This window comes from Allobosea sp. GW823-FHT02B03, from assembly GCF_058797755.1.
Genome location: NZ_JBXAJY010000007.1, coordinates 1 through 56060, shown reverse-complemented (window position 1 = coordinate 56060; position 56060 = coordinate 1). Strand labels below are relative to the sequence as shown.

Sequence of the window (56060 nt, the reverse complement as noted above, 5' to 3'; positions counted from 1 at the left end):
CGATAGAGAAGCCGAGGCTGCGTGCCCGGCGCACGAAGCGCAGCGTGTGGACATCGTCGGGGCCATAGACGCGATAGCCCGATTGGGAACGCGCCGGCGGCGGGATCAGCGCGATCTCCTCATAATAGCGGATCATCTTGGCACTGACGCCCGAGGCCTCGGCGGCTTGTCCGATGTTCATCCTATCCTCCTTCAGGCCGTCGCCGGCACATTGGCCGGCCCGGCTTCCTCGGTCCGCGGCTGCCCTGTGAAGCGCTTCAGGCGGAGCGCGTTGGCGAGAACGCTGACGCTCGAGAACGCCATGGCGAAGCTGGCGAAGACCGGCGACATCAGAACGCCCCAGAGCGGATAGAGCAGGCCGGCCGCGACCGGGATCAGCAGCACATTGTAGCCGAAGGCCCAGCCGAGATTCTGCCGGATATTGGTCATCGTCGCCTTCGATAGCGCGATCGCTTCCGGGACATGGCGCAGATCGCCCGAGATCAGCACGATGTCCGCGCTTTCGATGGCGATGTCCGTGCCTGCGCCCATGGCGATGCCGACATCGGCCTGGGCCAGGGCCGGGGCGTCATTGATGCCGTCGCCGACGAAGGCGACGCGCCTGCTGCCATCGCCCTGGAGATCGGCGACGATCTTGGCCTTCTCGGTCGGCAGCACCTCGGCCCGAACCTCGTCGATCCCGAGCCGGCGTGCGATGGCCTCGGCCGTGCCGCGATTGTCGCCGGTCACCATCACGATGCGCAAGCCAAGCCGGCGCAGGCTCTCGACCGCCGCCGGCGTGCCGGGCTTGATCTGGTCCGCGACTGCGATCAGACCGGCGAGCTTGCCGTCGATCGCAGCGTAGAGCGGCGACTGGCCTTCGCGGGCCAGGGCTTCGGCGCGTGCGGCGAAGCCGTCCGGGTCGATGCCCAGCCGCCGCATCAGCCGCTTCGAGCCGACGGCGACGCGCCGCCCCTCGACCGTGGCCTCGATGCCCATGCCGGGCTCGGCCTGGAAGTCGCTGGTCGTGGCGAGGGTAAGGCCACGCCGGGCCGCCTCGTCGACGATCGCTTCCGCGGAAGGGTGCTCGGAGGCGCTCTCCGCCGAGGCAGCAAGGCGCAGCGTCTCGGTTTCGTCGAAACCGGCGGCAGCCACGACCTGCGTCACCTCGGGCGTGCCCTTGGTCAGCGTGCCGGTCTTATCGAAGGCGATGGTGGAAATGCCGCTGAGGCTCTGCAAGGCTGCGCCCTGGCGGAACAGGATGCCGAGCTCGGCCGCCTTGCCGGTACCGACCATGATCGAGGTCGGCGTGGCGAGGCCCATTGCGCAGGGGCAGGCGACGATCAGCACCGCGACAGCATTGACCAGCGCATAGGTCAGGGCCGGCGACGGGCCGAAATAGAGCCAGGCCGCGAAGGTGATGGCCGAGACCAGGATCACCGCCGGCACGAACCAGTTGGTGACGCGGTCGACCAGGGCCTGGATCGGCAGCTTGGCGCCTTGTGCGGCCTCGACCATGCGCAGGATCTGCGCGAGCAGCGTATCGGCGCCGACCTTCTCGGCCCGGAAGCGCAACGCGCCGTTCCGGTTGATTGTGCCGCCGATGACGCTGGCGCCGGCGCTCTTATGGGCGGGAGCCGGTTCGCCAGTGACCATCGATTCGTCGACATAGGACGAGCCCTCGACGACCTCTCCGTCGACCGGGACCTTCTCGCCCGGGCGGACGAGCACGAGATCGCCGACGCGCACCTCCTCGACCGCGATTTCGCTCTCGATGCCGTCGCGCAGCACGCGGGCGGTGCGGGCCTGCAGGGTCACCAGCCGGCTGATCGCCGCGCTGGTGCGGCCCTTGGCGCGGGCCTCGAACCAGCGGCCGAGCAGGATCAGGGTGACGATGACCGCGCCGGTCTCGAAATAGGTGTGGGCGGTGCCTTCAGGCAGCCAGCCCGGCCTGAAGGTCGCGACCGCCGAATAGAGATAGGCCGCGCCGGCGCCGATCATCACGAGCGCATTCATGTCGGGCGCGCCGCGCAGCAGCGCCGGCCCGCCCTTCAGGAAGAAGCGCAGCCCGGGCCAGAACAGGACGATGCTGGCCAGCGCGAAGGCGGTCACCTTCAGCGTGAAGAGATCGGCGATGCCGAGCAGCCAATGGTGGAAGGTCTCGCTCAGATGCGGGCCCATCTCGATGACCATCAGCGGCAGCGTCGCCAGCGCCGCGATGACGACCGCGCGACCGAGCTCGCTCTGCTCCGCCTCACGCCGCTCCTGCATGTCGGCGCGCGGGTTCGCACTCGCGCCGAGGGGCTCCGCTTGATAGCCGGCAGCGGCGATGGCGGCGATCAGTGCCGGCACGGCGATAGGATCGGCGAGCTGGACGGTCGCGCGCTCCGTCGCGAGATTGACGTTCGCCGCCAGTACGCCCGGCACGCCGCGCAGGGCCTTCTCGACCCGGCCGACGCAGGAGGCACAGGTCATTCCGGTGATCGACAGGTTCACTTCGGTTTCGGCCGGCTCGTAGCCCGCGGCGCGGATCGCAGCGGCGATGGCGGCAGCGTCGCCACCCGCGACCTGTGCCCGCCCGGTCGCGAGGTTGACCTGCGCCCTGGTTACGCCGGGCACGGCTGCGATCGCCTTTTCGACCCTGCCGACGCAGGAGGCGCAGGTCATGCCATCCACGGGTATGTCGAGCACGGAGGTCTGATTTCCGCGCGGTTCGAGCGTTGCTTGCATCGCCATGATATCCGCTTTCGTTCTCATCGTGCTGAGATGGCTACACCTTCCCATGATTGGAAGGTCAAGCGGCGATTTCGGATAACGCGCAGGGCCCGGCGTCGTCCCTGAAATTGCAGGAAGCGGGTGGCGCGCCGGTCGGCTCCGCGGCGAGATCGGGCGCAATCTCCGGCTCGAAAGGAAGCGCCATGCCCGCAACGAACCGTCACAACACAACGCCCGACGGACAGGACTTCGAGGCGATGGTCGCAGCGCTCGATTGGGCGCGGATCGAGGCTGAACTCGACGCGCATGGCGTTGGGCTCACCGGCCGGCTTCTCGATGCCGAGGCTTGCGCAGGTCTGCGCGGGCTCTATGCCGAGCCGGCCCGCTTTCGCAGCCGGATCGTCATGGCGCGGCACGGCTTCGGGCGCGGCGAGTACCAGTATTTCGCCCATCCGCTGCCGCAGCCGGTCGCGGCCCTGCGCCCGCTGGTCTATGCCCGTCTGGCGCCCATCGCCAATCGCTGGAACGAAACGCTCGGCATCGCCCAGCGCTATCCTGAAAGCCTCGACGCATTCCTCGCGCTCTGCCATCGGGCCGGCCAGCAGCGCCCGACGCCGCTGCTGCTGAAATACGAAGCCGGCGACTATAACTGCCTGCACCAGGACCTGTACGGCGATCTGTTCTTCCCCTTCCAGATGGTGATCCTGCTTTCACAGCCCGGCCGCGATTTCACCGGTGGCGAGTTCACTCTGGTCGAGCAGCGGCCACGCATGCAGTCTCGGCCGGAAGTGGTGCCGCTGGCACAGGGCGAGGCGGCGATCTTCGCCGTCCAGCATCGGCCGGTCGAAGGCACGCGCGGCGCCTATCGGGTCAATCTGCGCCATGGCGTCAGCCGGGTGCGCAGCGGCGAGCGTTTCACCACGGGGCTGATCTTCCACGATGCCCGCTGAGCCGGCATCCGCCGCCCGTCAGGCAGTCTTGATGTCGAGTCCGGCGACGATGGCGCCCAGTGCCGGCTCGTCGATCAGGTCTGCGGCATCGGCCTGGGTGAACCAGCGGCAGCTGCGCTGCGCCTGTTCCGGCCAGGTCGGCAATTGCTGTTTGACCTCGAGCAGATAGAGCCGGACCTTGCAGAGGATGAAATGGTCGGTCTTGCGCTTCCAGTAGGTATAGCGCCCGACCGGCTTCTTGCCGATCTCGCCAATCAGGCCGGCTTCTTCCATCGCTTCGCGCGCGGCTGCCTCATGGCCCTTGAGGCCGCGGATCGGCCAGCCCTTCGGCACGATCCAGCGCTGGGTTTCGCGCGTCGTCACCAGCATGATCTCGATCGCGCCGTCGGCGCGCCGTCGGAACGGGATGGCGCCGATCTGGACTTTCGGCTCGGCCGGCCGTTTGCCGGCTGTCGTCTTCGCCACCCTTGTCGACCTTCGCGCGCTTTTTTCCCCGCGACAACATAGGGTGATTCGTCGCCGGAACTGCCAGAAAATTTGTAGCCGGCAATCTTTCTCGGCGGCCGTTTCCGGAAAGGCGCTACGGCCCGGGGGTGACCCAGAGCCGTAGCGCGGCCTGGATCAGCTCTTCTTGCCGTCCTTGCCGAACTGCTTGAGGAAGGCCGTCAGGTCGGCGATTTCCTTGTCGTTCTTGATTCCGGCGAAGATCATCTTGGTGCCGGGGATCTTGGCGCGCGGATCCTTGATGTACTCGGCGAAGACCGCCTCGTCCCAGGTGATGTCGGCGCCCTTGTTGGCGGCCGAGTAGCTGTAGCCCTCGACGGCGCCGGTGTGCCGGCCGAACAGGCCGTTGAGATGCGGGCCGACCAGATTCTTCGCGCCTTCGCCGATCTGGTGGCAGGCGCGGCACTTGTTCCAGGATCGCTCGCCGGCGGAGATGTCCTGGGCCGATGCCGTGGTGGCGGCAAAAGTGGCGAAGCCGAGGGTGAGAAGGGCGGCGCTGGCGATGGCTTTCATGGTCGATCCTTCTTGAAGCTGGGTGCGTGGCACGGGACCGGGCAGGCAGGTCGTCACGACCCGTTCGCTCGCGGCGTCCGGCCGGTATCGCGCAAACCGTCGATACGGGCCGGACCCCGGCGACCATGGGATAGCGAATTAGAGAAATTCTGAAACTGGTCAGTTCGCCGCGGATGGGCTTCGCCTGTGCGGCCGCCCGCGGCGTTTCGCTTCACGATCCCGTGGGGGCGGCGCGCGCTGCGATCTCGCTGATCCACTCCGCGACATTGGCGGTGAAGGCGTCCGGTCGCGAAACCGGGAAATAATGCCCGCCGGTATCGAGCATTGTCTTGCGCGCGCCCGGCAGGCCGGCGGCGAGCTCGTCCTGCAGGAAGGCGGGAACGACCATGTCGTCCCGCGCGCCGAGGATAAGGACCGGCAGCGCCAGGCTGGCGCTCCAGGCTGAGCCGTCGAAGGAGCGCAGCGCGTCGATGCGCTCGCGCATGATCTGCCTTTCCTCGTTCGTCGCCGGCGCGCCGGCGACCGCGCCTTCGTAGACGTTCCAGTGCGCCTCCAGCCAGGTCGGCGGATAGGCCATCAGCGTTGCGCTCGCGGCGTAGGCGCGCGGGTGCTGGTCGAGAATGGCGAGGCGCGTCTCGAACAGGGCCGACATATAGCGGTTCTGCTTCAGCCAGCTGCCGCTCAGGATCAGCCCGGCGAGCCGGTCGGGGGCCTGGCGCGCCAGCGACAGGCCGATGCAGCCGCCGGTCGAGTGCCCGAGCAGCACGGCGCGTTCGACACCGGCAGCGTCGAGGACGGCAAGGCAGTCCTGTGCCAGCTGGTCGATCGTCGAGCGCGCGGTGCCGCGCGTGCTGGAACCCATGCCGCGCTGGTCGAAGCGCAGCACCCGGAAGGAGCGGGCGAGGGTCGCGGCATTGTCGTCCCAGAAGGCGGCGGTTCCGTTGATGCCGCTCACCAGCAGCAGCACCGGTCCTTCGCCCTGCGAGCAGCCGCGCAGCACGGCGCCATCGGCGGTGTGCGCCTCGAATTCGCCGCTCACGGCACGCTGTGCGACGGCGCTCATCGGGCCTCGCCGGCGAAGGGGCGGCGGTTTGCGCGGGTCTGTGTCATTGCTGCGTCTCCTTCGGCGCCAAGGCGCCTTTCACTTATGCTGGTTGAAGCTCGCATCGGTCCAGCCGAACACGGTGCGCGCCTCGATCTCGGCGACGTTTTCCGGCCGCGGGAAGGGCTCTGGCGCCGGTTCGCCGGTCCTGCGCGGCCGGCCGATCTGTGCGAAGAACTCGTCCAGCCCGCCCGGCATGATCAGCCACAGGAAGGTCAGCGGCTCGTCATGCGGATTGAGGAAATGATGCTTGCGGTCGCGGCCGACGAAGACGCAGGAGCCTTCCTCGAGCGGATGATCGACCCCGTCCATGCGGGCGATGCCGCGCCCCCGGACAACGAAGATGATCTCCTCGTTGCGATCATGGGTATGCTCGCGGATGAAGGAGCGCGGCGCCACGGTCTGCGTCCCCATGGCGAAGCGGTTCTCGCTGGAGACGGCCTTGTCGTTGAGCAGGTTGCGCACGAAGCCGTTGGCCGGGACCGGCTGCCAGAAGCTCTCGCCGTCCTGCGCGCCAAGCACCTTGATCTCGCCGGCAGGTCGCTCTGTCATCGCCGTATCCCCTCGCCCGGCAAGGCCGGTACAGCGATCGTGCAGCCGCCTGCAACAATGTTGTAGGGGCGTTTGATCATAGCCGGGTGTGCGGGGACGCAGACCAGACGCAGCGTCAGGTCACGGCATTTTCGCCTCGCTGGGCGCCTGGTTCGTCAGCTGGCGGCGGCTCTGCTCAGCCGGCGGCCGCCACCCGAACCTTGGTGCGAGCCTGCCGCACCAGCGGCGACAGGGCAGACGCATCGTCTTGGAAGCCGGCGCGAAAATCCTCGCGCATGCGCCGGGTCCAGAACTGGTTGATGTGGTCGGCGATCGCGTCTACCGCCTCGGCTTCCGGATAGGTCTGGAAGAACTCGGCGATCTGGTCGGCCATGCGCGCGAGCTTGGCGAGCTGGTCGCTCGGCTGGCCGTGGGCATGCGCAGCCTCTGCAAGGATCTCGGTCATGGCGCCTCGGCCTCCACGGGGTTGGCCAGCGCGCCGGCGAAGATGCGGGCCGCGTCCTCGCGGGCGACGCAGACCAGGGTCAATCCGAGCACCTTTGCCCGCTCGATCGCAAGCGAGGTTGGCGCCGATATCGTGACGAGCGTCCCGGCGCCGAATATCGCCGCCTTCTCGACCATCTCGAAGGAAGCGCGGCTGGTGACCAGCACGAAGCCGTCATTGGCCGGGTGGCCCGCCCGCAGCCGCGCGCCGATCAGCTTGTCGAGCGCGTTGTGACGCCCGACATCCTCGCGGGCCGCCAGGATCGTCCCGTCGCGGCCGCACCAGGCGGCGGCATGGACCGAGCGGGTCAGCCGGTGCAGCGGCTGATGGCGCTCGAGGGATCCAAGCGCGGCAGCTATCGCCGCAGGCGCGATCGGCGCAGCGCCGCCAGCGCGCGCTTCAGCCGCCGGCAGGTCGGCAAGCGCCTCGACACCGCAGAGACCGCAGGAGGTGCGGCCGGAAAGATTGCGTCGCCGTGCCAGATGCTCGCGGAAGCGGCCGGGCGCCAGCTCGACCGTGACGATGATGCCGTTGGCCTGCGGGGAGACCGCGATCCCCCTGATCTCGTCGCCGCTGCGGATGATGCCTTCGGTCAGGCTGAAGCCGACGACGAAATCCTCGAGATCCGACGGCGTCGCCATCATCACGGCATAGGGCAGGTTGCCGTAGACGATGTTGACCGCGGCCTCGACCGCGACTTCGGCGCTCGCGGCCTCCGACCGGCCGGAGGCGAAGCGCAATGTCGAGGCCGGCGTCGCGACGCTCGCCGGTGGCTGGGCTGGCGGGCTATTCCGCGGCATCGGGCAAGCGTCCCGCGATCAGGCGCAGCGAGACGTCTTGCTCGCGGTTGCGCTCCTGCCATTCCGAATAATAGTTCGTCCGCCGCACCTCGACCGCGGTCACCTTGTATTCCGGGCAGTTGGTCGCCCAGTCGGAAAAGTCGGTGGTGATGACGTTGGCGCCGGTCGAGGCGTGGTGGAAGGTGGTGTAGACCACGCCCGGCTGCATCCGCTCCGAGATCTCGGCGCGCAGCGAGATGTCGCCCGAGCGGCTGGCGAGCGCGACGAGGTCGCCATCCTTGATGCCGCGGCTCTCGGCGTCGAAGGGGTGGATCTCCAGCACGTCCTCGTCATGCCAGGCCTGGTTCTCGGTGCGCCTGGTCTGGGCGCCGACATTGTATTGCGAGAGGATGCGCCCGGTGGTCAGGATCAGCGGGAAACGCGGGCCGGTTCGCTCCTGCGTCGGCACATATTCCGTGATCATGAACTTGCCCTTGCCGCGCACGAAGCGGTCGACATGCATCAGCGGCGTGCCCAAAGGCGCCTTGTCGTTGCAAGGCCACTGAACCGAGCCGAACTCCTCGAGCTTGGCGTAGCTGACACCGGCGAAGGTCGGGGTCACCAGGGCGATCTCGTCCATGATCTCGCTCGGGTGGGCGTAGTTCATTTCGAGGCCGAGCGCCCGCGCCAGATCGATGGTGACCTGGAACTCGGCCTTGCCGGAGAGCGGCGTCATCACCTGGCGGACGCGGTTGATGCGGCGTTCGGCATTGGTGAAGGTGCCGTCCTTCTCCAGGAAGGAGGAGCCCGGCAGGAAGACATGGGCGTACTTGGCCGTCTCGTTCAGGAAGAGGTCCTGGATGATGACGCATTCCATCGCGGCGAGACCGGCCGTGACATGCTGGGTGTTCGGGTCGGACTGGGCAATGTCCTCGCCCTGGACATAGAGCCCCTTGAAGCTGCCGCCGACCGCATCGTCGAGCATGTTCGGGATGCGCAAGCCCTGCTCGGAATCGAGCTGGACGCCCCAGAGCTTCTCGAAGATATCGCGCGTGGCGTCGTCGGAGACGTGACGGTAGCCGGTGAATTCGTGCGGGAACGAGCCCATGTCGCAGGAGCCCTGGACATTGTTCTGGCCACGCAGCGGATTGATGCCGACGCCCTCGCGACCGATATTGCCTGTCGCCATGGCAAGGTTGGCCATCGCCATCACCGTGGTCGAGCCCTGGCTGTGCTCGGTGACGCCGAGGCCATAGAAAATCGCGCCGTTGCCGCCGGTGGCGTAGAGGCGGGCCGCGGCGCGCAGATCAGCGGCCGGCACACCGGTATATTGTTCGCTCGCCTCCGGTGAGTTGCGCTCCTCGGCGACGAAGCGGACCCAGACCTCGAAATCGGCGAGATCGCAGCGCTCGCGGACGTAAGTCTCGTCGATCAGCCCCTCGGTGACGACGACATGGGCGAGCGCGTTGACCAGCGCGACATTGGTGCCGGGCTTGAGCTGGAGATGGTACTGCGCTTCGATATGCGGCGACTTGACCATGTCGATCCGGCGCGGATCGGCGACGATGAGCTTGGCGCCCTGGCGGATGCGCTTCTTCATCCTGGAGGCGAAGACTGGGTGGCCGTCGGTCGGGTTGGCGCCGATGACCAGGATGACGTCGGCCTTCTCGACCGACTTGAAGTCCTGCGTGCCGGCCGAGGTGCCGAGCGTGGTCTTCAGGCCGTAGCCGGTCGGCGAGTGGCAGACGCGGGCGCAGGTGTCGACATTGTTGTTGCGGAAGCCGGCGCGCACCAGCTTCTGGACGAGATAGACCTCCTCATTGGTGCAGCGCGAGGAGGTGATGGCGCCGACCGATTCCCGGCCATATTTGGCCTGGATGCGCTTGAACTCGCTGGCGGCGTAGGCGATCGCCTCGTCCCACGAGACCTCGCGCCAGGGATCGGTGATTGCCTCGCGGATCATCGGCTTGGTCATGCGGTCCTTGTGGGTCGCATAGCCCCAGGCGAAGCGGCCCTTGACGCAGGAGTGACCTTCGTTCGCCTTGCCGTCCTTGTAGGGCACCATGCGCACGACGCGGTCGCCCTGCATCTCCGCCTTGAACGAGCAGCCGACGCCGCAATAGGCACAGGTGGTGACCTTGGAATGCTCGGGCTGGCCGAGCTCGATCACCTTGTTCTCGATCAGCGTCGCCGTCGGGCAGGCTTGGACGCAGGCGCCGCAGGAGACGCATTCGGACCCGAGGAAATCGGTCGGCCCGGCGGCGACGCGCGAATCGAAGCCGCGGCCGGTGATCGTCAGCGCGAAGGTGCCCTGCACCTCTGCGCAGGCGCGCACGCAGCGATTGCAGACGATGCATTTCGACGGGTCATAGGTGAAGTAGGGGTTGGAGGTGTCCTTGGGCAGCCAGCTCTCGTTGGCGTAGCCCTCCATCGTCACGGGCTTGACGTGGTTCTCGCCCTCATAGCCGTAGCGCACCTCGCGCAGGCCGACGGCGCCCGCCATGTCCTGGAGCTCGCAATCGCCATTGGCCGAGCAGGTCAGGCAGTCGAGCGGGTGATCGGAGATGTAGAGCTCCATCACGCCCTTGCGCAGGCCGGCGAGGTTCTCCGACTGGGTGCGCACGACCATACCGTTCTCGGCCGGGGTGGTGCATGACGCCGGCGTGCCGCGCCGCCCCTCGATCTCTACCAGGCAGAGCCGGCAGGAACCGAAGGGCTCGAGCGAGTCGGTGGCGCAGAGCTTCGGGATCTTCGTGCCCAGGCTCATCGCCGCCGCCATCACCGAAGTGCCGGCCGGGACGGTGACACTCTCGCCGTCGATGGTCAGCGTGACCGTGGTCTCGGCGACCCGGATCGGCGTTCCGAAATCGATTTCCTTGATCAGGCTCATCGATGTCTCCTCACTCGGCCGCCAGCGGCAGGCGCTCGGGCGGCGGGCGGTCGAAATCCTCGGAGAAATGGTTCAGCGCGCTCATTACCGGCATCGGCGTCAGCCCGCCCATGGCGCAGAGCGAGGCGTCGGTCATCAGCCGGTTGAGATCGCGCAGCACGGCGAGATTCTTCGGCCGCTCATGGCCGGCGATGATCTTGTCGACCAGCTCGACGCCGCGCGTCGCGCCGATGCGGCAGGGCGTGCACTTGCCGCAGCTTTCCTTGGCGCAGAACTCGAAGGCGAAGCGGGCTTGCTTCGCCATGTCGACGCTGTCGTCGAAGACGACGATGCCGCCATGGCCGAGCATCGCCTTGATGCCGGCCAACGCCTCGTAGTCCATGGCGGTGTCGAGCTGCTTTGCGGTGAGATAGGCGCCCAGCGGTCCGCCGACCTGCACCGCCCGGATCGGGCGGCCCGAAAGCGTACCGCCGCCCATCTCCTCGATGATCTCGCGCAGCGAAATGCCGAAGGCGAGCTCGATCAACCCGCCCCGCCTGACATTGCCGCCGAGCTGGACCGGCAGCGTGCCCCGCGAGCGCCCCATGCCGTAATCGGCATAGGCCTTGCCGCCATGGTCGAGGATCCAGGGCACGGCTGCGAAGGAGAGAACGTTGTTGACGACGGTCGGCTGGCCGAACAGGCCCTGCAGGGCCGGGATCGGAGGCTTGGCCCGCACGATGGCGCGCCTTCCCTCGATGCTCTCCAGCAGCGAAGTCTCCTCGCCGCAGATATAGGCGCCGGCGCCGACCCGGACCTCCATGTCGAAGCTGTGGCGCGAGCCCAGCACGGCGGCGCCGAGAATGCCGGCATTGCGCGCCTTGAGCACGGCGCGCTGCATCGTCCTGATCGCGTGCGGATATTCCGAGCGGATATAGAGATAGCCCTTGGTGGCACCGACCGCGATCGCGGCGATCGTCATGCCCTCGATCAGCAGGAACGGGTCGCCCTCGAACAGCATCCGGTCGGCGAAAGTGCCGCTATCGCCCTCGTCGCCATTGCAGACGATGTACTTCTGCTCGGCCTTGGCGTCGTGGACCGTCTGCCATTTGATCCCGGTCGGAAAGCCGGCGCCGCCGCGCCCCCGCAGGCCGGACGCCTTGATCTCATCGACGATGCCCTGGCCCGACAGGGCGAGTGCCTGTTCCAGCCCCTTCAGTCCGCCATGGCCACGATAATCGGCAAGCGACAGCGGGTCGGTCACGCCGACACGCTCGAAGGTCAGGCGCTGCTGGCGCTTGAGCCAGTCGAGCTCTTCGGTAGGCCCGAGGCGCAGGGCATGCGCGCCGCCGTTCTGGAAATTCGCCTCGAACAGGCCTGCGATGTCCTTGGTCGCGACCGGGCCATAGGCGACGCGCCCCTCAGCCGTCTCGACCTCGACCAGAGGCTCCAGCCAGAGCATGCCGCGCGAGCCGTTGCGGATGCGTTCGACGGCGATGCCGCGCGCCTTTGCTTCCTGCGCGATGGCTTGCGCGACCGCCTCGGCGCCGACCGAAAGCGCCGCGGCGTCGATCGGAACGTAGATGCGGATCGCCTCGCTCATTGCCGCGCTCCGCACAAAGCCGCGACGCGGTCGGCGTCGACGCGGCCGATCAGCTCGCCCTCGACCAGCGCGGAGGGGCCGAGCGCGCAATTGCCGAGGCAGTAGACGGTCTCGACCACCGCATCGTGGCTGCCGCCGTGCCCTTGGCCGTCGACGACGATGCCGTGCTCGCGGGCGAGGTCCTCGACCAGCGTCTCGCAGCCCAGCGCCTGGCAGGCCTCGGCCCGGCAGAGCTTCACCACGCGGCGCGGTGGGGGCGCGGTTCGGAAGTCGTGGTAGAAGGAGATGGCGCCGTGGACATCGGCCCGCGACAGGTTGAGCGCCTCGGCGATCAGCGGCACTGCCTGCGGATCGACATAGCCGAACTCTTCCTGCAGCGCGTGCAGGATCGGCAGGGTTGCCCCTTCGAGATGAGCCAGGCCCGACACAATCGAGCGCGCCTCGTCCTGGTCCCAGGCTGGGTAATGGACCATCGTCCCTCCTCCGTGCGGACCGTTCTCCGGGCCCGCGCCTTTTGAGGAAGGGTGGCGAAGTTTAGGATGATTTCAAATCGTTTGTTCTGACTGTTCGATAGTTGTGAGCTATCAAAGCGATAAGTTCGGCTTCCGAGATGGGTGCGCTGTGGCGAGAAAATGCCGATAACCATGGCTTATCGCGCGGTCGTGCAGATGGGGCGCCAGGTGCTACAGCCCGATCGATAGCTGTCGTCTATTTTACGATAGGGCGTCGCGGCAGCGCCGCCTCGGTCACCGTCTCCGACATCGCGAGCAGGTTGCGGGCAAGCGGAGCTGCGGGCTGGCGATCGGCCATGATCAGGCCGATCATGCGCTTGGCGTCGGGCGCGGTGAGCGGCAGCGCCTTGGTGCCGAGGGGGACGCCGAAGAACTCCAGCAGCTGGATCGAGACGATGCTGGAAACACCCTGGATCCCGGCATGCGAGCACAGGTTGAAGATCGAATTGGTCTCGATCGCCGGCTTCGGCGCATGCCCGACCGAGCGGAAGATGCCGTCGATGATCCGCCGGTTCTGCATGTCCGCCGTCAAGAGGCAGAGCTTCAGCGCCGCCGCTTCGGCCCAGCTGATCGTCTCGCGCTCGCCGAGCGGCCCGTCCTCGCGGGTCAGCAGCACATAGGATTCCTGGTAGATCGGCTTTGAGACGACGCGTTCCAGCGGCTCGTTGTCGAGATAGGTCAGGCCGACATCGAGCTCGAAATTGTCGATCCCGTTCTGGATCTCGGTCGAGGTCAGGGACAGCACCGTCAGCGAGGCGCCGGGATAGCGTGTCGAGAACGGCGCGGTGATATGGGCGATCATCGGCAGGGCGGTGGGGACGGCGCCGAGCCTGATCCGGCCGCTGACGCCCTCGCGCAGTTCCGCGATAGCGTCCTTCATCTGGTCGGCCTCGGCGAGGATGCGCCGCGCATGGGCGAGCACGACCTCGCCTTCCTTGGTCAGCCCCTGGAAGCGCCGGCCGCGCTCGACGATCAGGATGCCGAGTTCCTCCTCGAGTTGGGCGATGGCGGCCGACAAGGTCGGCTGCGAGACATGGCAGGCCTCGGCGGCGCGGCGAAAATGCTTCTCGCGGGCGAGCGCGTCGAGATAGACCAACTGGCGGATGATCATGCGGCGGTTGTGCCCCGGCGTCGGCGCGAGCGTTTCGTCGGCGAGTAGTTCGTGGGCATCAGCATTTCGGTAGCGGCCCGCCTTGGCAAGCGCTAGAGCCGCGAGGTCCCGTCCTGTTCGTCGCCGCAAGGCCTGGTCTACATGAGTTCATATCTTCGACGTGCGGTGGAGGGCATCCGCTCGCGCTTGGTGCTGAGCCGCGATCTCCACGCCCCAATTGTGGAGCGTCCGGCGTGAGCGTCGTCCTCGCCTGCGATCTCGGCGGCACCTCATTCCGGGCCGCGCTCGTCGATGCGCAAGGGCGGATTCGCGCCCAGAGCGCCATTCCGGGACCTGCGAGCGTCGATGCGGCGGGCGCGTCCGAGATCGAGGCCGATGCCTGGTGGCGCCTGCTGATCGAGGCCTGCGCCGGGCTCGTCCGGGAGGCACCCGAGCTCTTCGCCGCGGTCGAGGCCGTGGCGATCTGCGGCGTCACCCGCACCCAGGTCTTCATCGGCCGGGACGGCCGGCCATTGCGCCCGGCGATGACCTGGAAGGACACGCGCTCGGAAAGCGCGGTCGTGCGCCTGCGCGAGCGGCTCGACCGGGCCCATCCCGAGACGGCGGCGATCAACGCCTTCCACCCACTGGCGCGGCTCGCCTGGCTGGGCGAAACCGAGCCGGAGACGGTTCGCGGCCTCGCCTCGGTGCTGGAGCCGAAGGACTATCTGAATTTCCGCCTGACCGGCCGACAGGCGAGCGACCCGGTTTCGCTGGCGCGGCTGCTCGCTTCGGCGGCCCCGGCCGCGGGCGGTGACCTGCTCGGCGCGATCGGGCTTTCACAGGCGATCCTGCCGCCCTTGCTGGAACCCTGCGAGTCGGTTGGCGAGGTGCAGCCCGGTCTGCCGGCGCCGCTAGACCGGCTGGCGGGGTGTCCGGTCTTCTGCGCCTCGAACGACACCTGGGCAGCAGTGGTCGGTCTCGGCGCGATGCGCGACGGCTTCGCCTATAACATCTCCGGCACCACCGAGGTGTTGGGCATGATGGGTCGGGAACCTGCCCGCGCCGAAGGCCTGATGACCGTGGATTGGCGCGGCCTGTTCCAGCTCGGCGGCCCGAGCCAGAACGGGGCGGACACCGTCTCCTGGCTGCTGTCGCTGCTCGGCCGGGACGAGGAGGGTGGCATCGGGCGCGAAATCGACGCGCTGCTCGCCGGCGTTCGCCAGCCTCAGCCGTTGCTGTTCCTGCCCTATCTCCAGGGCGAGCGCGTGCCTTACTGGAATCCGGGATTGCGTGGTGCCTTCATCGGCCTCAACCGCCAGCATGGCGCGACCGATCTCGCCTATGCCGTGCTGGAAGGCGTCGCTTTCCTCAACCGGATCGTGCTCGAGCGTGCCGAGGGCGCGATGGGCGTCCCGGTTGCGGAGATCCGCTTCGGCGGCGGCGGCGCTGCAAATCCGGTCTGGAGCCAGATCAAGGCCGATATCTGTAGCCGGCCGGTGGTTGTCGGCGCTTCCAAGGAGCCTGGCCTGCTCGGGGCCGCGATCATCGCCTTCACCGGCCTCGGACGCTTCGCCTCGCTGGGAGAGGCGCAGGAGGCGCTGGTCACCACCGCGGCCCGTTTCGATCCCGATCCCTCCCGCAAGGCGGCCTATGACGCGCTTTTCGCGCTCTATCGGCAGGCAGAGCAGGCACTGGCACCGATCTCGCAGGCGCTCGCCGGCTGGCGGCCGGGCGGCACCGGGATTTTCACAGGCATGGGGGCGGATCGCGATTGAGGTTGCCGCATTCGATTTTGCGCCTTACCGACGGGCATCCGAACGTCCGAGATCTCTGATGCCATCGCCCGATCCCGCAGTGCCGGTTCCATCTCTTCCTCGCCCGGCAGGTAGGGCGGCCTGATGGGTCGTCCCGTCACCCTGATCACCGGGGCTTCCGGCGGCATCGGCGGCGCGCTCGCGATGACGCTGGCGCCGACGCACCGTCTCGTCCTCTCCGGGCTCGAGGCCGGCCCGCTCGCGGAAATGGCGCAACGCCTCCAGGCCGATGGCGCCGAAGTCGCGGCCCTGACCGGCGACGTGCGCGACCATGGGCTCGGCCCGGCGCTGGTCGAGCTCGCCATCGAGCGCTTCGGCCGGCTCGACAATCTCGTCACCGGGGCGGGTGCCTCGCGCCCGGTGCCTATGGTCGAGATGGAGGACGAGGAGTGGGAGAAGTTCGTCGACATCAACCTCTCTGCCGTCTTTCGCATTTCCAAGGCCGTCTCGAAGCACCTGATCGCCCAGGGCGAGGGTGGCGCCATCGTCCACATCTCCTCGATCGCCCATAGCAATGGTGGCGCGAACCTCGCCTATGGCGCGGCCAAGGGCGGCGTCGCGACGCTGACCTACGGCATGGCCCAGCAGCTTGGCCGGCACGCGATTCGCGTCAACGCGGTCGCGCCGGGCATCATCGACACGCCGATGGTGCGCGGCGGCTTCGCCAAGGAGTTCGACGCGCTGGTCGAGGGTGCCTCGCAGCGCACCCCGCTCGGCCGGCTGGGCCGGCCCGAGGACGTCGCCGGCGTCATCGCCTTTCTGCTCTCGCCGGGAGCCGCCTTCGTCACCGGCGCGCTGATCCCGGTCACCGGCGGCATCGAAATCCTCTCGCCGATCTCGGCGATCGCCAAGGGGCCGGCGTGATGGCCGGCATGAGCATGCGCGACTTCATCGGCCGCTATGGCACCGCGGTCGCGGGGCTTCTGCTGATCATCTTCTTCGTCGCCTTCGCGCCGAACTTCGCGACGACGATGAACATCGTCAACGTGCTGAAGGATACGAGCTTCCTCGCCATTCTGGCGCTCGGCTTCGCGCTCGCCTTCACCGTCGCCGAGCTCGATCTCTCGATCTCGGAGATGGCGAGCCTCGCTGCCGTGGTCTGCGGCTGGCTGGTGCAGTTGCAGTATCCGCCGCTGGTCGCTGTCGCGGCGGCGCTCGCCGTCGGCATCGTGCTCGGCTCGGTCAACGGCTATGGCGTCACCGTGCTGCGCATCCCCTCGCTAATCATGACGCTCGGCACCGCGGCGATCGCCAAGGGCTTCGCCTTCATGATCACCCAGGGCGTCGCCTTCGTCGGGCGCTGGCCCACCGGCTTCACCGGGCTGGCCCGCGGCTACACCTTCGGCATCCCCAATCTCGTGCTCTGGCTCGCCGGGGTCACGCTCTTCGCCTGGGGGCTGGTAAAGTGGACCCGCACCGGCGCCCATATGGTTGCGACCGGCGAGGCTGACGAGGCGGCGCGGCTCGCCGGCATCGCCACGGCGCGCATGAAGCGCATCGGCCTCCTGCTGGCCGGCGTGCTCGCCAGCATCACCGCCGTCCTGCTTGCGGCCAACCTGTCCTCGGCGGCGCCCAACATGGCCGGCGACTACCTGCTCTACGCGATTGCCGCCGTCCTGCTCGGCATGACCATGTTCGAGCCGGGCAAGCCGAACGTGCCGGGCACGGTCTTCGCCGCGCTGGTGCTCAAGGTGCTCGGCAACGGCTTGGTGCTGCTCGGCCAGCCCTATTACGTTCAGGATATCGTTCTCGGCCTGATCATCATCGGCTCGGTCGCCTTCTCGGCCAGCGCGATGAAGAAGGCGGCGTTCAAGGTCTAAATCAGCCATCGCAAGGCTACGGGGAGAGCTCATCATGGTCGGTATCAGGAAAATCGTGCTGGCTGCGGTTGCCGCGGTCGGGTTCGGACAGGGCGCGCAGGCTTTCGAGCTCGGCGTAATCGGTTTCCAGTTCTCCTCGGAGACCCATGCCCGCGTCGCCAACGCGGCGGCGGCCGCGGCCAAGGCCAAGGGCTGGAACGTCACCCTGCTCAACTCGGAAGGCGCGCTGCCCAAGCATGCCGAGCAGTTCGACGCGCTGATCGCCAAGAAGGTCGACGCGATCATCATCGCCATGGGCAAGCCGGTCGAGGCCGACGCCCAGTTCAAGGCGGCCAAGGACGCCAAGATCCCGGTCATCACCGTGCAGTCTGGCGCGAGCCCGCATGCGCTCTTCGACATCCAGACCAACGAGTACAAGGTCGGCGCCGAGGCTGCGCTCTATCTGCTCGGCCAGCTCGGCTACCAGGGCAACATCGTCTCGGCCCGCTTCGACCTCAACGTCGCCTCGCGCATCCGCGGCAAGCTGCTCGACGCCGCGCTCTCCGAGAACCAGGCGGTGAAGGAACTCGGCAAGTTCTCGATGGCCCGCACCCAGAGCTGGCGCGACGATGTCCGCGCCGGCATGCAGGCGCTGCTCCTGCAGAACCAGGGCAAGATCAACGGCATCTGGGCTTCGTTCGACGGCCAGGCCTACATCATCGACGACCTCTTGCAGGCGCAGGGCGTCAAGAAGGGCCAGATCCCGCTGGTCTCGGTCGATGGCGGCAAGGAGACCTATGCCCGCATCGCCGACCCGGCCTCGACCTTCATGGCGACCGTATCGATCCCCTTCGAGGAGATGGGCAAGCAGGCGGTCGACGCGGTCCAGACCATCGTCGTCGACAAGAAGCCGAAGGAGACCATCACCTCCGGCCCCTACCTTTTCACCGACGCCGTGCTGGTCGACAAGAACAACGTCCAGCAGTTCCTGAAGTAGAGCTCGCAACGAGCTTTTCGTCGTCATGGTCGGGCTTGTCCCGACCATCCACGTCTTCGACACGCGATCGTGCCGTTCAAGACGTGGATGCTCGCCACAAGGGCGAGCATGACGGGGAGTGAACCCCGGAGCCATCTGCCATGACCGCCACCCCCCTCCTGTCCCTGCGCGGCATCGGCAAGAGCTACGGCCCGGTCGTGGCGGTGCGCGAGGTCGATCTCGACATCCATCCCGGCGAGGTCGTGGCGATCTGCGGCGACAACGGCGCCGGCAAGTCGAGCCTGATCAAGGTGATCTCCGGCGCCGAGGAGGCGACGGCGGGCACGATCTTCATGCGCGGCAAGGAGGTCGTCTTCGCCTCGCCGCATGATGCGCTGAGCCATGGCGTCGCGACGATCTACCAGGACCTCGCACTCGCGCCGCGTCTCTCCATCGCCCAGAACGTCTTCATGGGCTCGGAGCTGACGAAGCCCGTGCTGCTGCCCTTCCTGCGTGTGCTCGACAAGAAGAGGATGGCGCAGGAGGCGCGCGGCTTCCTCAAGCAGCTCTCGGTCACGGTCGAGGACATGGACCGGCCGGTCGAGCGCCTCTCCGGCGGCCAGCGTCAGGCGGTGGCGATCTCTCGTGCCCTGCGCTGGAAGGCCGAGATCATCATCATGGACGAGCCGACGGCGGCGCTCGGCGTCAAGGAGACGGCGCTCGTCCTCGACCTGATCCGCAAACTCAAGGCGGACGGCAGGACGGTGCTGCTGATCAGCCACAACATGCGCGACGTGGTCGCGCTCGCCGACCGGGTGGTGATCATGGGCGCCGGCCGAAAATACGTCGACCAGCCGCTCGGCGACCTCACCGCCGACGATCTCAGCCACATGATCATGGCCGGCAACGCCCGGGCGGCGTGAAGCATGACGGCCATGCCTTCCCGAGCCCTCATCCTGAGGAGCCGCGTAGCGGCGTCTCGAAGGATGGTCCAGAAGGCTCCCGTGCCGTCTGGTGCATCCTTCGAGACGCGATCTGCGATCGCTCCTCAGGATGAGGGCGGGAAGGAGCATCCCGAATTGGCAAGGCGAGGCTGCCGTGACTGAAACCATCATCATCGACACCGATCCCGGCCAGGACGATGCCGTCGCGCTGCTGCTCGCCTTCGCCAGCGCCGCCGAGCTCGATCTCAGGGCGATCACCACCGTTGCCGGCAATGTCCCGGTGGCGCAGACCACCGCCAATGCGCTGCGCATCCGCGAGCTTGGCGGGCGCGAGGACGTGCCCGTCCATCGCGGCGCGGACGTGCCGCTGGTCTTCCCATTGTCGACGGCGGAGTTCGTCTGCGGTCCGGACGGGCTCGCCGGCGCCGACCTGCCGCCGCCGCGCGGCGAGGCTGCGCCCGGTCACGCCGTCGAGGCGCTGATCGCGATCCTGCGCGCCGCGGCTGACGACGGTGTCACGCTCTGCCCGCTCGGGCCGCTGACCAATCTCGCGCTCGCCTTCCGGCTGGCTCCGGATGTGCTGCCGAAAGTGAGGCGCATCGTCTTGATGGGCGGGGCACTGGCGCTCGGCAACGTCACCCCGGCGGCCGAGTTCAACATCCATGTCGACCCGCATGCGGCCGCGATCGTCTTCGGCTGCGGTCGGCCGATCGTGATGATGGGCCTCGGCGTCACCCTGCAGGCGATCGCGGCGCACGAACAGGTCGCACGCCTGCTCGAGCACGGCAACGCGGCCGGCCGCACCGTTCACGGCATGCTGACCCGGCCTCGCCCGGGTGGGCTCGGCACGGTCGGCCACCCCATGCACGACCCCTGCGTCATCGCCTTTCTGCTCTGGCCCGAACTGTTCTCCGGCCGCGACTGCCATGTCGAGGTCGAGACCGCCGACGGCCCCTTGCGCGGGCGTACCACCATCGACTGGAACGGCCGCCTGAAGCGCGAGCCCAACGCCCATGTCGTCGCGACTGTCCAGGCCGAGGCGCTGTTCGAGCGGATGTTCGCCCGCCTCGCGACCCTGCCCTGACCGGAGAAGATCATGTCCCATTTCGTCGAGGATCTGCAGCAGGAGGCTGCCCAGGTTGTCGCCTCCATGCAGAAGGCCGCCCTTGCCGCGCGTCACATCCACGCCCGTGCCGAATTGATGCGGCACATGCTGACGACGGCCCGCAAGGTCGCCGCCAAGCCGAAGGCCGAGGCTGTCGAAACCGTCGTGCGCGAATGGATGGACGCCTGGAATCTCGGTCGCGCGGAATGGCCGCATATCGCCCGCGAGATGGAGGCCTTCACCGAAGCCTTCCACGACTATGCCAATGATCCGAGCGACGCCCATGACGCCGCGTTGCGCCAGAGCTGCGAGGCGCTCGACGCCGCGCTCGCGCGCGAAGGCACTTCGATCAGCGACCAGATGGCCTTCCGCTCGCAATGCGCCCATCGCTGGTGGGAGCTGGTCGTGCCGGTCCCGGCCGATCTGCCCGGCGCCAAGCCTCGTCCTTCGGTTCCGCCATTGACGGAAGGCGCGCCGTTCTGGGCGGCCGGCTGCGCCGATTTCTGCCGGTGAACGCCTTGCCTAACGCCGTCGGCGCGGCCCATCTGCGCGCACTGACGCCGGATGATCTCGACGCCTGCCATAGCCTGTCGCAACAGGTCGGCTGGGCGCATCGGCGCGAGGACTGGGCGCTGGTGCTAGGCCTCGGCCAGGGGCTCGCCGCTATCGTCGAAGGCGGGCTCGTCGGCACCGCGATGTGGTGGACGTTCGGCTCCGGCCACGCCTCGCTCGGCAGCATCATCGTCGCGCCCGAGCGCCAGGGCGCCGGCCTCGGCAAGCTGCTGATGCAGGGGCTGCTCGATGCCACCGGAGGCCGTTCGCGCGGCCTGATCGCGACCGAGCAGGGCCGGCCGCTCTATGCGAAATATGGCTTCGAGCCGGTCGGGACGGTGCTGCAGCATCAGGGAGCGGCGCCCGCTGTCGGGGTTCCGCCCCTGGGTCCGGGCGAGACTCTGCGCCTTGCGACGGCGGCCGACCTTCCCGTTTTGGCCGCGCTCGACGAAGCCGCGACCGGTCTCCCGCGCGCCCCGGTTCTCTCAGCTCTGCTCGGTCGCGGCGAGGCGTACGTCCTGGAACGGGACGGCGTCGCTGCGGGCTACTCCGTCCTGCGCCGTCACGGGCTCGGCTGGCTGGTCGGCCCCGTCGCTGCCGTCGACGAGCGGGACGCGCGCTGGCTGATCGCTCATGGCCTGGCGGCCCGGCCAGGCGAGTTCATCCGCGTCGACGTGCCCGCGCCGACGGGCCTCGGTAGCTGGCTGACGGAGCTGGGCCTGCCGGAGGTCGATACCGGCCTGGTGATGTTGTGCGGCGAGCGGCCGGCACCCCCCGGCCCGGCCAGGCTCTTCGCGCTGGTCAACCAGGCGCTGGGCTGACCAGCAGGACGGCAGCGACCGGCGCCTTCGCCTGCAGGCCGCTCCAGCCGTGATACAGGGTGTACAAGCCGACGAGCACGATCAGCAGGCCCGAGACATACGGCGCCCGTGCCGCGATGGTCGACAGCCAGTTCGACCGTTTCTCGACTACTCGCAGGCTGAGCGAGGCGGCGACACCGACCGAGACCAGCGTCAGCGCGAGGCCGATCGAGAAGCACAGCACCAGCACGGCGCCGAGCGTGATCTCGCGCAGCTGCATGCAGATCAGCAGCACGGTGATCGCGGCCGGGCAGGGGATCAGGCCGCCGGTCAGCCCGAACAGCGCGATCTGCCAGTTCGTCACGGGCCGGCCGGCGAAACGCTGCCGGATGTCTTCGGCATGGGCGCGCTGATGGGCGTCCATCGGCTCGTCGTCTCGGCGATGGGTCTGGTCATGGGGATGAGAGTGGCCGTTTCCATGAGATTGCCCATGGGAATGCCCGTGCGAATGATGATGACCATGTGTGCGGCCATGAGAGGCCGTGTGTAGCGCGGCTTGCTCCGACCTGGTCCGCCAGATCATCCAGAGCGCGATCGCGATGATGATCAGACCGGAGGCGAGTTGGAACCAGGGCTCCGTCGCCTCCGCGTCGAGGTCGCGCGCGAGGTAGAGGCCGGTCAGGGCCACCGCCCAGACCACCAGCGTATGCGAGAGCGTCGCGGCGAGGCCGAGCAGGACGGCCTGCAGCACGGAGCCACGGACGGCGACGATAAAGGCCGCCATCATCGTCTTCGAATGGCCGGGTTCGAGCCCATGCAGGGCGCCGAGCAGGATCGCACTCGGAATGAACAGCCAGGCATGGCCCGCACCCTGTGCGAGCAGTTCGGTGAAACCAGGCACGAAACGGCGTCCCGGATTGGGGGCGGGGCGCGCGCTGCCGTACCGTCCGGCTCTGCCGGCGCTGGTCGGGGGCGCCCGCCTCGTCCTTGCCTGCCCGATCCTCGGGGATGCGCCCGGTCTCGCGCCGGCGCCTGCCCGATCGGGCCGCCGCCCGTCTGGTGCGAATCCTGCTCGGCTCGCTGGGAGCTGAGAGCAGGCTTGCGCAGGATCGACATGCACGAGCAACGTGGACGGTCTATAACCTCCCGGGGAGGATAGGAGCAAGATGCAGGACGACGTTCACGCCCGGATCCATCATCACAGGCACCCGGAGGTCATCACCAGGCTGAAGCGGGCGGAGGGACATCTGCGTTCGACCATCGAGATGGTCGTCAATGTTCGCTCCTGCCTCGACATCGCGCAGCAATTGCAGGCGGTCGAGGGCGCGATCGCAAATGCTCGCAAGATCCTGATCCAGGAGCATATCGACCACTGCCTGGAGGAGGCTGCCGGCCACATCCCGGACGGTTCGCGCGAACTCCTCGCCGAGTTCAAGGCGATGACCAAGTTCCTTTGAACCGGTCCCAGCGAATGGCCGGGTTGCCCGCATGGCGGTGGCGATCCTGCGCCCGCTCGCGCATGATCGCGATTGAAACGATTTAATCCAAAACGGAGGAATTATGCTTGACGATCTGAAGGGCATGCGCGCCCTGATCACCGGCTCCAGCACCGGCATCGGCGCGGCCGTCGCCAAGGCCTATGCGGCCCATGGCATGCGCGTCATCGTCCACTACAAGTCGAGCGAGGCGGAGGCCAATGCGGTCGTCGCCGAGATTCGCGCGGCGGGCGGTGAGGCCCATGCGCTCAAGGCTGACGTCTCCGACAGCGCCGCGACCGAGGATCTGGTCGGCAAGGCGGCCGAAAAGCTCGGCGGTCTCGACGTCCTCGTCAACAATGCCGGCGCGCTGGTCAAGCGCACCCCGATCGGCGAGGTCGACGATGCCTTCTTCGACAGCGTCGTCGACCTCAATGTCCGCTCGGTCGTGATGGCGTCGAAGGCTGCGCTGCCGCATCTCAAGCAGTCCGGCCATTCCAGCGTCATCAATCTGAGCTCGGTCGCGGCGCGCAATGGCGGCGGCCCAGGCTCCTCGCTTTATGCCAGCTCGAAGGCCTTCGTGCTCAACCTGACCCGCGGCATGGCCAAGGAGTTCCTGCCCTTCGGAATCCGCGTCAACGCGGTCTCGCCGGGCGTGATCATGACGCCGTTCCATGAGCGCTATTCGACGCCCGCGCAGATCGAGGCGATGCGCCAGACCATTCCGATGGGGCGCGTCGGCACGCCGCAGGAGAATGTCGGGACATTCCTGTTCTTCGCCAGCCCGTCGATGAGCGGCTACATCACCGGCCAGACCCTCGAGGTCAATGGCGGCCAGTTCATGGTGTAGCCGGCAAGGCGTCGACGCGGAGCTTGACGCGCCCGTCGACGCCGACAATGGTCGGGCCGTTGGGGTGGTTCGGGGTGGCCGGTGACAGTGTTGAGCAGCAATCCGGCCTCGGTCCGGCATCGACGTCCTGTCGCGCCGGCGGCGCTCCTGCTGGCCGGCCTGCTCGCCGGCTGCGCCGGCGACGTCAAGGGCGTGCTCGGGCCCGTCGAAGCGACGGTGCCGGGTGCCAGCAAGGTCACGATGCTGGTCGCGACGACGCGGGCGCCCGATGCCGATGAGGGCGTCCTGTTCTCGGGCGAGCGCGGCAAGAGCGCCTTCGCCGAGATTACCGTTTCGCTGCCGCCGGACGGCAAGCGCGCCGTCGGCGAGGTGCAGTGGCCACAGCGGCTGCCCGGCAATCCGGCGACCGACTTCGTCACACTGAAGGTCGACAAGCTCGACCGGACCGCCGCGCTGGCACGCCTGCATACGGCGGCTTCAAAGGTGCCGAAGCGCCGCGTCATGGTCTTCATCCACGGTTTCAACAACCGTTTCGAGGATGCGGTCTATCGCTTCGCCCAGATCGTCCATGATTCCGGCGCCGAGGTCGTGCCGGTGTTGTTCACCTGGCCCTCGCGCGGTTCGATCTTCGCCTATGGCTATGATCGCGAGAGCACGAATTACTCCCGCCACGCCCTCGAGAACCTGCTGCAGGCGCTCGCCCGCGACCCGGCGGTCGGGGAGGTCTCGATCCTCGCCCATTCCATGGGCAACTGGGTCACGCTCGAGGCGCTGACGCTGATGGCGATCCGCAATCGCGGCATTCCCGCGAAGATCGCCAACGTCATGCTGGCGTCGCCGGACGTCGACGTCGACGTCTTCCGGACCCAGGTCAAGGAGATGGAAGGGCGCCGCCCGAAGTTCACCCTGTTCGTCTCGCAGGACGACCGGGCGCTTGCCGTCTCCCGCCGCGTCTGGGGCTCGACCGCCCGCCTCGGCGCGATCGACCCGGATGTCGAGCCCTATAAGAGCGAGATGGAGGCGGACAAGATCACCGTCCTCAATCTCACCAAGCTGAAGAGCGGCGACAGCCTGAACCACGGCAAGTTCGCCGAGAGCCCCGAGGTCGTGAAGCTGATCGGCACGCGCCTGGTTTCCGGCCAGCCGATCACCGATTCGCGCGTCGGCATCGGCGACCGGCTGATCCAGGCGACCGGCACGGCCGCTGCAGCGGTCGGCACGGCCGCCGGCCTCGTCGTCTCGGCGCCGATCGCCGTCATCGACCCGCATACGCGCAATAATTTCGGCGACAAGGTCGAGGAGCTCGGACGCAACATCCAGGATGCCGGCGAGACGGCCGGGCACGCCGTGACCTCGCCATTGGAGCGCGTCAGCCAGCCCAGATAGGGGCCGGGCTCCGCCGGGCGAAGGGCTCGACGTCGGCTCCGACGATGGCTGGACAAAGTGAAAGCCGCTTCTCGGCCATCAGAGTCACGCGATGAACGAGGGGAGCGCCAAGCCGGTGCTTTTGCCGCACGGCATGGCGATCCTCTGGTCGCGGCGATGGGCCGAGCCGGCGGCCCCCGCATCATCAGCGGTTGAAGCGCACCGGTACCGACAGCGAGATCGTGCCGCCACCGCCGACGCCGGCCGGAGGCGCCGGGACCGGGCTGGCGCGCCGGATCATCGCGGCGGCCTCCTCGTCGAGCGCCGCATTGCCCGACGAGCCGACGACGCGCGAGGATAAGACACGCCCGCCCCGGTCGATCGAAAAGGCGACCTGGACAGTTCCGGGATTGGCGCCGCCGGGGAAGCGCTTGTAGCGGTTGAGATGGGCGATCAGCATGCCCCGCCAGGAGGCGTTCGAGACCGATGGTTGCGATGCCGTGCCCTGCGCCGCGGCGGAGGGAGCAGAGGCCCGCGGGGTCGAGGCCTCGGGGGCGGCCGCCTCGCGCGCCTTTGGGCGATCGGGCTCGACCGGCCGGCGCACAACCTTGGGCTTCGGCTTCTCCTTCTTCTCGACGACCTTCTTCGGCGGCGGCTTCTTCTCCGGCAGTTTCAGATCGGGCGGCGGCGGCAGCAGCACGGCATCGAGCTGCGGGATCGAGGGCAGGTCCGGCAGCTTGATCTCGGGCTGCTCGACCGGGGTCGGCTCGGGCTCCGGTTCGGGCTCGGGTGGCGGCGGCTCCGGCGGGGTCTCCTTGACCGGCTCCGGCGGCTGCTCTTGCTCGACCCTTTCGGGCGCGACCGGAAGCTCCTCCTGCGGCGCCTCGGGCGCGACGGAGACGGCAGCGAGCTCGATCATGATCGCGGGTTCGGGAGCGCCGGCCGCGGCCTCGGTCGGACGCCAGTTGAGGGCGACCCAGGCCATGCCGCCATGAACAGAGGCGACGGCCAGTGCCGCCGTCGCCCAGCGCAGGGCGGCGAGGCTGCGCCTTTGGGGTGCGATCGCGATCACGGCTTGGCGGCTCCCGCCTGGCCGGTATCCTCGAGCCCGACCAGCGCGATCTTGAGATAGCCGGCTTGGCGCAGGCTGTTCATCACTTCCATCAGCTCGCGATAGGCTACCGCGCCGTCGGCGCGCAGGAAGACCCGCTGCTCGCGATCACTGCCGGTCTGGCGGTCGAGCGTCGCCTGCAATTGCTCGCGTGCCACGGTGTCGTTGCCCAGCGCCAGCGAAAGGTCCTGCTTGACGGTCAGGAAGATCGGCTTGTCGGGGCGGGGCTGCGGTTGCGCGTTCGAGACCGGCAGGTCGACCGCGACGTCGACCGTCGAGAGCGGCGCCGCCACCATGAAGATGATCAGCAGCACCAGGATCACGTCGATGAACGGCGTGACGTTGATCTCGCTGACCTCGCCGAGATCGCCGTCCTGTGGCTCCTTGAGCGAAACCGCCATCGTCGCTTACTCCACCCGGGCGCGCGGCATCGCCGCGGCCTGTGCCGGAACCGCATGCAGCCCGGCGCGCGTCTGCAGGGCGACGGCGCGGCGCGTCCGCTCGAGATCGCGCGAGAGATGGCGCAGCACTTCGCCGGAAGCGTCGGAGAGCGTCGCCCGGTAGCCGGCGATCGAGCGCGAGAAGACGTTGTAGATGATCACTGCCGGGATCGCCGCGACGAGGCCGATCGCGGTCGCCAGCAGCGCCTCTGCAATGCCGGGGGCTACGACGGCGAGATTGGTGGTCTTCGCCTGGCTGATGCCGATGAACGAGTTCATGATGCCCCAGACCGTGCCGAACAGGCCGACGAAGGGCGCCGTCGAGCCGATCGTCGCCAGCAGGCCGGTGCCGCGCGCCATGCTGCGCCCGGCCCGGGCCTCGATCCGCGACAGCGAGATGGCGACGCGTTCCTTGACGCCGTCCTCGCCGAGATCGGTGGAGCGCTCGCGCTCGCTCTGCGCTGCGGCGACCAGGAACGCCACCGGACCTTGCGCCTGGCCCTTGCGGCCGGCGATGGCCTGAGCCGCTTCGTCGAGGCTCGCAGCCTGCTCCAGCCGCCGCGTCGCGCGCTGGGCGCGGGCCTTGGCGGCGGCGAGCTCAACGGCCTTGGCGAGCCAGATCGTCCAGGTCACCAGCGAGGCGAAGGCGAGGCCTACCATCACCGCCTTCACGACGATGTCGGCGGCCATGAACATGCCCCAGGGCGAGAGGTCGTGCGGCAAGGTCGCCTGCACGGCCGGGGGCGAAGCGGGGACGGCAGGCGGCGAAAGCGGCGTCATCGCGGAAGGGGTGGACGGGCCGCCGATCGTGCCATGGGGCACCGACTGAGGTGTTTCTGCCACCGGCGCGCCGTGTACTGACGGCGCAGGCTGAGTTTGCGTCTCGCTGGGCAGGGCCGGAGCAGCTTGGGAGGGAGCGGCCTGAACGGGCGTTGCCTGGGGTTGAACGGTCTGCGCGATGCCGGTCGAGAGCGCCCCCGGGAGGGCAACGAGGCTCATAGCGAGCAGGGCAAGGCCGATCAAACGCCGCATCAAATTGGTTCCGTAGCCTGGGCCGCGCACCTCTTGGCGGGAGCGCTGGATGAACGACGGTTGCGCGAGCGCCTTGCCGTCTTGCGGCCGCGGGGGCGTGCATCCGGGCAGAATGCTGCCGGCGCGACCGTAGGGAGCAGTTAGCTCAAGCGAGATAAGTTAGCAAATACAATAGTTTACATGTGTTCTAAAGTAATGCGTGCGCACCTTGTCTTCGCAGGCGTTCGCGCAATTAGGGCGTTGCGCCCAAGCATCTGCGGATTCTGGCTTCGAGGCGCCGGGAAGATCTCGCGGCACCAGCGCATGATTCCAGCTCGGCGCGAAGAGCCGCCGGGCGACATCGTGTCCGCCCGACGGCTCCGATGCTCTCGCTCTGCCGACCTGGTGCGGTCAGTGCTTGTGGCCCGCTGCCGGGGCGCGGGCGCCGACCGACTGGACCGAGAACTCGACCGCGACCGGTCCGGCCTTCTCGAAATTGAGGGTCGCCTTGATGCTCTCGCCTTCCTTGAGCTGGCGCTTCAGATCCATCAGCATCAGATGGTAGCTGCCGGGCTTGAGCTCGGTCTTCGCGCCCGGCTTGATCTCCAGCCCCTCGGGCAGGCCGCGCATGGTCATGACGCCTTCCTTCATCGCCATCTCATGGATCTCGACCTTGCCGGAAACCTCGCTGGTGCCGCCGAGCAGGCGGTCCGGGGTGCTGCCGGTGTTGGTCACTGCGAGATAACCGCCGGCGATCTTGGCGCCGGCCGGCGTCGCCCGCGTCCAGGGTTGCTCGAGCTTGAGCGGCCCGGCCGTGTAGTCATTGGCGAATGCCGAAAAGCCCGCGAACGAGAAGGCGAGGGCGGCGGACATGCGAATGAGTGCGTTCATCTTGAGGCTCCTTCGGCCAGGTTGGGTAGGTTGAACGGGAATCAAGGCTTGATCTCGATGGTGTCGCTCAGGCGGATCATCTCGAAATCCGACACCAGGATTTCGAGCTCGACGCTCCAGCGCCCGGCTACGGGCACGGTCAGCCCGTCCACCAGCCAGCTGCCATCGGGCTGGCGGGCTGCCGGCCGCTCGACCGCCTCGATCCCGGCGGTGCGATTGGCGACGGAAAGGCGCACCTCCTTGGCAGCGAGCGGGCCGAAATTGCCGTCGAGCAGCGCGATCGAGACGCTGGCCGGGCCTGTCCGCCCCGGCGTGACGCTGATCTCGGCCATCGCCTTCTCGCTGTGGATATGCACCGAGGCCGGCGCTGCGGCGGCGAGGGCGACCGCCAATGTCCGGGGAGGCGGCGTGAAGCGCCAGAGCGCGGCGGTGGCGAGGATCGCCAGCACCACCGCGATCTCGACGCCGATCACGCGCCGCAGCCGGAGCCTCGCCGGTTCGACGTCCCGGCTCGCCGGCGCGGTCAGCCGGTAGCGGTTGAAGGCCGCGAGCCCGAGCAGGGCGGCGACCAGCACGAGCTTGACGGTGAGGACAAGGCCATAGGCGCTGCTCAGCAGCGCGGCGGGCGTCTCGACCTGGACGATGGCGAGGGCGATGCCGCTCGCCAGCAAGGCGATCAGGAAAAGCGGGACACGGCGCGAGAACCGCGTCAGCGCCGCAGCGCCGTTGGCCTCGCGCATCGCCAATGCAAGCGGCAGCAGGGCTCCTACCCAGGCCGTCATGCTGATCCCGTGCAGGAAGACGGCGGGACGCATCAGCCATTGCGGCGACGCGGCGCTGGCATGGCCGCTCGCCGCCAGCGCCAGCCCGGTGCCGAGCAGGGCGACGAATGCGAGCGCACGTCCGGCACCGCCAGCCAGTGAAAGCGAGATGAGCCCAGCCAGCAGGGCCACGGTCGCGATCGCGGCTGTACGGCCAAAACTGCTGCCGATCGCGGCCCGCCAGATCTCCGGACGCAGCGCATCGGAAGCGGGGGCAGCCAGCGCGTCGAGCCCCTGTGCGGCCAATGCGAACGGCACGGCGACGAGGCCGAGCACCAGGATCATGCGCAGCGGCTTGCGGCCGCCCGCGGGCAAAGGCCCGACCCAGGCCGGGAAAGCGATACCGCCAATCCCGAGAACGAGGCCGAGATAGAGCCCGACGCGTCCCAACCAGAGCGCCAGGGTGACGGCAATGTCCCGTTGCGGGGCGACCGCCGGCGGCTTTGCGCCCGGCGCTCCGACGGAAAACACCACCGAGCCCCCGACCGGGTGCCCGTCCTCGGAGACGACGCGCCAGCTCAGGACATGGCTGCCCTGCGCCAGTTCGGTCGGCGCTTCGATCGTCAGCGTCCGGTCCCGGAGCGTGAAGCGTTCGAGCGTCGTGGTCGCACCGTCCGGGCTGATCAGGCGCAGCACCAGTGGAGATACCGGCTCGCTGAAGCTCAGTATGAACTGCTCCGGTGCGCGCGCCATCACGGCGCCGTCTGCCGGTATCGCCGTGACCAGCGCGGCATGGGCGAGCGCGGGCCCGGACCGCAGCGTCGCCGCGGCGCAGGCGCAGAGCAGAACGAGAAGAAGGATGAGACGCCGGATCATGGCCTGGAACGGGCGGCCGGGCACGAGGCCCGGCCGCCTTCGCCTCACTTTTTCGGGACGAGCTTGAGGCCGGGAGCGGGGAACTTGTAGTCGTCCGCGCTCTTGCCCTCGGCCGGGATCTCGATCCAGCGCTCGACGCTGCCGCCCTCACATTCCTGGACGACCGGCACGTGCAGCGTCGTCTCCGGCTTGAGGTCGGCGGTGAGATAGCCGCGCAGCACGAACTCGTCGTAATGCTCGTCGAGCAGCTTGCCGCCGCTCCAGACCACCTCGGTGACGCCCTCGGCGGTCGGCGTGCCGTAATAATCGTAGGTCTTGCCGTATTTGCCTTTCACCGTGTCCAGCGCCCAGCCGGCCTTGGGCATCGGTTTGACCGCGATCATGCCTTCCGGCACGCGGACGCGGACCTTGATCGTCGGAGCGCCCTTGCAGCCATGGGGTATGCGCAGCACGGCCTTGTAGGTCGAGCCGATGGCTGCCTGCTGGGTCTCCAGCGTGACATGGGCCAGGGCAGGGGAGGCGGCGAGGGCGGCGAGCGCCGCCGCGAGGAATGCGGATTTCGACATGGTCTGAAGCCTTTGACTTCCTTGGCCGCGAGGGCCCGGATGGGCATGGTGGCCCTGAAGATGAGCCTGCGCGCGGACCGGTCACGTTGAGCGGGAGCAACGAAGGCGCTGATTGCGAAGAGGATCGCCCTTGCACGCCGCGCGGTCGCCGGCCTTGCGAAGGCGGGGCGGCCTGACGTGGAACGGCGGGGAGCTGCCGGCGCGCCTTGCGCGGGCGGCTCAGATGGCGGCGGGTGGCGCGCGCGGATTGGCCGGCGAGCGCCCGGCGGCAAAGCCATGCGGCAGGTCGCGCCTGAGCTGGAAGGCGATCAGGTCGACTGGGCGATGGACGACCGGGCTGAAGCCGGCGGCCGTGGCTGGCGCGCCGGAGCCGGAGAGGAAGCAGCCGAGCATGCAGCAGCTCGGCATCTCATGGGCCGCGGCGCCGTCATCGCCGGGCGGCATCTCGCCGGGAGCGCAGAGCGTCATCCCCAGCGAGCGGTCGAGGCTCATGCCGGCCGCATGCGCGCCGGAAGCGAGGCCGCCGAACACCGCCTGCAGCACGAGCAGATAGGCGGCGGCGATCGCGGCCAACCGGCTCCATCCTGCTTTGCGGCGCACTGCGGACAAGATCTGCTCTCCTGCTCCTTCGATAGCATGGCGGTGCGGCGCGTCAATTTCGCTGCGACGGGCGCGTTGCCGCAGGGCGCTGCCGGACCCTCCGGGGAAATTCCTCCCAAGATGACGGCTCTTTAAGGTGGCTGTTTCTATTGACCGGCCCGGACCCCGCCGCGATTGTCCGCGCCGGCCTTCGGCCCGGACCGGATCGGCGGTCGCCTGCCCGGCACGGGCGTTGGAAAAGGCTGCGGCGCGTCGCGCTGCGGCCAGGAACAGGTTGGATCATGATCCTCGACGAACGCACCTATGCCATCAAGCCGGCCCATGTCCGCGACTATCTCGACCTCTATGTGAAGGAGGGGATGGCGCTGCAAATCTCGCATCTCGGCCAGCTGATCGGCTGGTTCACCACCGATAGCGGCGTCGTCAACGAGGTCGTTCACATGTGGCGCTTCGAGGATGCCGGCGACCGCGAGCGCCGGCGCGCGGCGATGGAGGCCGATCCGCGCTGGCAGGAATTCCGCGCCAAGGCCGCGCCCTATGTGCTGGAGATGCGCAGCCGCATCCTGCGGCCGACAGATTTTTCGCCGCTGCGCTGACGCTGTGAGCCTCGCCGCAGCCCGAACACCTGATCCGCCTGCGCTCCGCCGACCGGGCGAGCGCGGGCTCGCCTGCGTCTCGGCTGTGCTGGGATGGCTGGGTGCGGCCGTGCTCGGTTTGCTCTTCGCCATCGTGATGCTGGCCGTCCTGCGCCGCTATCTCTTCGGCGCGGGGCTGATCTGGTCGGACGAGCTGGCGATCTGGCTCAATGTCGCTCTCGTCGCGCTCGGCATGCCTCTGGCGGCGACCAGCGCCCTGTCGATGCGGCTCGACGTGCTGGTCCGGCTGCTGCCGGGAGGCGGACAACGCCTGGCGGCGATCCTTGCCGACGCGATCGCCGTCCATGGCGCACTCGTGATCGCCATCGGCGGTGCCGGCGTTGCCGCGCTGGTCGGCGGCACCTCGACCGTGCTCGGCCTGCCCGAGAGCCTGCGTTTTGCCGCATTCGCGACCGGCGGAGGGCTGACGGTGCTGCTCCTGCTCTGGCGCGCCGCGCTCGACCGCTCGGTGGCCGCGGCTTTGGCTTCGCTGCTTCTCGGCCTCGGCCTCTACCTCGCCGCGCAGAGCACGACGGGCCTGTCACTGGCGACGCCGAGCCTGATTGCGGCGCTTGCGGCCGGAATCGGCCTGCTCATCGGAGCGCCGCTGCCCTTCGCGCTGCTCGCCGGGGTCTCGCTGTCCGGCCCGTTCGGCGGCATGCTGCCCGAGCCGGCGATCGTCCAGAACACCGTCTCCGGCGTCTCGAAGTTCCTGCTGCTGGCGATCCCCTTCTTCCTGCTCGCCGGCGAGCTCCTCACGGCCGGCGGCCTCGCCGAGCGGCTGGTGCGCTTCGCCGCATCGCTCGTCGGCCATTGGCGCGCCGGTCTGGCACAGACGGCACTGGTCGCCAGCACGCTGTTCTCCGGCGCGTCCGGTTCCTCGGTGGCGAATGCCGCCTTCGGCGCCAAGGTGATGGCGCCGGCCTTGGTGGCGCGCGGCTATCCGCCGGCCAATGCGGCGGCGATCGTCGCCGGCGTCTCGATGCTCGACAACATCATCCCGCCCTCGATCGCCTTCCTGATCCTGGCGGCGGCGACCAATCTTTCGGTCGGCTCGCTCTTGGTCGGCGGCTTCGTCGCCGGGGCGGTGCTGGTGCCGGCGCTGGCGATCGGCATCCATCTGAGCATCCGCGGCGTGGTCGATACCGCACCGAAGGCGAGCGCGGGCGAGCGGGCGAAGAGCTTCGTCGGGGCGCTGCCCGCGATCGGGCTCGGCGTCGTCGTCGTGGTCGGCATCCGCTTCGGCGTGGTCACGGTGACGGAGGCCTCGGCTCTGGCCGTCGCCTATGCGCTCGTCGTCTGCCTCGCTTTGCGCAGCCTCGATCTCGCCGGCGTCGGCCGGGCCTTGCGCAGCTCGGCCGGCGAGGCGGCGGCGGTCGGCCTGCTGATCGGGGCCTCGGCCCCCTTCGCCTTCCTGCTCGCGGTCGACCGGGTTTCCGAGCACATGGCCGCTCTCGTCACCGCATTTGGCGGCGGGCCCTATGCGGTGATGCTGCTGGCGAACCTCGTCCTGCTCGTCGCCGGGCTCTTCCTCGACATCGGCGCCGCGATCCTGCTGCTCGCGCCGTTGATGCTGCCCGTGGCGATCGCTGCCGGCCTCGATCCGATCCAGTTCGGCGTTATCCTCGTCGTCAACCTGATGATCCACGGGCTGACGCCGCCGCTCGGCATCCTCGTCTATGTCGTCAGCGGCATCACCCGCGTGCCGGCAGCGGCGGTGTTCAGGGCGGTGCTGCCGCTGCTCGCCAGCCTGCTCGCGGCGCTCGCCGTCCTCTGCCTCGGCGCTGCCGCCTGGCCTTCGCTTCCGCCTTCGATCAAGGAGCTGTTCTGATGTCCTTCACCCGCCGCCGGATCGCCGCCGGGCTCGTCGCAGCGCCCGTCATCCTCTCAGCCCGCGCAGGCCTCGCCGCCGGCAGGCCGGTCACGGTCGCCTCGCTGCTGGGCGAGGACAAGCCGGAGACCAAGATCTGGCGCAGGATTTCCGAGATCCTCGCAAAGACCGCGCCGGGCCGCTTCGACCTGCGCATCGTCGCCAATGCCGCGCTCGGCGGCGAGAAGGAGGTTGCCGAAGGCATCAAGCTCGGCTCGGTCCAGGCCTCGCTTTCGACCATCTCGGCGCTGTCGGGCTGGGTGCCCGACGGCCAGATCCTCGATCTGCCCTTCCTGTTCCGCGATCGCGGACACCTGAAGCGGGTGCTCGCCGGCCCGCTCGGCAGCGAGCTCAAGGGGAAGTACGAGGCTCAGGGCTTCGTCGTCCTCGGCTTCATCAACTATGGCGCCCGCCATCTCCTCGCCAAGGAGCCGATCACCACCCCGGCCGGCATCAAGGGCAAGCGCATCCGGGTGATCCAGAGCCCGCTGCACACCGAACTCTGGTCGGGCTTCGGCGCCTTCCCGACCCCGATCCCGATCCCGGAGACCTACAACGCCCTGAAGAGCGGCGTCGTCGACGCGATGGACCTGACCAAATCGGCCTATGTCGGCTTCAAGCTGCACGAGGTCGTGCCCTGGCTGATCGAGACCGGCCATATCTGGGCGACGGGCGTCGTCTACGTTTCCGCGCCCTTCTGGAAGTCGCTCTCGGCCGAGGACAAGGCGGCGCTGGCGGCTGCGGCAGCGGAAGGCGCGGCCTATTTCGACGAGCTCATCGTCGCCGACGAGGAGGCTTCGATGGCCAAGGCGAAGGCCGAGGGCGGCAAGGTCGCCCAGCCGGAGGACCGGGCCGGCTGGGAGGCTGGTGCCCGCAAGGTCTGGACCTCGTTCGCGCCCAAGCTCGGCGGCATCGAGAAGATAGAGGCGATCGCCGGCAGCGCCTGAGGGCTGCGCCGCGTCTCGGCGACGATGGAACCGGCTGCGACAATCTGGATCGCGGCCGCGTCTTCGACTATCCCATGACGTTGGGGTGGTAGCGCATCGGCCCTCCCGCTGATCTCGCCGAAGCAGCAGCAAGCTGCGTGGATGCGCGAAAAATGGGGAGCGCCGCATGCAAAGCGGCCCGTCAGTTCCGGCTGCACCGCCGGTGCCGGCCTCGGCGATGGCCTCGCCGCTGGACGGCGTGACGCTGCTGCTCAAGCGCATCGAGGCGGAGGCCCTGGCCGCGCTCGACGCAGCGCCGCTGCTTCCGGACGCGCTCTGGCGCATCATGCCGGGCACGCCCTCCGCCTGGGTGATCCTGGTCCAGGGACTGCTCGTCGCCGGCGCGGTGCTCGCCGTCTACCTGCTGACCGGGCACCTGCTCCGGCATCGACGCCAGCGCGCCGGCGCGGCCCGCTCGGCCTTCGCCGGGATCACGCGGGTCACCGGGCTCGATGCGCTCGTGGTGCTCGCGGCGACCGTGACCGGCAGGTTTCTTCTGGTTCGCGTCCTTGGCATCGAGCCCGGCACGAGCACCTTCCCGAGCGATCTGACCACCGGGCTGATCCGCTGGCTGCTGTTGCTGACGCTCCTGTACATCCTGTTCCAGCCGACGATGCGGCGTCTGCGCCTGGTCGCGGTCGACGATCACGGCGCGCGCAAGGCGGTCTGGCAGTTCGGCATCATCTTCGCCGTCGGCCATCTGCACAACGCGCTGCTCGGCGCCGCGCAGCGCATGGGGCTGCCGCTGCCCTCGCTGCGGCTGATATCCTGGGTCGTGGCGCTCTGCATGGCGCTGGCGGCCCTGCGATTGCTGCGAAACCTCGGCCGGCACGGCCTCCCCATGCTGACGCGCCTGCTCGCCTCCGGCATGGTCCTCTTGCTGTTCAGCTTCTGGATCTGGGGCTGGATGGAACTCGATTTCGACCTTTATCGCGGCGCGGTCGGCATGATCGTGATCCTGCTGCTGGCGGTCGCGCTCGACCGGGCGCTGGCGGTCAGCATCCGCGATTCCCGCAAGCCCGAGATCATGCGCCGGTTCTTCGTCGTCCGCGTCGTCGTCGATGCGCTGGCGGCGGCGCTGCTGGTCCGCATCGTCATCCAGTTCTGGTGGCGGGACGTGTTCGGCGGCTTCACGCCGGAGGCCTGGCTCAGCTTCACGCACCGCCTGACCTTCGCCTCCTTCATCCTCGTTCTCGCCGTCACCTTGTCGGCCGTGATCCATGTCTGGACGGAGGCGAAGCTGACGCCGGGCGAGGCCGGGCCCGGCTCTGATCCGAGCGACGACCGGATGGCGCGGCTCACCACCGTGCTGCCGATCCTGCGCTTCGTCGCGATCGGGGTGATCGGAGTGGTGTTCCTGCTCGTCGCGCTCTCGACCCTGGGCATCGACACCACGCCCTTGCTCGCCGGCGCCAGCATCGTCGGCCTCGCGATCAGCTTCGGCTCGCAGACGCTGGTCAAGGACATCGTCTCCGGCGTCTTCTACATGCTCGACGACGTCTTCAGGCTGGGGGAGACCATCGAGGCCGCCGGCCGCTGCGGCCGGCTCGAGCAGATCAATCTACGCAGCGTCCGCCTGCGCGACCAGTCGGGCCGCGTCCACACCATCCCGCTCGGCGAGCTCGGCACCGTCACCAACCATAGCCGCCGGCTGGTGCATGTGACGGTCGAAGTGCCCTTCGCGACGCTGCCGGGACAGGCGGGGATGACCCGTTTCAGGCGCAATGCGGTCGCGGCGCTGCGCAGCGAGCCGACGATCCATGCCGCGATCGTCGGCGACATCGCGGTCATTCGGGTCGACCCGCAGGACGATACCGGCGGCAGCATAGGCTTCGGCTTCGACATGGTGGCGCCGGCGATCGAGCGCGTGCCGCCGCTGGTGCGGCATCTGATCGAGGAGGTCGCCGAGGAGTCGCGGATGACCGGCAGTCCGGGGCCTGTCTCGGTCTCGGTCGCCGAGCTGCCGGTCGCACCGCCCGCTGACATGCCGGCGGCGGCCCCGGATGCCGCCACCGTTGCCGTGCCCTTGACTGCAAAACCCTCCGCGGCGGCGCCATGACCATGGCATCGGCCGCGATGTTCCGACCACTCTGCCCGCCCGGACCGCCCGGGCCGGATGCTCACGGTGAAAGGACGGTCCGATGAACAGGTCTCTTCTCGTCGCCTGCGCCATTCTGCTGCTCGGCGCTTCAGGCGCGCACGCCCAGGGAGAACCCACCGCACAGGAGCGCGCGGCCTGCCGCTCGGATGCGATGAAGTTCTGCGCTTCTTTCGTCGGCAAGCCCCCGCAGATGAACGCCTGCCTGCGCGACAACAAGGCGAAGCTCTCGGATGGCTGTCGCAAGGTGGTCGAAGCCCGCGGCGGTTGAGTGGGCGCGGCTTCTGAAGGCTGAGATCGCGATGGCTCAGGGGCCGATCTCGATCTCGGCTCGCAGGCCCGAGCGATCCGCCCGATTGCTCAACCGCAGCGCGGCGCCCAGGCGCCTGGCGGCGGCATCGGCGATGGCGAGGCCGAGCCCGGTGCCGATCGGGCTCTTGTGCCGGCCGCGGAAGAAGCGCTGCGTGACGAGTGCCATCTCGTCCTCGGGAATCCCCGGCCCCTCATCCTCGATGGCGATGCCGTGACCGCTCGCGGTTGCCCGCCAGACGATCCTGCCGCCGGCCGGCGAATGCTGGACCGCGTTCTCGTGCAGATTCCGCAGCGCCAGGGTCAGGAGTTCACGTCCGGCCCGGATCGTCACGCTTCGGAGGGCAGGATCGAGCGAGATCGAGACCTGCTGCGCGATGCCGGGCGCGCTGTCGGTGATCTCGTCGAAGAGCGCGCCCGCCTGCAGGGCTTCCCGGGCCGGGGCCGGACCGTTCGCATCGAGTTTCGCCAGCGCCAGCAATTGCCGAACCAGTCTCGTCGTCCGGTCGACCGACAGCACGATCTGCTGCAGCGCTCCCTGCCGCACCGCCGGATCCTCGGTCGCCATCGCGATCTGAGCCTGCGTCTTCAGTCCCGCCAGCGGTGTGCGCAGCTCATGCGCGGCGAAGGCGGTGACCTCGCGCTCGTGCCGGCGCGCCGTCTCGACCTTGGCGAAGAGCCCGTTCAGCGCCTGGGCCAGCGGCTTCACTTCGGCGGGCGCATGGGCGGCGTCGACCGGACTCATATCGTCGGCATCGCGGGTGCCGACGTCATGCGCCATCGCCCGTAGCGGGCGCAGCCCGCGGCCGAGACTGATCCAGATCAGCAGTCCGAGCAGGGGCGCGATCAGCAGGGCGGGAGCGAGCAGCCCCTTGATCAATTCCGAAACCAGACGATCGCGCAGGCCGAGCCTGTCGCCGACCATGATATGGATCCCGGCCGCCTCGTTGGCGACGGTGTAGACGCGCCAGGGCTCGCCATCGACGATGCGGTCGGAGAAGCCCGAGGGAACCTCGGTCAGGCGGCCATGCGGCGTGCCGCTCGAGCGCGCCATCAGGCGGCCGTCGAAGGACCAGATCTGGCAGGAGAGCTGGCGCTCATAGCCCAGGGCTTCGGCTTGCGGGCCGGGCAGGGCGGCCATGGCGACCGTCATATTGGCGCTTCCGACCAGCGAGTTCACCATCCGCGCCGCTTCCTGCAGGCGCGTGTCGAGGACATGCTCGAGCTCGCGATGCGTGTTCGAATAGATCCAGGCCACGGCCGAGAGCCAGATCACGCCGGTCGCCGTCAGCAGGATCGCAAAGAGCCGTCCGCGCAGCGAGTTCATGAGGTCGCCCTGATCCGGTAGCCGAGGCCGCGCACCGTCTCGATCGTGTCACGCCCGATCTTGGCGCGCAGATGGTGGATATGGACCTCCACCGCATTGCTCTCGATCTCTTCCTGCCAGCCATAGAGCCGGTCCTCGATCTCCGGTTTCGAGAGCACGATGCCGGGACGTTCCATGAGGGCCGAGAGCACCGCGAACTCGCGGCGCGAGAGGCTGAGCGCTGCCCCGTTCAGCGTCGCGGAGAGGCTGGCAGGGTCGAGCATGACGCCGCAGGCGGTCAGGCAGGGCGCCGCCCGGCCATTGCCGCGCCGGGCGATCGCCCGGACGCGCGCGCTCAGCTCGTCGAGGTCGAAGGGCTTGCCGAGATAATCGTCGGCGCCGCTGTCGAGGCCGCGGACGCGGTCGGGCGTGTCGTCCATCGCGGTCAGCAGCAGGATCGGGGTCCGGTCGCCGCGCCGGCGCATCTCGCCGAGCACGTCCAACCCCGAGCCGTCGGGCAGCATCAGGTCGAGCACCATGGCGTCGAAGGTCGAGGTCGCGAGCGCGGCGCGGGCATCGGCGCAGGTCTCCACCCAGTCGACGGTCATTCCGGCAAGGCCGAGGCCGACCGCGAGGCCGTCGGCGAGGATCGGGTCGTCCTCGACCACGAGAATGCGCATGCGCTCGCTCCTTCGCCCGCGACCAGACAGCCCAGCCTTAAGGCTGGCTTAAGCTGGAGCTTCGACAGGGCGGCTTCAACCGATCGAAAGGTCGCCAATGTCTGGCCGGCATCTTGCCGCCGGACGTCGGGTCCGACCATCTCGTCCTGCTGGAGATGCCGATGAACCGCCGCACTGCTCTCGCCCGACTGGCCGTCTCCGGTCTCGCCATGACCAGCGTCCCGATGCTGCTGGGAGCCTCTTCGGCCTGGGCGGTGGAGACCGGCGCCGATGCGGTGCTCAACGATCCCGAAGCGCCCAATGGCGGCAATTTGAAGGGCGACGTCACCATCGCCGCCTTCCTCGACTACAACTGCCCCTACTGCAAGAAGACGGCTCCCGATCTCGCCCGCATCGTCAAGACCGACGGCAGGATCAGGCTGGTCTACAAGGACTGGCCGATCCTGGGCGACGCCTCGGTCTACGGCGCCCAGCTTGCGCTCGGTGCGCATTACCAGGGCAAGTACGAGACCGTGCACCATGCGCTGATGTCGCTGCCGAGCATGCGAATTCCCAAGGACAAGATCCTTGGCGCGATCCAGGCGGCCGGCGTCGACATGACGAGGCTCCAGGCCGATCTCAAGGCGAAGTCGGATGCGATCACCGCGCTGCTCCGGCGTCATCTCGCCCAGGCCGACGCCATCGGCCTCGAAGGCACGCCGGCCTATCTCATCGGCCCGTTCCGGACCTCGACGCTGGACTATGACGGCTTCAAGCAGGCCGTGGCCGATGCCCGCGCCCGGCAGGCCAAGAAATAGTCGCGCCCCGGCCGCTCACCCCGACTTCCCACGTCCTTAGCCGAAAGCCTCGCATGATCCGCGCCCTCCTGTCGGCGAAGCGCCTCGCCGTCATCGCCCTTGCCCTGTCGGCGGCCGCCTGCACCACGGTGCGGCCGCCGCCGCCACAGGTCGCCGCCTTGCCTGCCATCGACCCGCTGGTGGCGCAACGCTACAGCGCGGTCGAGACCGAGAAGTTCAATATCCCGGCGGTCAATCTGGAGGACCTGCAGCCGCAATATGTCCGCCAGCTCGTCGACTACCGGACTAAGCACGAGCCCGGCACGCTGATCGTCGATCCGAAAAACCGGTTCCTCTATCTGGTGCAGGAGGGCGGCAAGGCGCTGCGTTATGGCGTCGGCGTCGGCAAGGCCGGGCTCGAATTCAGCGGCACGGCGGTGGTCGAGCGCAAGGCGCAATGGCCGCGCTGGACGCCGACGCGGGACATGATCCGGCGCGAGCCGCAGCGCTACGCCAAATGGGCGGGCGGCATGGCCGGCGGCGAGAACAACCCGCTCGGAGCCCGCGCGCTCTATCTGTTCAAGAACGGCCAGGACACGCTCTACCGCATCCACGGCACCAACGAGCCCGAGACGATCGGCGAAGCCGTCTCCTCCGGCTGCATCCGCATGATGAACCAGGACGTGATCGACCTCTACAACCGCATACCCAGCGGTTCGAAGGTGGTCGTTCTGTAGGGCCGCGATCCCGGGCGCTGTCCTCGACGCGCCGGAACAACGCCTGCCTTACAAAAAGGGAGCAGCCCTCGGTCTGCTCCCTTTGCCTTTGTGCCTTGCGGCGTCCGTCGAGGCTTGGGCGTCAGTCCCGGAAGACCACGGTCTTGCTGCCATTGCCGAGGACGCGCCCGTCGAGATGCCAGGCGACGGCGCGGGCCAGGACGCGCCGCTCGATGTCGCGGCCCTTGCGGACCAGATCCTCGGGTGTGTCGTGATGGCTGATGCGCTCGATGTCCTGCTCGATGATCGGCCCCTCGTCGAGATCGGCCGTCACGTAATGCGCTGTGGCCCCGATCAGCTTCACCCCGCGCGAATGCGCCTGGTGATAGGGCTTGGCGCCCTTGAACCCCGGCAGGAAGGAGTGGTGGATGTTGATGCAGCGTCCCGCGAGCTTGCCGGCGAGATCGTCGGACAGCACCTGCATGTAGCGGGCGAGGATGACGAGGTCGGCGCGCGCTTCCTGCACCAGCGCCCAGATCTGCGCTTCCTGCTGCGGCTTGGTGTCCTTGCTGATCGGCAGATGGTGGAAGGGGATGCCTTCGAAATCGAGGTGCTGGTAGATCTCGCGCGGATAGTTCGAGACGATGCCGGCGATCTCCATGTCGAGCTCGCCGGTGCGCCAGCGATAGAGCAGGTCGGCCAGGCAATGGTCGAATTTCGAGACCAGCAGCAGCACGCGCTGGCGCTCGCGACGCGGCCTTGCATGCCAGCTCATCGCATGGCGCTCGGCGATCGGGCCGAAGCCCTCGCGGAACTGCGCGAGGGAACCGCCTTCCGGGAAATTGAAGACGACGCGCATGAAGAAGTCGCCGGTCTCGACATCGTCGAACTGGTTGGCCTCCTGGATGTTGCCGCCGCATTCGAAGAGATGGCGCGACACGGCGGCGACGATGCCCGGGCGGTTGGGGCATGAAAGGGTCAGCAGGTACTGTTCGGTCGGCATGAAAGGGCTCTCGAGGTCGACGCCCCCCGGATGTCGAGGGGCGGCTGCCGCAGCGCCGGCGGGCGCTGCGGTCGGCATGGGATGCCGGCTGTTCGCACGGGTTTCGTCGCGCGCCTGGACGGCGTCGCCCACCTACCGGCTCTGCCCGGCGCTCCGCAAGGTTTGTGCAGGCCCCGAGGGTGAGGCTCGCTGACGCGGCCTAACCGTCGAGGATGTCGTTGTATTCCGGATGCCGGCTCACCCAGCCGGCCATGAAGGAACAGCGCGGCACGACCTTGCGTCCGCTCGCCCGGATCCGCTCGAATACACCCTTCGCCAGACGCGAGCCGACACCCTGGCCCGAGAGCGCCTGGGGGACTTCGGTATGGGTGAGGACGATCCGGTCGCCTTCGATCCGGTAATAGGCGAGGGCGAGCTCGTCGCCGATCGCCAGCTCGAAGCGGCTCTGGTCCGGTCTGTCGACGACGGGGTTGTCCATCGGAAGCCTTCCTGTGGATCTGGTCAGCGCACCGCCGCGGGCGGTTCGCAGTGGCAGGTGACCAGCAGCGCACCGGGCGCGTCAACCCTCATGAACGCAGGGCCTGGCTCAGCGCGAGCGGGAGAGTTCCGCGGCGGCTTCGGCTCCTTGCGCCAGCGGCAGGCGAATGATGAAGGCGGTTCCCTGGCCTTCGGCCGAGCGCAGCGTGATCGAGCCGCCATTGGACTGGGCGACGCGCTGGACGATCGCCATGCCGAGACCGGCGCCGGAACCGCCGCTGCGCTTGCGCCGCCAGAAGCGCTTGAAGATGTGCTCGTGCAAATCCTCCGGGATCCCCGGGCCATCGTCCTGCACGGTCAGGCTGCCATCCTTGCCCAGGACGACGTCGATCGTGGTGCCGGCCGGTGTATGCCGGATGGCGTTCTCCACCAGGTTGCGCAGCATGTGCCAGACATCCTGCTCATGCGCCTGAACACGCAGGCTGGACAGCCCTTCAGGCTCGACCAGCCCGAGCGATTGCCCCTTCTTGATGGCCTCGATCGCGAGGTCCCCGACCACGGAGCGGCTGACATCGAGCAGGTCAGTCTCTCCGGCCGCCCGGTTCTCCTGCTCGAGCGTCGCCATGTCGAGCAGCTGGTTGACGATGCGGGCCATCAGTCGAGCATCCGCGAGCAGGGCTGTCCGCTCCTCGGATGCCGGCAGGGTCTGCAAGCGCGCATCCAGCACCGCCAGCGGCGTGCGCAGCTCATGAGCGGCGTCGGCGGTGAACTCCTTCTGGACCTTGTAACTCTGCTCGACTCGGGTCAGTGCGACGTTGAAGGCCTCGGCGAGCGGCAGCACTTCGGCCGGCAGGTCGGTCGTCGCGAGACGCGCGTCGCTGCGCGCCGGATCGAGTGCCGCCACTCGCCGGGAGACGTCGAGCACCGGGCGGAAGAAGCGCTTCACGATCAGCGCGTTCAAGGCCAGCAGCAGAAGGAGCAGCGGCACCGCGACGGCCAGGGCGCTCCACAGGAAGTTGTGCAGCAGATCGTCGTGGATCACGTCCTCCTGGCTGAGGTTCCACCCGAGAATGACCCAGTAGGGTCGGTCTTCGACCGTCACCGGGAAGCTCACCGCCCGGTACTGGCGTCCGCCCTCGGCCAGCGAGAAGAACTTGGGCTGCTCGCCGCGGTCGAGATGGGTCAGCAGGCGCTTGGCGAAGGAGGAGGAGGTTACGCGCACCTCGCCCGTCGCCTCGACCACCGCATAGCCGAACTCGCCGCTTTCGCCTTCCCGCGAATAACGCCCGGGTGCCAACGTCAGGCCGCCATCGGGCGCTGCGACCAGCGCCTCCGCGATCAGCCGTGCCCGATCCGTCAGGACCTTGCCCTCAAAAAAGGAGGCGCGCCGCTGCAGCATCGCATCGATAGCAACCGGCACCGCGAGGGCGGCCAGGCACAGGACCGCCGCCTGGAGCAGGAAGATCTTCGACAGCAGGCTGCGGCCGGGTCGCATCAGGCCACCGCGGTCAGCACATAGCCGACGCCCCGCACCGTGTTGATCGTCACGGCCGCCTTGCCGTCCTGCAGGCGCTTGCGCAGCCGGTGAATATAGACCTCGACCGCATTGGAGCCGAACTCGTCGTCGAGGCCGAAGAGCTGGTCCTCCACCGAGCTTTTTGGCACGATCTTGTCGGCGCGGCGCATCAGCAATTCGAGCAGCTGGGTCTCGCGCGCCGACAAGGCGAGGGGTCTCTCCTCGACGCTCGCCTGCCGCCCGTGGGTGTCGAAGACGAGGTTGCTCACGGTCAGCTGTGCCCCGAGAAGAGCGCCGGGCCGACGCAGCAGGGCCGCCAGCCGGGCCTTGAGTTCCTCGAAGGCGAAGGGCTTGGCGAGATAGTCGTCGGCGCCCTGTTCCAGGCCCTTGACCCGCTCGTCCATGGCGCCGCGCGCGCTGAGGATCAGCACCGGCAGGGGAAGCTGCTGACTGCGGACATGACGCAGCACCTTCAGCCCGTCACCGTCGGGCAGGCCGAGGTCGAGGATCATGGCGGTGTAGTTGCGGGAATCCAGCACCGCGATCGCGTCCGCGACGCTATCGACCCGGTCGACGCCGTAGCCGCCGGCTTCCAGTTGGCTGCCGATCAGCTTGGCGAGGTCTTCATTGTCTTCGATGAGCAGCAGTCTCACAAGCTGTCTGGCCCCCGCTCTCCTGCCGGGATGAGGCTCGCTCAGTGATCCCCGGCGATTCCGCCCAAAAACGCGCGCCCAGATAAGCCGTCCAAACGTTGAACAATCGCAAATGGCGCGCGCTCCGGCCGAGCGCCGCTCGTTGAGTGGCCCGGCTTTCCGAGCCGCGAGCTGCCGGCGCGCTCGTTGATGGCGGGGCTGCGGACGTTCGCTTCCGTAAGGTTGATGTAAGCGCCGTCTTCTAGCTTTTGCCTATCGCAGGGCGCTGTTGCGTCATCGAAATGCAAGGAAATCCGAGTTTTTAACTCAACGGCAATCTGTCCGCCGCTAGTGCTTCGGCAGTCATTATCGGCCGGGATCGCAGGTCCTGAGCCGACAAAAACAAGAAGCGCAGCAACGGCAACCGGGTATTGGCTCAACGAGGGAGAACGCGGCCAACGTCGCGTGTTCGGACATGACGCAGACACACGATCGAGGCGGCAGGTCGCGTCGGCAGGAAGACTCCATTTCGCTCGACGTGCTGAAATCGATCGTCGGCGGCGCCAACCCCAATGAGAAGAAGCATATCGACGGTGATTTCGCGATCGCCCTGACGGCCGGCAAGCAGGACGTGGCGCCGCCCGTCGCGCCGCAGGTCAAGCTCGATGCGACCACCAGCGACAAGGCTTCGGCCGCCAAGCCTGCGGCGACGGTGCTGGAGAGCAAGGTCAATTACGGCGAGGATAAGCGCTTCGACCTGCGGCTGGTCGTCGAGTCCGGCTCGAAGAGCCCGGGCAAGTCGCCTTCCGACGCCAGGGTCACTTTCGTCGCCTGGGGTCAGAAGGGCGACGCCGACGGCGTCAGGATCGTGATGTCGAACCAGGAGACAAGGGCGAAGGAGAACCTGACCCCGGCCCAGGTCGCGGCAAAGGCGCAGGCGGGCGATCCGTTGTTCAAGCAGCTCGACGCGCAGCTGCAGGAAATCCAGGGCGGCAAGAAGGGCCAGCCGGATTTCAGCCGGGATGTCGAGGATAACTTCCGCAAGAACGCCACCGGCAAGACTGCGGCGCCCGCCGGCAAGCTCGCGGTCTCCGACACCTATGCCAAGGCCGAGGTCAAGACCGTCCCGGTCAAGGATCCCGCCACCGGGAAGACCACCCAGAAATGGGAGTCCTCCGTCTCCACCCCGGCGCGCGACGCTGCCAAGGCGGAAGTCGAGAAGGCGGAGAAGGCCGAGGCCCAGAAGAAGCTCACCGACAAGTGGGATGCGGCCAAGGCCAAGCAGGCGGTCGACAAGAAGGCCGAACTGCAGGAGCAGGCCCGGCAGCAGAAGAAGGCTGACGAGAATCCGCTCAAGGACATGCGCGACGCGGACAAGGCGCATAAGGACGCGCAGAACTCGCAGGCCAAGACCGGGGAGGCCAAGCGGCTCGCCGAGTCCGAGCGCGATATCGCCAAGGCAAGGGTCCCGGGCACCGAGGCCGGGGTCAAGCTCGCTGCCGCCAAGCAGGACCCCGCCCAGATGAAGGAGGCGGTCAAGGCGCACGGCGATGCGCTCTACCGCGAGGCGGTCAGCCAGAACCAGGTCGAGAAGACCACCGCTGCCCACAACGACGCCAAGGCCAAGGAAGCCGCGACCAAGGCGGCCTCCGAGGCCGCCCAGAAGAAGTTCGCCGAGGCGAAGCAGCAGCTCCAGGGCTCGAAGGAGAAGCTCAGCGGCGAGGCCGCGACCCAGGCCGCCGCCAAGAAGGCCGCGGGCGAGGGCGCCGGCAAGGAACGCTCGAACTCGGTCGGCGCCAACCCGGTCAAGACCGTGAAGGACAAGGCCGAGGAAACCCGTCCCCGCGCCGACACCATGCCGAAGCAGACGGCGACGAAGAGCGTCGAGCCGCCGAAGCCGGGCCGCGCTGACCAGGTTCGCTCGGTGGCCGAGAAGGGCTGGGGCAAGGCCAACGAATACGGCTCGAAGCTGCTCGAGCAGGCCGACAAGGACGCCGCCAAGGCGGCCGGCAAGCTGTACAGCACCGACCACGAGAACGTGCTCGCCGGCGGCATCACCAAGGTCAAGACGACTGACGGCGACGTCACCAAGGAGCGTACCACCGTTGCTCAGGTGAAGACCGAGAACGGCACCACCACCTACACCAACGGCGTCGGTCGCGGGGCGAGCGCCTATTGGAACATCCGTGCCGAGGCCGGCATCGAGGACAGCAAGACGACCGACCACGGCAATGGCGTCTCGACCACCGTCACCAACAAGGCCTATGCCGGCGCGTCCTTCGAGAACAGCGCCAAGGCGGTGGTGACCGCCAACAGCGTCAGCGCCGAAGCCGCGACCAAGGTCACGGCCCATGCCGAGGCCAGCCACTCGCACACCACCAAGTTCGGCGATGTCGAGCACAAGCACACCATCGCGGCCACCGCCCATGCCGAGGCCAATGCCAAGGCCGGTGCGCGCCTCGGCTTCGATGGGCTGTCGCTGCAGGCCAAGGCCTCGGTCGAGGCCTCGGTGAAGGCGAACCTGACCAGCGAGACCAAGGTCGGCGACCACACCATCCGCAACGATCTCGAGGTCTACGCCAAGGCGAAGGCAGAGGCGAAGGCGGAGGCGGAGGTCACCTTCAATCCCTTCGCCAAGGACGGCAAGGTCAAGGCCAAGATCGGCGTCGGCGCCGAGGCTTCGGCCGGAGTCGGCGTCGAGGGCACGACCGGCTTCCACGGCAAGAATGGCGGGGCCGACATCGGCGCCGGTGCCTATATCGGCAAGATCGGCGCCAAGCTCGACGGCGATTTCGAGATCAAGGACGGCAAGGTCGCCGCAAGCCTGAATGTCGGGGCCGCGCTCGGCATCGGCCTTCAGCTCAACTTCAAGATCGAGAGCAACGTCAAGCAGGCGATGCAGGATGCGGCCCGCGACATCGAAAAGGGCAATTTCGGTGCGAAGGTCCTCGGCCATCTGACCAACAACCCGGTTGGCGGCTTCTTCCGCGGCCTGTTCAGCTGAGGCGCGCTGCGCGTCGCCACGCACAATCGAGAGGATGAGCGATGATCAACGACAAGAGTTCTCCCGAGGAGATCGCCGCCTACAAGGCCGAGCTGGCGCGTGACCTGCCGCCGGCCGCCGCCGAGCTCGATGCCAGCTCACGCAAGAAGATCCTTGAGCGGGCCGAGGCCGAGGGCTGGTCGAAGTCGCAGGCCGACTGGCTCGACAAGCTCGCCAAGCAGCCGCTTTTCCAGGCGGTGGCCGATGGCGTGCCGGGCACCGAGGCGCTGGAACAGGCCTATGCCTTCGCCCGGCGCAAGCTCGCCGCCGGCTATTTCGACAACGCTCTCGACGAGGGCAAGAACCGCTACACCGCCTTCCTGACCGTGATCGACCTCGAAAAGCAGGTCGCCGAGCGGCGCGGCGATGCGCCGCCGGACTATCCGGACCCGATCCTGCTCGAGGCCTGCCGTGCGGTCGAGGCGGCGGCGGAGAAGGGGCTTTCCACCGAGGATCAGATCGCCACCGGCTATGGCGTGATCCGTGAGCTGAGCGAGCGCGGCCTGAGCTGATCCGGCGTTCGCCGGATTCCGCTGCGGAAGGATGAGAAGATGATGTTCGTGCCGTTCGCCATGCCTCCGCAGCCGCCGGTCCTGGTCCAGGCCGAGCAGCCCGGCACCTCGGTCGAGGAGACGCTGAGCCGCCGGGCTAAGGCCGATGGCTGGTCGGCCTCGCAGGCCGAGTGGATCGGCAAGATCGGCGCCGCTGCCATGGCCAAGGACGCCGACCCTCCGGCGGCGTCGCTCGACGAGGCCTACAAGGCCGCCAGGCGCGTGCTGACCATCGGCTATTTCGACAACGTCCTGGCGGAGGGCAAGACGAGGCTCGTCGCCTTCCTGACCGTGGTCGACCTCGAGAAGCAGGTGGCGCAGCGCGCAGGCGGGCCGGTCCCGGACTATCCGGACGACGCCCTCAAGGCGGCCTATGTCGAACTGGCCAAGGCCGCCGAGCGCGGCGCTTCGAGCGCCGAGCAGATCGAGATCGGCTTCGCGGCGCTGCGGGCAATCGCGAAATGATGGTTGCAGCTCTGCTGCCGGAAGGCCGCCATGGCTGAACGCGGCCCTGGGCCAGTCAGGCGCGCCGGACCGGTTCCGACCGTCCTGCAGATGGAGGCTGCGGAATGTGGGGCGGCCTGCCTCGCCATGGTTCTCGTCGCCTTCGGGCGCTGGGAGACGCTCGATGCCGTCAGGGACAGTTGCGGTGTCTCGCGCGACGGCGTGTCGGCCGCCGATATCGTCGAGGCGGCCGGGCGTCGCGGACTGGAGGCCAGCGCCTATAGCCGCGAGGTCGAGGACCTCGCCGATCTGCCGCTGCCGCAGATCCTGTTCTGGGACTTCAACCATTTCGTCGTGCTGGAGGCGATCGGCCGGCGCGGCTTCACCGTCAACGACCCCGCCCATGGCCGACGCGAGATCGGCCGCGAGGAATTCGGGCGGCGCTTCACCGGCGTGACGCTGGCCTTCCGTCCCGGCCCCGAATTCCGCCCGACGCCAAAGCCGCCGGCGACCAGCCGGCGCCTTGCGGGGCTGCTGCGCGGTTCGGGCGGCATGTTCGCCTCGGTCATCCTGGTCAGCGCGACCATGGTTGCGCTCGGCGTGCTGGTGCCGGGCCTGACCCGGGTCTTCGTCGACGACTATCTGGTCCAGGGGCGCGGCGACTGGCTTTTGCCCTTGCTCGGTGGGCTGATCGCCGTAGGCGCGCTGCATGCTGCGCTCGCGGCCGTCTATACGCGCGGTCTCCTGCTGCTGCAGACCAAGATCGGCGCTGCGGTTTCGGCGGTGTTCGTCTGGCGCCTGTTCCGCTTGCCCTATGAGTTCTTCGTAAGGCGCAGCGCCGTCGAGATTTCGAGCCGGCCGCAGCTCGCGGCGCAGCTTGCGGGAATCGCCTCGGGCCCGATGGCGCAGATGGCGACGCATCTTCTCGCCATGCTCGGCTATCTCCTCGTCATGCTCGCCTATGATCTCTGGCTGACCGGGGTCATGGTCCTGTTCGCAGTGCTCGAATTTTCCGTGTTGCGCCTGGTGCGCAAGCGCGTCGAGGAGCGGGCGGTGCATCTGCAGATGGCGGCGGGCCATGCCCATGCCGCGGCCGTGCAGGGCACGGCGCTGCTGGAGCAGGCCAGGGCAGGGGGCGGCGAAGGCCTGCTCTTCAACCGGATGCTGGAGGCCCAGGCCCGGCTGGTGAATTCGGAGCAGGAGAACGGCCGCACCATCCGCCTGCTCGCCGCGTTGCCCTATCTCGGCAGCCGGGCGACGACCTTGGCGGTGCTCGGCCTTGGCGCCCTGCTGGTCATCAAGACCGAGATGACGCTGGGCACGCTGCTCGGCTTCCTGATGCTGGCCTCGCTGTTCTCCTCGGCCCTGGGGGCGCTGACCGGGATCAGCACCGCGATCGGCCAGTCCTCGGCGGCGATCGGGCGGCTCGGCGATGCGCTCGACCATGGTTCGGCCGGCGCGGTCGTGGAAGCGGACCGGCTCGCGGACGAAGCCCCGGCGGCGACCGGCCGCATCCGGCTGCGCGACGTCGCCTTCGGCTATTCCAATGGCGAGGTCCTGTTGCGCGATCTCCAGCTCTCGGTCGAGCCCGGCGAATGCGTCGGCATCATGGGGGCCTCCGGCAGCGGCAAGAGCACGCTTGCCCGCCTGTTGACCGGGCTGGTCGCGCCCGTCAGCGGCGAGGTCTCGTTCGAAACCCGCGCCGGCGACTGGCGTCCGGCCGGGCTCGGCGTCGGCTATGTCGACCAGCAGCCCTTCCTGCCGGCCGGCTCGCTACGCGCTGCGCTGACCCTCTGGAACGACAAGGCCGACGATGCAGAAATCCAGCGTGCGCTCGACGATGCCGAGATCGCCGAAGCCGTCGCCAGCCGGCCGGGCGGGGTCGACGGGCTGATCGGCGAAGGCGGCGGCGGCTTCAGCGGCGGCGAGCGCCAGCGCCTCGCGCTCGCCCGCGCCCTCGTCGTCCGCCCTGACATCCTGGTCCTGGACGACGCCACAAGCGCGCTCGACGAGGCGACCGAGGCCCGCATTCTCGGCAATCTGCGCCGGCGCGGCGTCACCATGATCCTGCTCACCAACCGTGCGAGCGCGATCCGCCATCTCGACCGGGTCGAGGGTTTGCACCAGGGCAGACTGTTCCCGCTCGACATCGAGGGAGCCTACCAGGCCTCGGAGGGAGCCACAGCCGCGCTGCGCGAAGCCATGGCGGAGGATGCCTGATGGAGGTCGCTTCGCCGCCCTCGCTCCGCCTCGCCCCTCGCCAGACCTACGAGCTGACCGAGGACACCCCCGTCACGCTCGGCGAGGGCGAGGCCGATCTTTATCTTGCGCTGCCGGACGGCCGGCAGCGCTTCGTCGCGGCGCTCCCCGTCGGCGCGCTGCTGCCGGCGCGGCCGGCCGAAGCGCGCTTCTTCGTCAGGGCCGGCCGTGGCGCGACGCTCGATCCGGGCGGCGACATCGATGGTGCGATCCTCTGGCTCGAGGCGCTGTCGCGAGCGACCGGGACGCCCGCCGGCGCGTTCGCCCATCCCGAGGATGTCGAGACCTATGCGCGCGAGACGGACAGGCTGCTCGCCATCCTCGCCGAGGGCTCAGAGGCCGAACAGCGGCGCAGCGTATCGGAAGCGAATGCCCAAGCGCGGCGCAGCGACAAGGCTTTCACCGAGACGCTCGGCGGCTTCGATCGCCTGCTCGCCGGCCGCTTCAGGCGCGTGCCCGCGGGGGTGCACAGCCCACTCGCGATCGCCGCGACCCGGCTGGTCGAGGCAAAGCGGATCAAGCCGCTGCCGATCCGTGAGCGTGATGGTGAAAGCCGTGACGATTTCATCGAGCGTTTCGCCGCGACCCATGGCCTGCGCCCGCGCCCGATCCGGCTCGACACCGGTGCGGAGCCGGAGGGCGACGGACCCTTCCTCGTCTTCGACAGCCGGCAGCGTCCGCTGATCCTGCGACCGCGCCTGCGCGGCGGCTTCCTGGTCGAGGATCCCGAAACCGATGCGAAGCCGCGCCTGCTGCAGGCCGCGGATTGGCATAGCTTCGCGCCGGAGGCTTTCGCCTTCTATGCGACCTTGCCGGCCGGCAAGCTGAGCTATCGCGAGATCACCCGTTTCGGCCTGCGCGACAGCGCCTGGGATTTCGCGCTTCTGGCGGCTTGCGGCATCATCGGCGCGCTGCTGGCCCTCTTGACGCCGATCGCCTCCGAGCAGATCGCCAACATCGCCGTCCACACCGCAGACACGGTCTTCCTCGCCGATCTGCTCGCCATTCTTGCGGTGGCGCTCATGGCCGAGACCTCGTTCTTCGTGATCGGGCGGCTGGCGGAGCTGCGGGCCCAGGGCCGTTCCGGGCTCGCTTTGCATGCCGCGATGGTCGACCGCCTGCTGCGCCTGCCGCCAGCTGCGCTGCGCGCCTCGACCACGCTGATCCTCGCCACGCAGATGGAGACGGTCGAGAAATTCCGCCGCTCGCTGCTCGCCTTCGCGACCAACGGCATGCTGGCACTGGTGAACGGGCTCGCGGCGGCCGCACTCGTCGCCTTCGTCTCTCCGGCCGCCGGACTCGTCGCGATCGCGCTGGTGCTCGTCCTGCTCGGGATCACCGCCCTGATCGGCTGGGCCCAGTTCAAGGCGATCTACGAGGGCGAGCGCATGGACGTCATCGTCCTCGCCTTCGTCTACGATCTCGTGCGGCTCGTGCCGATCGTGCGCGCGGCGCGGCTGGAGAAGCGCGCCTTCAGCCAGTGGAGCGAGAACTTCCTCGCCTTCCAGAGCCGGCTGATGCGCTCGGCGACGATCTCCAACCGGCTCGCCGTCATCGAGCCGTTCTGGGACATGATCGTGCTCGCCCTGTGCTTCGCGGCGATCGCCTATGCCGGGGCCGCTTCCCATATCGGCGCCGGCGAGGCGATCGTCTTCGTGATGGCGCTCGGCCGGCTGGTCCGCTCAGGCAAGGAGCTGGCTCATGCGCTGATGGGTGCGGCCAAGCTGATGCCGATGGCCAAGCTCGGCCGTTCGCTGATCGAGCAGGAGATCGAGCCGCTCTCCTCCGGGGCGCCGGTCAAAGCGCTCTCGGGCGCCGTTGAGATGAGCGGGGTCAGCTTCTTCTACGGCGCGCGGCGCGTGCTCAGCGACGTCGACCTTGCCATCGCGCCCGGCGAGTTCATCGGTCTGGTCGGCCCTTCCGGGAGCGGCAAGTCGACCGCGCTTTCCCTGCTGACAGGGCTCGAACGGCCTCATGCCGGTCGCGTCCTGCTCGACGGCAACGACGTTGCGGGGCTCGACCGCCGGCAGCTCACTCGGCATCTCGGCGTCGTCATGCAAAACAGCCGGCTCTTCTCCGGCTCGATCTACGACAATATCCGCGGCGTCAGCGGCGTCGATCTCGCCGGTGCCTGGGACTATGCTGTGGAGGTCGGGCTCGCCGACGAGCTGCGCGCGCTGCCGATGGGGCTGCACACCATCATCGGCGAGACCGGCGCCGGCCTTTCGACCGGCCAGGTCCAGCGCATCCTGATCGCCAGGGCTCTGGCGCGAAAGCCCTCGATGCTGGTGCTGGACGAAGCGATGAGCGCGCTCGACGGCGCCTCCCAGCAGCACATCCTTGACGCGCTGGAGCGTCTCGCCGTGACCCGCATCCTGGTGGCGCATCGTCCTTCGACGCTGGCGAAGGCCGATCGGCTGATCCTGTTCGAGCGCGGCAGCGTCGTCGACACCGGCACGCCCGGCGAGATCATGCACCGCCACGCCACCTTCCACGCCCCGGGGCGCGAAGCCAGATGAACGACCAGAACGTCTTCCGTCCCGAGGCAGAGGCCGTGTTGCAGCGGCCGGAGCAACTCGCCAGCGGCCTGCGCCTGGTCAATCCCGGCTATCTCGCCGCCGTCGCTACCCTGTGCCTGATCGTCGTCGCCGGCATCGCCGCCGCCGCCTTCATCAAGGTACCGATCACGGTCTCCGGCTCGGGCGTCATCTTGAGCTCCAAGGGTGTGCTCGAATTCACCGTCGCCTCGGCCCATGAGGGCCGCATCACCGACATGCTCGTGGATGTCGGGCAGCGCGTGGTGCCGGGCCAGGAGATCGCGCGGATCGTCCAGCCCAATCTCGATACCGAGCTGAAGCTGGCCGAGAGCGAGCTCGAGCTGATCAACCGCGAGGAGGCGCGCATTCGGGCGCTGCAGGCCCAGACCACCGAGCTGTTCGAGGGCGTCCGCAAGCAGCAGGAGGCCAATGCGCGCGAGACGATCGACCTGCTCGACCAGCGCCGGGTGCTGCTCCAGCAACTGGCGGAAGGGCAGGAGGCGCTGCGCAAGACTGGCAACATCACCTTCGAGCGCTATCTTCATGTGAAGGCCGACCTCGCCGAAGTCCTGGAGCGTACCTCGACCAAGCGCGGCGAGATGCTCGGCCTGAGCCTCTCGGCCCGCGAGCGCGAGGCGCAATACGAGCGCGAGCTGCACGCGCTGGCGACGCGCAAGGCTCAGTCGGAACGCCAGATCGACCGCCTGCGCGACCGCGTCCGCACCGACACCGTGGTCCGCAGCACGCAATACGGCATCGTCTCCGAGCTCAAGGTCTTCCCGGGCGACCTGATCCGCTTCGACACCGCGCTGGTCAGCCTGTTGCCGGTCGACGAGAGCTTCACCGGCCTGAGGCCCGGCGGCACGCGGCTCGTCGCGGCCGTGCTCGTCCCGGCCAAGGACGGCAAGAAGATCCGCACCGGCATGACCGCGCTGATCGACCCGACCTCGGTTCGCCGCGATGTCTTCGGCGCGATCTCGGGCGTCGTCTCGAAGACCTCCGACGTCGCTGCCAGCCCCGAGCAATTGCGCCACATCCTGCGCAATGACGACCTCGTCAAGAAGCTGACCGCCAGCGGCCCGCCCTTCCTGATCACCGTCGAGATGACGCGCGACAAATCCACCAGCACCGGCTTCGCCTGGACGACCTCGGCAGGCCCCGACACCCAGATCACGGCCGGGACCCTGCTGGAGGCGCAGGTGCTGACCGAGCGCGTTTCGGTGCTCGGCCTGCTCCTGCCGGCGCTGAAGGAGATGCTGCGTGGGCCGAACCGGAGCCATGCGATCTGAACGCCTCTCACCCGCCGGAACCGGGTGGAGACGAGGACCTCCGTGACAAAAGGACAGGGTAGGGCGATGCGCGTTGACCATCGAAACGAGATTCTCGGCGGCTGCATTGTCGATGTGCCCGGCATCAGGGTCGGCCATCATACGCTGACCGCGCGCCCGACCGGCTGCTCGGTCATCCTCTGCGAAGAGGGCGCGCTAGCGGGCGTCGATGTCCGAGGCGCGGCGCCCGGCACGCGCGAGACCGACCTGCTCGACCCCAGCAACTACGTCCAGAAGGTCCAGGCCGTGCTGCTCTCTGGCGGCAGCGCCTATGGGCTGGCGGCCGCGACCGGCGTCGTGCGCTATCTCGAGGAGAAGGGCCACGGCTTCCCGATTGGTGCCGGCGTGGTGCCGATCGTGCCGGCGGCGGTGCTGATGGACCTGGGCGTCGGCGATTTCTCGATCCGGCCGGATGCCGAGGCTGGCTATGCCGCCTGCCTCGCCGCCACGGGCGAGCCGTCGGCCGAAGGCAATGTCGGTGCCGGCGCCGGTGCGAGCGTCGGCAAGCTCTTCGGACCAGGCTTCGCGATGAAGGGCGGTCTCGGCACGGCGAGCTGGACGGTGCCCGGCACCGAGATCGTCGTTGGCGCGGTCGTCGCGGTCAACGCCGTCGGCGATGTCTACGATCCCAGGAACGGGCGCATCCTCGCCGGCGCGCGCAGCGGGGAGGGGGCGGGCTTCCGCGATACCGTCGCGGCGATGATGGGCGGCTATGGCGCCACCGGTTTCGGCGGCGCCAACACCACCATCGGCGCGGTCGCGACCAATGCCCCCTTCGGCAAGGCCGAGCTGCGCAAGATCGCCCAGATGGCCCATGACGGCTTCGCGCGCAGCATCAATCCGATCCACACCATGTTCGACGGCGACACGATCTTCGCGCTGTCGACCGGCAAGCTGCCCGACGAGACCACGGGCGTTGCAGCCGATGTCACGGTCATCGGTACGATCGCAGCGACGGTGATGGCTCATGCCGTGGCGCGCGCCATCATGCAGGCGCAGAGCCTGCCGGAGCACGATCTGCCGGCCTGGCGCGATTACCCTGGCGGTGCGGGAGCGCCGCCAGCCTGCTGAGACCGACCGGGTTGCCATGGCCGGATCGGCAAACCAGTCCGATCCGCCCGGAGGCGGCCACTTCGGTGGGGCGTGCCCGGCTCTGGACTTCGAGCGGTGTCGCCGCTTTTGCCGTAAAGCTTTTGAAATACAGCCGAATTTCGCAGATCGCATTCTCTGTCTAAAAAGCTTCACGAAGGCAGTTGACACCCGGAAGCGGTTCCTCCTATAAAGCGGCCATCGAGACGGCGAC

Annotated in this window: 52 protein-coding genes (1 of these 52 running past the window's edge); 26 read left to right on the top strand and 26 right to left on the bottom strand. The window is 68.4% G+C overall.

Going from position 1 to position 56060, the window contains the following annotated elements; genetic code table 11:
• Positions 1-181, bottom strand: the start of a protein-coding gene (gene cueR, locus AC1REK_RS23090; protein ID WP_316018816.1) for a Cu(I)-responsive transcriptional regulator. 206 nt of this gene lie to the left of the window's left edge; only the first 181 of its 387 coding nucleotides appear in the window; the start codon lies at positions 179-181; its stop codon lies beyond the left edge, outside the window.
• Positions 182-192: 11 nt separating this feature from the next.
• Positions 193-2715 (bottom strand): heavy metal translocating P-type ATPase, encoded by a 2523-nt coding sequence (locus AC1REK_RS23085; RefSeq protein ID WP_492269785.1) that lies wholly within the window; start codon positions 2713-2715, stop codon positions 193-195.
• Positions 2716-2897: 182 nt separating this feature from the next.
• Here AC1REK_RS23085 and AC1REK_RS23080 point away from each other — a divergent pair, with 182 nt between their 5' ends.
• Entirely contained in the window at positions 2898-3644 is a 747-nt protein-coding gene (locus AC1REK_RS23080) for a 2OG-Fe(II) oxygenase (protein ID WP_316018815.1), read from the top strand.
• 18 nt (positions 3645-3662) lie between these two features.
• Here the strand turns inward: AC1REK_RS23080 and AC1REK_RS23075 are convergent, their stop codons facing one another.
• From AC1REK_RS23075 to AC1REK_RS23030, 10 genes are all read right to left on the bottom strand, one after another.
• Positions 3663-4109 (bottom strand): NUDIX hydrolase, encoded by a 447-nt coding sequence (locus AC1REK_RS23075; RefSeq protein ID WP_492269786.1) that lies wholly within the window; start codon positions 4107-4109, stop codon positions 3663-3665.
• Between the two features lie 156 nt (positions 4110-4265).
• Positions 4266-4661 carry a c-type cytochrome gene (locus AC1REK_RS23070; RefSeq protein ID WP_316018813.1) on the bottom strand — a complete coding sequence of 132 codons (396 nt, stop codon included), beginning with the start codon at positions 4659-4661 and terminating at the stop codon, positions 4266-4268.
• Between the two features lie 211 nt (positions 4662-4872).
• Positions 4873-5724, bottom strand: coding sequence for an alpha/beta fold hydrolase (locus tag AC1REK_RS23065; protein ID WP_492269787.1), 852 nt, complete (start codon positions 5722-5724; stop codon positions 4873-4875).
• A gap of 78 nt (positions 5725-5802) precedes the next feature.
• Positions 5803-6315, bottom strand: coding sequence for a cupin domain-containing protein (locus AC1REK_RS23060; protein ID WP_316018811.1), 513 nt, complete (start codon positions 6313-6315; stop codon positions 5803-5805).
• A 175-nt stretch (positions 6316-6490) separates the two neighbouring features.
• Positions 6491-6760: a formate dehydrogenase subunit delta gene (locus AC1REK_RS23055; protein WP_492269788.1), complete on the bottom strand. Its 270-nt coding sequence runs from the start codon at positions 6758-6760 to the stop codon at positions 6491-6493.
• On the bottom strand, positions 6757-7599 hold the full coding sequence (gene fdhD, locus AC1REK_RS23050; RefSeq protein ID WP_492269789.1) for a formate dehydrogenase accessory sulfurtransferase FdhD: 843 nt from the start codon (positions 7597-7599) through the stop codon (positions 6757-6759). The genes AC1REK_RS23055 and fdhD overlap by 4 nt, the downstream gene beginning before the upstream one ends.
• Positions 7586-10468 carry a formate dehydrogenase subunit alpha gene (gene fdhF / locus AC1REK_RS23045; protein ID WP_492269790.1) on the bottom strand — a complete coding sequence of 961 codons (2883 nt, stop codon included), beginning with the start codon at positions 10466-10468 and terminating at the stop codon, positions 7586-7588. The genes fdhD and fdhF overlap by 14 nt, the downstream gene beginning before the upstream one ends.
• Positions 10469-10478: 10 nt before the next feature.
• Entirely contained in the window at positions 10479-12050 is a 1572-nt protein-coding gene (locus tag AC1REK_RS23040; protein WP_492269791.1) for a formate dehydrogenase beta subunit, read from the bottom strand.
• On the bottom strand, positions 12047-12523 hold the full coding sequence (locus AC1REK_RS23035; RefSeq protein WP_492269792.1) for an NAD(P)H-dependent oxidoreductase subunit E: 477 nt from the start codon (positions 12521-12523) through the stop codon (positions 12047-12049). The genes AC1REK_RS23040 and AC1REK_RS23035 overlap by 4 nt, the downstream gene beginning before the upstream one ends.
• A 235-nt stretch (positions 12524-12758) precedes the next feature.
• A complete protein-coding gene (locus AC1REK_RS23030) occupies positions 12759-13673 on the bottom strand; it encodes a LysR family transcriptional regulator (protein ID WP_492269793.1) in 915 nt (304 codons plus the stop codon).
• A 233-nt stretch (positions 13674-13906) separates the two neighbouring features.
• Here AC1REK_RS23030 and AC1REK_RS23025 point away from each other — a divergent pair, with 233 nt between their 5' ends.
• From AC1REK_RS23025 to AC1REK_RS22990, 8 genes are all read left to right on the top strand, one after another.
• Positions 13907-15430 (top strand): xylulokinase, encoded by a 1524-nt coding sequence (locus AC1REK_RS23025; protein ID WP_492269794.1) that lies wholly within the window; start codon positions 13907-13909, stop codon positions 15428-15430.
• Between the two features lie 123 nt (positions 15431-15553).
• On the top strand, positions 15554-16333 hold the full coding sequence (locus tag AC1REK_RS23020) for an SDR family NAD(P)-dependent oxidoreductase (protein ID WP_492269795.1): 780 nt from the start codon (positions 15554-15556) through the stop codon (positions 16331-16333).
• A gap of 8 nt (positions 16334-16341) precedes the next feature.
• Complete coding sequence (locus AC1REK_RS23015; RefSeq protein WP_316018802.1) at positions 16342-17289, top strand: ABC transporter permease; 948 nt, start codon at positions 16342-16344, stop codon at positions 17287-17289.
• Between the two features lie 34 nt (positions 17290-17323).
• Positions 17324-18265 (top strand): sugar ABC transporter substrate-binding protein, encoded by a 942-nt coding sequence (locus tag AC1REK_RS23010; protein WP_492269796.1) that lies wholly within the window; start codon positions 17324-17326, stop codon positions 18263-18265.
• Positions 18266-18405: 140 nt separating this feature from the next.
• The gene (locus AC1REK_RS23005; RefSeq protein WP_492269797.1) at positions 18406-19167 is read left to right on the top strand and encodes an ATP-binding cassette domain-containing protein; all 762 of its coding nucleotides are present in this window, start codon (positions 18406-18408) and stop codon (positions 19165-19167) included.
• A gap of 175 nt (positions 19168-19342) precedes the next feature.
• Positions 19343-20272: a nucleoside hydrolase gene (locus AC1REK_RS23000; RefSeq protein WP_492269798.1), complete on the top strand. Its 930-nt coding sequence runs from the start codon at positions 19343-19345 to the stop codon at positions 20270-20272.
• Positions 20273-20284: 12 nt separating this feature from the next.
• Positions 20285-20806: a hypothetical protein gene (locus tag AC1REK_RS22995; protein WP_492269799.1), complete on the top strand. Its 522-nt coding sequence runs from the start codon at positions 20285-20287 to the stop codon at positions 20804-20806.
• Positions 20803-21666 (top strand): GNAT family N-acetyltransferase, encoded by an 864-nt coding sequence (locus AC1REK_RS22990; protein WP_492269800.1) that lies wholly within the window; start codon positions 20803-20805, stop codon positions 21664-21666. Before AC1REK_RS22995 ends, AC1REK_RS22990 begins: the two co-directional genes overlap by 4 nt.
• On the opposite strand, the gene AC1REK_RS22985 is transcribed toward AC1REK_RS22990, so the two are convergent.
• Positions 21647-22546, bottom strand: a complete 900-nt coding sequence (locus AC1REK_RS22985) for a nickel/cobalt efflux transporter (RefSeq protein ID WP_492269801.1) — start codon at positions 22544-22546, stop codon at positions 21647-21649. The two genes, AC1REK_RS22990 and AC1REK_RS22985, sit on opposite strands and share 20 nt — an antisense overlap.
• A 265-nt stretch (positions 22547-22811) precedes the next feature.
• Between AC1REK_RS22985 and AC1REK_RS22980 the strand changes: the two genes are divergently transcribed.
• From AC1REK_RS22980 to AC1REK_RS22970, 3 genes are all read left to right on the top strand, one after another.
• Positions 22812-23102 (top strand): metal-sensing transcriptional repressor, encoded by a 291-nt coding sequence (locus tag AC1REK_RS22980; protein ID WP_327524528.1) that lies wholly within the window; start codon positions 22812-22814, stop codon positions 23100-23102.
• A 103-nt stretch (positions 23103-23205) separates the two neighbouring features.
• Positions 23206-23970 carry an SDR family NAD(P)-dependent oxidoreductase gene (locus tag AC1REK_RS22975; protein WP_316018794.1) on the top strand — a complete coding sequence of 255 codons (765 nt, stop codon included), beginning with the start codon at positions 23206-23208 and terminating at the stop codon, positions 23968-23970.
• Positions 23971-24057: 87 nt separating this feature from the next.
• Complete coding sequence (locus tag AC1REK_RS22970; RefSeq protein WP_327524538.1) at positions 24058-25356, top strand: alpha/beta hydrolase; 1299 nt, start codon at positions 24058-24060, stop codon at positions 25354-25356.
• A gap of 184 nt (positions 25357-25540) precedes the next feature.
• Here AC1REK_RS22970 and AC1REK_RS22965 read toward each other — a convergent pair whose 3' ends face one another.
• The 7 genes from AC1REK_RS22965 to AC1REK_RS22935 all read right to left on the bottom strand — a co-directional run bounded on the left by AC1REK_RS22965 (position 25541) and on the right by AC1REK_RS22935 (position 31564).
• Positions 25541-26407 (bottom strand): energy transducer TonB, encoded by an 867-nt coding sequence (locus tag AC1REK_RS22965; RefSeq protein WP_492269802.1) that lies wholly within the window; start codon positions 26405-26407, stop codon positions 25541-25543.
• Positions 26404-26847, bottom strand: a complete 444-nt coding sequence (gene exbD, locus AC1REK_RS22960) for a TonB system transport protein ExbD (RefSeq protein ID WP_316018791.1) — start codon at positions 26845-26847, stop codon at positions 26404-26406. Before exbD ends, AC1REK_RS22965 begins: the two co-directional genes overlap by 4 nt.
• A gap of 6 nt (positions 26848-26853) precedes the next feature.
• On the bottom strand, positions 26854-27918 hold the full coding sequence (exbB, locus tag AC1REK_RS22955; RefSeq protein WP_492269803.1) for a tonB-system energizer ExbB: 1065 nt from the start codon (positions 27916-27918) through the stop codon (positions 26854-26856).
• A gap of 390 nt (positions 27919-28308) precedes the next feature.
• Complete coding sequence (locus AC1REK_RS22950) at positions 28309-28788, bottom strand: copper chaperone PCu(A)C (protein WP_492269804.1); 480 nt, start codon at positions 28786-28788, stop codon at positions 28309-28311.
• Positions 28789-28829: 41 nt separating this feature from the next.
• Positions 28830-30425, bottom strand: a complete 1596-nt coding sequence (locus AC1REK_RS22945) for a copper resistance CopC/CopD family protein (protein ID WP_492269805.1) — start codon at positions 30423-30425, stop codon at positions 28830-28832.
• A 44-nt stretch (positions 30426-30469) separates the two neighbouring features.
• Positions 30470-30991 (bottom strand): YcnI family copper-binding membrane protein, encoded by a 522-nt coding sequence (locus AC1REK_RS22940; RefSeq protein ID WP_492269806.1) that lies wholly within the window; start codon positions 30989-30991, stop codon positions 30470-30472.
• A gap of 219 nt (positions 30992-31210) precedes the next feature.
• Positions 31211-31564 (bottom strand): hypothetical protein, encoded by a 354-nt coding sequence (locus tag AC1REK_RS22935; RefSeq protein WP_492269807.1) that lies wholly within the window; start codon positions 31562-31564, stop codon positions 31211-31213.
• Between the two features lie 308 nt (positions 31565-31872).
• Between AC1REK_RS22935 and AC1REK_RS22930 the strand changes: the two genes are divergently transcribed.
• The 5 genes from AC1REK_RS22930 (at position 31873) to AC1REK_RS22910 (ending at position 37451) form a co-directional block, all read left to right on the top strand.
• Positions 31873-32187, top strand: a complete 315-nt coding sequence (locus AC1REK_RS22930) for an NIPSNAP family protein (protein WP_316018786.1) — start codon at positions 31873-31875, stop codon at positions 32185-32187.
• On the top strand, positions 32129-34057 hold the full coding sequence (locus tag AC1REK_RS22925; protein ID WP_492269808.1) for a TRAP transporter large permease: 1929 nt from the start codon (positions 32129-32131) through the stop codon (positions 34055-34057). The genes AC1REK_RS22930 and AC1REK_RS22925 overlap by 59 nt, the downstream gene beginning before the upstream one ends.
• Positions 34054-35043: a TRAP transporter substrate-binding protein gene (locus AC1REK_RS22920; RefSeq protein ID WP_492269837.1), complete on the top strand. Its 990-nt coding sequence runs from the start codon at positions 34054-34056 to the stop codon at positions 35041-35043. The genes AC1REK_RS22925 and AC1REK_RS22920 overlap by 4 nt, the downstream gene beginning before the upstream one ends.
• A 166-nt stretch (positions 35044-35209) precedes the next feature.
• On the top strand, positions 35210-37141 hold the full coding sequence (locus tag AC1REK_RS22915) for a mechanosensitive ion channel family protein (protein WP_492269809.1): 1932 nt from the start codon (positions 35210-35212) through the stop codon (positions 37139-37141).
• Positions 37142-37223: 82 nt separating this feature from the next.
• Positions 37224-37451, top strand: a complete 228-nt coding sequence (locus AC1REK_RS22910; RefSeq protein ID WP_492269810.1) for a cysteine rich repeat-containing protein — start codon at positions 37224-37226, stop codon at positions 37449-37451.
• A gap of 36 nt (positions 37452-37487) precedes the next feature.
• On the opposite strand, the gene AC1REK_RS22905 is transcribed toward AC1REK_RS22910, so the two are convergent.
• Positions 37488-38816: an ATP-binding protein gene (locus AC1REK_RS22905; RefSeq protein ID WP_492269811.1), complete on the bottom strand. Its 1329-nt coding sequence runs from the start codon at positions 38814-38816 to the stop codon at positions 37488-37490.
• On the bottom strand, positions 38813-39475 hold the full coding sequence (locus AC1REK_RS22900) for a response regulator (RefSeq protein WP_492269812.1): 663 nt from the start codon (positions 39473-39475) through the stop codon (positions 38813-38815). Before AC1REK_RS22900 ends, AC1REK_RS22905 begins: the two co-directional genes overlap by 4 nt.
• 161 nt (positions 39476-39636) lie before the next feature.
• Between AC1REK_RS22900 and AC1REK_RS22895 the strand changes: the two genes are divergently transcribed.
• Together AC1REK_RS22895 and AC1REK_RS22890 are read left to right on the top strand one after the other, a co-directional pair.
• Positions 39637-40272: a DsbA family protein gene (locus AC1REK_RS22895; protein WP_492269813.1), complete on the top strand. Its 636-nt coding sequence runs from the start codon at positions 39637-39639 to the stop codon at positions 40270-40272.
• 53 nt (positions 40273-40325) lie between these two features.
• A complete protein-coding gene (locus AC1REK_RS22890) occupies positions 40326-40988 on the top strand; it encodes a L,D-transpeptidase (RefSeq protein WP_492269814.1) in 663 nt (220 codons plus the stop codon).
• Between the two features lie 121 nt (positions 40989-41109).
• On the opposite strand, the gene purU is transcribed toward AC1REK_RS22890, so the two are convergent.
• The 4 genes from purU to AC1REK_RS22870 form a co-directional block, all read right to left on the bottom strand.
• The gene (purU, locus tag AC1REK_RS22885; RefSeq protein ID WP_492269815.1) at positions 41110-41970 is read right to left on the bottom strand and encodes a formyltetrahydrofolate deformylase; all 861 of its coding nucleotides are present in this window, start codon (positions 41968-41970) and stop codon (positions 41110-41112) included.
• Positions 41971-42169: 199 nt separating this feature from the next.
• Complete coding sequence (locus tag AC1REK_RS22880; RefSeq protein ID WP_492269816.1) at positions 42170-42448, bottom strand: GNAT family N-acetyltransferase; 279 nt, start codon at positions 42446-42448, stop codon at positions 42170-42172.
• A 108-nt stretch (positions 42449-42556) separates the two neighbouring features.
• Positions 42557-43942: a sensor histidine kinase gene (locus AC1REK_RS22875; RefSeq protein WP_492269817.1), complete on the bottom strand. Its 1386-nt coding sequence runs from the start codon at positions 43940-43942 to the stop codon at positions 42557-42559.
• The gene (locus AC1REK_RS22870; RefSeq protein WP_327522340.1) at positions 43942-44616 is read right to left on the bottom strand and encodes a response regulator transcription factor; all 675 of its coding nucleotides are present in this window, start codon (positions 44614-44616) and stop codon (positions 43942-43944) included. Before AC1REK_RS22870 ends, AC1REK_RS22875 begins: the two co-directional genes overlap by 1 nt.
• A gap of 454 nt (positions 44617-45070) precedes the next feature.
• Here AC1REK_RS22870 and AC1REK_RS22865 point away from each other — a divergent pair, with 454 nt between their 5' ends.
• The 7 genes from AC1REK_RS22865 to AC1REK_RS22835 all read left to right on the top strand — a co-directional run bounded on the left by AC1REK_RS22865 (position 45071) and on the right by AC1REK_RS22835 (position 55828).
• Positions 45071-47599 (top strand): hypothetical protein, encoded by a 2529-nt coding sequence (locus AC1REK_RS22865; protein ID WP_492269818.1) that lies wholly within the window; start codon positions 45071-45073, stop codon positions 47597-47599.
• A 41-nt stretch (positions 47600-47640) separates the two neighbouring features.
• Positions 47641-48150 carry a hypothetical protein gene (locus AC1REK_RS22860; RefSeq protein WP_492269819.1) on the top strand — a complete coding sequence of 170 codons (510 nt, stop codon included), beginning with the start codon at positions 47641-47643 and terminating at the stop codon, positions 48148-48150.
• A 39-nt stretch (positions 48151-48189) separates the two neighbouring features.
• Positions 48190-48654 carry a hypothetical protein gene (locus tag AC1REK_RS22855; protein ID WP_492269820.1) on the top strand — a complete coding sequence of 155 codons (465 nt, stop codon included), beginning with the start codon at positions 48190-48192 and terminating at the stop codon, positions 48652-48654.
• A 30-nt stretch (positions 48655-48684) separates the two neighbouring features.
• Positions 48685-50853, top strand: a complete 2169-nt coding sequence (locus tag AC1REK_RS22850; protein ID WP_492269821.1) for a cysteine peptidase family C39 domain-containing protein — start codon at positions 48685-48687, stop codon at positions 50851-50853.
• Positions 50853-53411 carry an ATP-binding cassette domain-containing protein gene (locus tag AC1REK_RS22845; protein ID WP_492269822.1) on the top strand — a complete coding sequence of 853 codons (2559 nt, stop codon included), beginning with the start codon at positions 50853-50855 and terminating at the stop codon, positions 53409-53411. Before AC1REK_RS22850 ends, AC1REK_RS22845 begins: the two co-directional genes overlap by 1 nt.
• Positions 53408-54718 (top strand): NHLP bacteriocin system secretion protein, encoded by a 1311-nt coding sequence (locus tag AC1REK_RS22840; RefSeq protein WP_492269823.1) that lies wholly within the window; start codon positions 53408-53410, stop codon positions 54716-54718. Before AC1REK_RS22845 ends, AC1REK_RS22840 begins: the two co-directional genes overlap by 4 nt.
• A 66-nt stretch (positions 54719-54784) precedes the next feature.
• Positions 54785-55828 carry a P1 family peptidase gene (locus tag AC1REK_RS22835; protein WP_492269824.1) on the top strand — a complete coding sequence of 348 codons (1044 nt, stop codon included), beginning with the start codon at positions 54785-54787 and terminating at the stop codon, positions 55826-55828.
• The last annotated feature ends 232 nt before the right edge of the window (positions 55829-56060 follow it).

What these genes read in the sequence shown, in the direction of transcription:
- AC1REK_RS23085 (WP_492269785.1), bottom strand. Translation starts at nt 2,715, where the DNA reads ATGGCGATGCAAGCAACGCTCGAACCGCGCGGAAATCAGACCTCCGTG.
- AC1REK_RS23080 (WP_316018815.1), top strand. Translation starts at nt 2,898, where the DNA reads ATGCCCGCAACGAACCGTCACAACACAACGCCCGACGGACAGGACTTC.
- AC1REK_RS23070 (WP_316018813.1), bottom strand. Translation starts at nt 4,661, where the DNA reads ATGAAAGCCATCGCCAGCGCCGCCCTTCTCACCCTCGGCTTCGCCACT.
- AC1REK_RS23065 (WP_492269787.1), bottom strand. Translation starts at nt 5,724, where the DNA reads ATGAGCGCCGTCGCACAGCGTGCCGTGAGCGGCGAATTCGAGGCGCAC.
- AC1REK_RS23060 (WP_316018811.1), bottom strand. Translation starts at nt 6,315, where the DNA reads ATGACAGAGCGACCTGCCGGCGAGATCAAGGTGCTTGGCGCGCAGGAC.
- AC1REK_RS23055 (WP_492269788.1), bottom strand. Translation starts at nt 6,760, where the DNA reads ATGACCGAGATCCTTGCAGAGGCTGCGCATGCCCACGGCCAGCCGAGC.
- fdhD (WP_492269789.1), bottom strand. Translation starts at nt 7,599, where the DNA reads ATGCCGCGGAATAGCCCGCCAGCCCAGCCACCGGCGAGCGTCGCGACG.
- fdhF (WP_492269790.1), bottom strand. Translation starts at nt 10,468, where the DNA reads ATGAGCCTGATCAAGGAAATCGATTTCGGAACGCCGATCCGGGTCGCC.
- AC1REK_RS23040 (WP_492269791.1), bottom strand. Translation starts at nt 12,050, where the DNA reads ATGAGCGAGGCGATCCGCATCTACGTTCCGATCGACGCCGCGGCGCTT.
- AC1REK_RS23035 (WP_492269792.1), bottom strand. Translation starts at nt 12,523, where the DNA reads ATGGTCCATTACCCAGCCTGGGACCAGGACGAGGCGCGCTCGATTGTG.
- AC1REK_RS23030 (WP_492269793.1), bottom strand. Translation starts at nt 13,673, where the DNA reads ATGATCATCCGCCAGTTGGTCTATCTCGACGCGCTCGCCCGCGAGAAG.
- AC1REK_RS23020 (WP_492269795.1), top strand. Translation starts at nt 15,554, where the DNA reads ATGGGTCGTCCCGTCACCCTGATCACCGGGGCTTCCGGCGGCATCGGC.
- AC1REK_RS23015 (WP_316018802.1), top strand. Translation starts at nt 16,342, where the DNA reads ATGAGCATGCGCGACTTCATCGGCCGCTATGGCACCGCGGTCGCGGGG.
- AC1REK_RS23010 (WP_492269796.1), top strand. Translation starts at nt 17,324, where the DNA reads ATGGTCGGTATCAGGAAAATCGTGCTGGCTGCGGTTGCCGCGGTCGGG.
- AC1REK_RS23005 (WP_492269797.1), top strand. Translation starts at nt 18,406, where the DNA reads ATGACCGCCACCCCCCTCCTGTCCCTGCGCGGCATCGGCAAGAGCTAC.
- AC1REK_RS22995 (WP_492269799.1), top strand. Translation starts at nt 20,285, where the DNA reads ATGTCCCATTTCGTCGAGGATCTGCAGCAGGAGGCTGCCCAGGTTGTC.
- AC1REK_RS22980 (WP_327524528.1), top strand. Translation starts at nt 22,812, where the DNA reads ATGCAGGACGACGTTCACGCCCGGATCCATCATCACAGGCACCCGGAG.
- AC1REK_RS22975 (WP_316018794.1), top strand. Translation starts at nt 23,206, where the DNA reads ATGCTTGACGATCTGAAGGGCATGCGCGCCCTGATCACCGGCTCCAGC.
- exbD (WP_316018791.1), bottom strand. Translation starts at nt 26,847, where the DNA reads ATGGCGGTTTCGCTCAAGGAGCCACAGGACGGCGATCTCGGCGAGGTC.
- exbB (WP_492269803.1), bottom strand. Translation starts at nt 27,918, where the DNA reads ATGCGGCGTTTGATCGGCCTTGCCCTGCTCGCTATGAGCCTCGTTGCC.
- AC1REK_RS22950 (WP_492269804.1), bottom strand. Translation starts at nt 28,788, where the DNA reads ATGAACGCACTCATTCGCATGTCCGCCGCCCTCGCCTTCTCGTTCGCG.
- AC1REK_RS22945 (WP_492269805.1), bottom strand. Translation starts at nt 30,425, where the DNA reads ATGATCCGGCGTCTCATCCTTCTTCTCGTTCTGCTCTGCGCCTGCGCC.
- AC1REK_RS22940 (WP_492269806.1), bottom strand. Translation starts at nt 30,991, where the DNA reads ATGTCGAAATCCGCATTCCTCGCGGCGGCGCTCGCCGCCCTCGCCGCC.
- AC1REK_RS22930 (WP_316018786.1), top strand. Translation starts at nt 31,873, where the DNA reads ATGATCCTCGACGAACGCACCTATGCCATCAAGCCGGCCCATGTCCGC.
- AC1REK_RS22925 (WP_492269808.1), top strand. Translation starts at nt 32,129, where the DNA reads ATGTGCTGGAGATGCGCAGCCGCATCCTGCGGCCGACAGATTTTTCGC.
- AC1REK_RS22915 (WP_492269809.1), top strand. Translation starts at nt 35,210, where the DNA reads ATGCAAAGCGGCCCGTCAGTTCCGGCTGCACCGCCGGTGCCGGCCTCG.
- AC1REK_RS22910 (WP_492269810.1), top strand. Translation starts at nt 37,224, where the DNA reads ATGAACAGGTCTCTTCTCGTCGCCTGCGCCATTCTGCTGCTCGGCGCT.
- AC1REK_RS22905 (WP_492269811.1), bottom strand. Translation starts at nt 38,816, where the DNA reads ATGAACTCGCTGCGCGGACGGCTCTTTGCGATCCTGCTGACGGCGACC.
- AC1REK_RS22900 (WP_492269812.1), bottom strand. Translation starts at nt 39,475, where the DNA reads ATGCGCATTCTCGTGGTCGAGGACGACCCGATCCTCGCCGACGGCCTC.
- AC1REK_RS22895 (WP_492269813.1), top strand. Translation starts at nt 39,637, where the DNA reads ATGAACCGCCGCACTGCTCTCGCCCGACTGGCCGTCTCCGGTCTCGCC.
- AC1REK_RS22890 (WP_492269814.1), top strand. Translation starts at nt 40,326, where the DNA reads ATGATCCGCGCCCTCCTGTCGGCGAAGCGCCTCGCCGTCATCGCCCTT.
- purU (WP_492269815.1), bottom strand. Translation starts at nt 41,970, where the DNA reads ATGCCGACCGAACAGTACCTGCTGACCCTTTCATGCCCCAACCGCCCG.
- AC1REK_RS22880 (WP_492269816.1), bottom strand. Translation starts at nt 42,448, where the DNA reads ATGGACAACCCCGTCGTCGACAGACCGGACCAGAGCCGCTTCGAGCTG.
- AC1REK_RS22875 (WP_492269817.1), bottom strand. Translation starts at nt 43,942, where the DNA reads ATGCGACCCGGCCGCAGCCTGCTGTCGAAGATCTTCCTGCTCCAGGCG.
- AC1REK_RS22865 (WP_492269818.1), top strand. Translation starts at nt 45,071, where the DNA reads ATGACGCAGACACACGATCGAGGCGGCAGGTCGCGTCGGCAGGAAGAC.
- AC1REK_RS22860 (WP_492269819.1), top strand. Translation starts at nt 47,641, where the DNA reads ATGATCAACGACAAGAGTTCTCCCGAGGAGATCGCCGCCTACAAGGCC.
- AC1REK_RS22855 (WP_492269820.1), top strand. Translation starts at nt 48,190, where the DNA reads ATGATGTTCGTGCCGTTCGCCATGCCTCCGCAGCCGCCGGTCCTGGTC.
- AC1REK_RS22850 (WP_492269821.1), top strand. Translation starts at nt 48,685, where the DNA reads ATGGCTGAACGCGGCCCTGGGCCAGTCAGGCGCGCCGGACCGGTTCCG.
- AC1REK_RS22845 (WP_492269822.1), top strand. Translation starts at nt 50,853, where the DNA reads ATGGAGGTCGCTTCGCCGCCCTCGCTCCGCCTCGCCCCTCGCCAGACC.
- AC1REK_RS22840 (WP_492269823.1), top strand. Translation starts at nt 53,408, where the DNA reads ATGAACGACCAGAACGTCTTCCGTCCCGAGGCAGAGGCCGTGTTGCAG.
- AC1REK_RS22835 (WP_492269824.1), top strand. Translation starts at nt 54,785, where the DNA reads ATGCGCGTTGACCATCGAAACGAGATTCTCGGCGGCTGCATTGTCGAT.